The sequence below is a fragment of the Mesorhizobium vachelliae genome (assembly GCF_033977325.1).
Classification (GTDB): domain Bacteria; phylum Pseudomonadota; class Alphaproteobacteria; order Rhizobiales; family Rhizobiaceae; genus Mesorhizobium; species Mesorhizobium vachelliae.
Genome location: NZ_JAVIIR010000013.1, coordinates 106443 through 163623, shown reverse-complemented (window position 1 = coordinate 163623; position 57181 = coordinate 106443). Strand labels below are relative to the sequence as shown.

Below are 57181 nucleotides of genomic sequence, written 5' to 3'. Positions count from 1 at the left end.
GGTTGCTTCTCGGCCTCGCGCGAACTAGCCCTTGCCTTCCGTGTGCTTGTTTTCCTCGCCGACTGAGCCATTGCCTGTTACCTGAACCCGTCTGCTTTCGAGGATGCCCTCGATGAGAGCCGCATCCGCCTCGTATTCCGTGGCTCGCCTGCCGAATTCGGCGGCGAGTTTGGAGCGATCCCTCGTTCTCTCCCGCTCGGCCATGCGCCGGGCAAACCCCGCCCGCTGCTGATGGGATCGCAGCAGGCTCCACAAGATCTCGTCGGCCTCGATCGCCTGTGCCTCCATCACCGCTTCGGCCGTGAACGCGTGTCCGGTATGGCACCGATAGCGCAGCATGTCACCGTCCTCGATCTCCCACAGCGGCCCGTGGCATTCCGGGCATGTAAACACCGACAATTGCCCAAGTCGATCTTCATTTTTCATGGTCGAATGCTCCTGCGCGGCGACTGCTGCCTCCAATCTCACGCCTGGCGGCGCCGGCAAGGTTTCGCCGGCCGGCTGCGCCGTCAGCTTGGTCAGCAAAGCGCCGAGCTCGGCGGCGGGCAGGCAGTGGTCGACCTCCACGTAATGCAGCGCGCTTTCCACCATGGAAGGCACCAGCGTGTCCCTCGGATGCTGGACGACTGCAAGCCCGCCTACTGCCTTGATGGCCCTCAGGCCGGCGGTGCCGTCGGAAAGGGAGCCTGATAGCAGCACGCCGATGACACTTGCGCCAAAGCTCAGTGCCGCCGAGCGGAACAGCGGGTCTATCGCCGGCCGGGCAAGGTTTTCGCGCGGTCCGCGCCGCAGCATCATATGGTCGCCATGCAAGAGAAGATGGAAGCCGGGCGGCGCCACATAGATGTTGCCGGTCCTGACGCTCGCGCCATTCCTGGCGACCGAGGTCTTGAGCTTTGCCACGCTATCGAGGATTCCCGGCAGGTAGCTGACCGGGCCGACATGGAGCACGATGAACACGGCCGCTGGCAGACCGGCGGGCAGGTCGCTCACGATCGTCTTCAGCGGCTCGATCCCGCCTGCCGACGCGCCGATGACGATGATGCAGCGGTTGCGTGCCTGTGCCTGTGGCGAGCTTGTCTTAGTCTCGCGGGCAGGTGAGATTCCTTTTCGATCGTCGGCCATGGCACCCATGGGTTGCCCCCGGCTTAAGCATAAGTCGGCCAAGGGGGGCTCGGTTCCATTGGCGCGGAAGCATCATCGATTCGCATTCATCGAACCGCAGCCTACATAGAGCGAGGCACAACACCCTTGCAGAAGGAACCACACATGCCCGAACAGCTCAAACTCAACGACGGCGCTTCCATTCCCCAGATCGGGCTCGGTGTGTGGCAAGTCGATCCGGGCATCACCAGCAAGGTCGTGCGCTGGGGGATCGAGGCCGGCTACCGCCTTATCGATACCGCCGAGGGCTATCGCAACGAGGAAGGCGTGGGCGAGGCGATCCGCGCTGCCGGCGTGCCGCGAGCAGAGCTGTTCATCACCTCCAAGCTCCGCAACGGCGCGCATCAGCGTGACGCAGCGCTGCGCGCCTTCGACGACACGATGCAGAAGCTCGGCATCGATCAGATCGACCTCTTCCTCATCCATTGGCCCGTGCCCAGCCAGAACAAATATGTCGAAGCCTGGAAGACGCTGGTCGAGCTGCAGAAGGCCGGGCGCATCAAGTCGGTCGGCGTCTCGAACTTCAACCAGGACCATCTGGAGCGCATCATCGGCGAGACCGGCGTGACGCCCGTCGTCAACCAGATCGAGCTGCACCCGCGCTTCCAGCAGCACGACAAGCGCGAATTCCACAAGAAGCACAACATCCACATCGAAAGCTGGAGCCCGCTGGGCAGCGGCCGGCTGCTTTCCAACCCAACGCTGGAGAAGGTCGCGAAGAAGCACGGCAAGTCGGTGGCCCAGGTGATCATCCGCTGGCATTTGCAGGAAGGGCTCATCGTCATCCCGAAGTCGATCCACCAGGAGCGCATCGCCGGCAATTTCGACGTCTTCGGCTTCGAACTGGACGCGGACGACATGCGGATCATCCGTGGCCTGGATTCCGCCGACGGCCGCACGGGGCCTGATCCGGCAACCGCGGCGTTCTTGTTCTGAGGCGCGGCCGATCTCCCCTCTTGAGGTCGCCGAGGGCGACGGGGGGCGTGTCACGTAAATTGCCGGCGTCTGTCTTCGCGAAAGGCGCTGGCGTTGAAGGCCCCTCCGGCGTGCCGGCCAATCTCCCCTTTGGGGTCAGAGCAACTGCATATGGAAATTGGAAGCGTTGAGGGAGAGAGGGCGCTAGCCTAACCCTTCGATTCCACCACGATGACCAGCGACTCCGGCACCACGCCATCATAGGCCATCGCGTCGGCGGCCGCCTTGCCCTGCATCACGGCCGTGAGCTTGTCCATGTCCGGAACGTCCATCATCACGGCCACGCGCTTCGGATTCTGCGGGTCAACGAAAGTGCGGATATTGGTGATCCCGAGCGGGCCGAACAGCTCCTTGCGCTTGGGCGATGTGAGCCAGTGGTTCACGCCTTTGCTGATGTCGTGATAGCCGATGATCGTTGGCATTTGAGACCCTCCCGAGATGACGCCGGCGGGTCGAAAGCGCCCACCTTGGCTGCGATCCGTACAGCTTCGAATGGGCGCTGCATTTCATAGGATGTCAATTAGTATTTTCTAATATTGTAGACCGGCAGCTCCGCCGAAAGCGCCATTGCTGCAACGTCCGCCAATGCTCACCTTGGAAATCGCAAAACCTCTGGCTACCCTTGCATCGTGACACCCAGGGAGCCCCGCCATTCCAAAGCCCACCTTCCTCGAAATCGCCCGGCGCGCCGGCGTCGGCACGGCGACGGTCGAGCGCGTGCTGAACGGCCGGGGCGGGGTGCGGCCGCAGACCGTCGAGAAGGTGGTGGCGGCGGCGCGCTCGCTGGATTACCCGCGCCGGCTGCCCGAGGCGCATCGCGGCGTCATCCGCATCGAGGTGATCCTGGTCAGGCCCGACGCGACTTTCTTCGCCAGGCTGTCGCGCGCCTTCGAACGCATCGCGGCGACGCTCGATCGCTCGATCGCCGTCCACCGTACCTTCCTCGACGAGGCGAACCCGGCGGCGATCGCAAAACGCATCCTCGAACCCGATCCGAGGCGCGCGGCGCTCATCCTCGCCGTGCCCGATCATCCGCTGGTGAGCGCAGCGCTTCGCAAGCTCGAGGCGGAGAACATTCCGACGGTGCAGATCGTCACCCAGATCTCCGGCACCAAAAGCATCTATGTCGGCATCGACAATTACGCCGCCGGCCGCATGGCTGGGCTGCTGATGGTCAGGATGCAGCGGCGCCCGGGCAAGGTGGTGGCGCTCTGCCACAGCCAGATCTACCGCGTCCACCGCGACCGCGTGCGCGGTTTCTTCAATTACCTGATTGAGGAGGGGCGGGACTTCGAGCCCATGGCAGCGCTGTTCGGTTTCGACGACGGCGACCGCAACGCCGAGCAACTGCACGAGGCGCTGAAACGCTGGCCCGACCTTGCTGGGCTCTACAACGCCGGCGGCGCCAACACCGCGCTGAACGACGTGCTGCGCAGGCATCCACGCGGTCGCGATATCTTCTTCGTCGGCCACGAGCTCACCGAGCGCAGCACAAGGGGCCTGCGCGAAGGCACGATGGACGTCGTGCTCGACCAGGCGCCCGAGGCGCAGGCGCGCCGCGCCATCGACTTGGCGCTGGCCGCGCTCAATTTGCACGACCTGCCGGTCGAAAACCCGCCGATCCGCTTCATCACCTTCACCGCCGAGAACCTTTGATCTGATTTGATCAAGGAACAGGCGGCGTCCGCAGGGCTTGGGTGTTATCCCCTCGCAAACGGGAGGATAACCGGTGACGAGACGGCTGACGGCCTACGATCTGCAGAGCGCCAAGGGCAGCAGGAAATGGCTGCAACTGCATGTCGACACGCCCGCCGAGGCCGCCGCCGCGGTTGCCTGCGACATCGTCATCCTCTCCTGCGAACCCGACCACAATCTGGAAGCCATCCGCCAGGCGGCACCTTACGCGTTCCTCTCCGTCGGCATGCCGCATGGCGCGGTCGCTTCGCCTGAGGAGGCGGTGCGGCTCGGCTTCGCCATGATGAAGCGCGGCGCCGATGCGGTTTATTCATCGCATTCGCCGCGCTTCATCGAGGCCATGGCCGCCGAAGGCATTCCGGTCACCGGACATGTCGGCTTGGTGCCGAACCGCGCCACCTGGACGAATTTCCGCGCCGTCGGCCGTACGGCCGAAGAGGCCTTCAAAGTGCTGCGCGCGGCAAAGGACTTGGAGAATGCGGGCGCGGCCTGCATCGAAGTGGAAGTGGTGCCGGTCCGTCTTGCCGAGCACATCACGCGCTCGACGCCGCTGATCACCATGGGCATGGGCTGCGGCTCGGCCTGCGACACGCAGTATCTGTTCTCCTGCGATGTGCTGGGCACCCATGCAGGCCATTACCCGCGCCACGCCAAGCGCTATGCCGACTTCGTCACGCTGGAGGCCGAGCTGCAGGAAAAGCGCATCGCAGCCTTCCGCGCCTTCGGCCGCGACGTCGCCGGCGGAACCTATCCGGAAGCCAAGCACCAGGTGGACATGGACGATGCCGCCTATGACCGCTTCCTCACCCTTGCTCAGGCTTTGTGAGATCAGCATGGACGACCTGCAATACGGCACGCGCAACAAGCGAGGCGACTGGGCTCCGAACGAACCGGCCGGCACCGCGCCGCTCTTCGTCTTTCCGCCGCGCCCGCTGGCAGTGCTGAAATGGCTGCCGCATTATTTCCTGCCCTACAACTTGCTCTTCGCGCTCACGGCCGTGGTGTGGTGGCGTTACGTGCTGCCTGACGTCGAGACGATGAAGACGCTTTCCGTCGGCTGGATCCTGCGCCTGTTCATCGTCAACTGCGCGGCGCTGCTGGTCTTTTTCGGCGCCTTCGAGCTTCGGCTGTACATTTTGAAAGCCCAGGGCAACCGCTTCAAATACAACGGCAAATGGCCCTCGGAGCAGAAGAACAAGGCTTTCTTCTTCGAGAACCAGAACATCGACAACATGCTGCGCACCTTCGGCACCGGCATGCCGATCTGGACGGCGATCGAGGTCGCCATCCTCTACGCCTACGCCAATGGCTACGTGCCGTGGCTGACCCTCCTCGGGCACCCCGTCTATCTCTTCCTGCTGGCGCTGGTGGTGCCGGTCATCCACGAGACGCATTTCTTCCTGCTGCACCGCGCCATCCACTGGGGGCCGCTCTACAGATGGGTGCATTCCGTGCACCACAATTCGGTCAACCCGTCGCCCTGGTCGTCGCTGTCGATGCATCCGGTCGAGCAGCTCGGCTATCTCGGCGTTGCCTTCTGGCACCTGATCATCCCGTCGAACCCGCTGCTGGCGCTCTACCAGCTCCACTATGCAGGCTTCGGCGCGATCCCGGGCCATGTCGGCTTCGACAAGGTGGAACTGACCGAGGACAGCGCGGTCGAGAGCCATGCTTACATCCACTACCTCCACCACAAATATTTCGAGGTGAACTACGGCGACGGCCTGATTCCGTTCGACCGCTGGTTCGGCACCTTCCACGACGGCAGCAAGGAAGCCGCAGCGCGCATGGATGCCCGCTACGAGAAGAAGAAGGCGCGCGCCACGCCGCCGCGAGATGACGGCTTGACCAGACAGCCATGCGGAGCGGGTCACCCGTCCGCTTGAGCCATCCCGAAAGGGCCGGAGACAAAGCGGGGTGAACCGGCACCCATCCGCCAAGGGAGGAACCTGTGAAGAAACTTTTGCTATCGACGGCGCTCGCCGCTCTGATATCGATGCCGGCAAGCGCTTTCGCCGCCAAGCTCGGCGTCTCGATCGTCGACTTCGACAACAATTTCCAGACGCTGCTCATGCACGGCATGCAGGATCGCGCCAAGGAGAAGGGCGTCGATATCCAGGTCGAGGACGCGCATAACGACGTCGCCAAGCAACTCGACCAGGTGAAGAACTTCATCGCCTCGGGCGTCGACGCCATCATCATCACGCTGGTCGACACCAATGCGTCCAAGACCATCAGCGAGGAAGCGGCCAAGGCCGGCATTCCGCTGGTCTTCGTCAACCTCGAGCCGTTGGACATGAAGAACCTGCCGGAAAAGCAGGCCTATGTCGGCTCCAACGAGACCGAGTCCGGCACGCTGGAAGCCTTCGAGGTCTGCAAGATGCTGCGCGCCAGGGGCAAGTCAGCCGGCGCCAGCGCCTATATCGTCATGGGCAGCCTTGTGCACCAGGCAGCCCTCCAGCGCACCAAGGATGTCGAGCAGATTTTTGCCACCGACATGTGCAACTTCATCAAGGTCACCGACAAGCAGTCGTCGGAATGGTCGCGTGACAACGCACAGAACCTGATGACCAACTGGCTGACCGCGGGCCCGGCGCCGGACGCCGTCATTGCCAACAACGACGAATCCGCCATCGGCGCCATCCTGGCGCTCAAGGCCAATGGCGTCGACATGAAGAACGTCGTCGTCGGCGGCATCGACGCCACGCAGGACGGCCTGCAGGCGATGAAGGCCGGCGAGCTTTCGGTGACGGTGTTCCAGAACGCCAAGGGGCAGGGCGGCGGCGGTGTGGATGCAGCACTTGCGCTGGCCAAGGGCGAGAAGGTCGACCGGGTGGTCTACGTGCCTTTCGAGCTGGTGACGCCGCAGAACGCGGCGGAGTATTTGAATAAGAATTGAGTGCGCGACGGTGAAGAGTACCCTTCTCCCCTTGTTGCGGGAGAAGGGTAAGGCCGCCTAAATCCCGTCGCCGTCCACCAGCGGCACGTCCTCGCCTTCCCATGGGCTCGGCATTGACGCGCGACCGGCGGTGGGCAGGGGCATCCAGCACCGCAACTCCGGCTCGGCATATTCGACCACGCGCCCGGGCGAGGAGTCCGACGCCCGCCAGCCTTCCTCGCCGAACTGGTCGGCGCGGGACCAATAGGCCATGTCGACCTCGGCCGGTCCCTGCTCGGAGGAGCGTACCGTCACCAGGATGCGGCTGCCGTCCCGCGGCGCGCTCGCCATGTTGCGCCACTGTTCGGTCTCGTCCATGCGATCTCCTCCGTCCTGAAGCATCTCAGGAAATTGCTTGAATGCTTTTCACGATAGTCGCCGCCCGCTGTTGAGGGGTCAACCCGGTTTCACACATGCACGTCGCCGAAGGACAGCTCCCCGTCATCGGCGCGGACCAGGAAGGCGGCGGCAAGCAGCGCGAGATAGCAGGCGGCCACCCCGAACACGACGACGACGCCTGGGATGGGCCCGAGCGTCGCTACCCGGAACGTATCGACGAGCGAGGCGCCGAACCCGATGGGAGAGCCCTCGCGCGACAGGCTCGGCGTCGTGATCTTCAGGATCCAGGCAAGCAGCAGGATCGTGTACATGAAGATGTAGTTGCGGCGCAGCCGGCGGATCAGTGCCGCGCGCTGCGTGATCAGGAAGCGCGGCGAGCGCAGGCCTTCGCCGAGGATGGCGAGCCAGTTGGACGCGTAATCAGGCTGCGGCGAAAAGATCTGGGCGAAGTAGTAGCGCTCGAACTGCCGCACGCGGGCGCGGTAGACATCGAAGAAGCGATATCGCCGCGCCTCGATCCACAACAACAGCGTGATCAGGAGCATAGCGAACAACAGCACGCCGTGATGCGCGCTGGGCGTCGACAGCGATACCGACAGCATCGCCGCCACCACGGTGATCGCCCAGTTGCTGGTGCGGTCGAGCCGGTCGCGCCAGCCGGCCATGCGTGCGATCTCGGCGCGGTGGAAATGCGACAGCGTCGTGGTGAATTCGGAGGAACTGAGCTTCAGCGCCAGCGTGTCGGACGCCCGCGGCGGCGCGGCCTTCTCGCTTGATGTTGCCGGCGCGTTCGCCTCGGTGAATTTCGGGGCCGTGGCCGCGTCGGTGGATTTTGCGGCCTTCGTCTGGGACATTCTGCCATGCGCCTCCCGCCGCAATGGCCGGCCGCGTCCCGACTGAGAACAGGCCGGCCACACCCCATATAGCACAACGTGCGGCCGACCCAAAATGTTCCCGCCTTTTCAGGCGGATAAGTCAGGATGCAAGCGGGGGAAGGCCGCCATTCGCGCGCCGCGGAAAGGGCAGCACGTCGGCCATCGGCCTGGCATGCTGGGCTGCCGCCACAGCCTCGATCACAAGGTCGAGCGCCGCAAGCGCCGCGCGGCTCGTTTCATCGTCGCCACGCAGATAGTGGCATGCCCGGTCGAGGTGCAGGTGGGCGGCGGCAAAGTCGCTTTTCATTAGCTTCTCCTTATTGCCCCGCCTTAGCGGCCAACATCGTTGAGTCGCTTTACCGGGAAGCAAAGATCGGCGGTGGCATTTGATTAGAATTGTAGGGAGCGTTTCCTCGCCCCCGTAAAGCGGGGGAGAGGTGTCCGCGAAGCGGACGGAGAGGGGGCTTTCGTAGAGCGGAAGTCTTCCTCATAGAGGCGCTTTTACCGGTCGAACCGGCGTTCCCCCTCTCCGTCTCGGCTTCGCCGAGCCACCTCTCCCCATTTCATGGGGCGAGGAAAGCCGTGCAACCGATCCTCTGGCCAAATCGTTGTGCCGGTGCGAGGAATGAGGGGTGCATAACTTGTCGAACACGCTCAATCGGCGCCGGTCGCTGTCGGTCTGGATCGCGCTTGGCGCTGTGGCGCTCACCTTGATGCCCGCCGTCGCCTTCGCCGCCGAGAAGACCGGCATGTCCTCGGAGGGCATTTTCGTCGCCGAGCTGATCCTGCTTCTGGTCGTCGGTCGCGGCATCGGCGAAGTGCTGGAGACGCTCGGCCAGCCGGCGGTGATGGGGCAATTGATCGGCGGCATCCTGCTTGGACCCTCGCTGCTCGGCTGGATATGGCCGGCGGCCGAGCGGCTGATCTTTGCCGGCGATCCTTCGCAGAAATCGATGATCAACGCCATCGCTCAGCTCGGTGTCTTGATGCTGCTGTTGCTCACCGGCATGGAGACGGATCTGCGGCTCGTGCGCCGTGTCGGCCGCGCCTGCTTTTCCATCTCGGCCGCAGGCGTGGCCGTGCCCTTCGTGCTCGGCTTCATCGCCGCCCAGTTCATGCCGGCCACGCTGCTCGCGACCGGCAGCGAACGCATCGTCGCCGGCCTGTTCCTCGGTACCGCGCTCTCCATCTCCTCGGTCAAGATCGTCGCCATGGTGGTGCGCGACATGAACTTCATGCGTCGCGATCTCGGCCAGGTCATCGTCTCCTCGGCCATCATCGAGGACACGATCGGCTGGGTGATCATCGCCATCACCATCGGCATAGCCACCAGGGGGCGGATAGAGATCGGCAGCCTGACCTTCACCATCGCCGGCGTCGCCGCCTTCATGGCGTTTTCCTTCACGCTCGGACGCCGCATCGTTTTCGACGCTATCCGCTGGACCAACGACACCTTCCGTTCGGAATATGCGGTGGTCACCGTCATCCTCGCCATCATGGGCGTGATGGCCTTGATCACCGACCTGATCGGCGTCCACACCGTGCTCGGCGCCTTCGTCGCCGGCATATTGGTGGGCGAGTCGCCGATCCTGTCGCGTCACATCGAGGGGCAATTGCGGGGCATCATCACCGCGCTGTTCATGCCGGTCTTCTTCGGTGTCGCCGGCCTGTCGGCCGACCTCACCGTGCTGGCCGACCCGCAGCTCGCGCTGCTCACGGTGGCGCTGGTGGTGATCGCCTCGATCGGCAAGTTCGGCGGCGCCTTCATCGGCGCCGAGGTCGCCGGCATGAGCCGCGCCGAAGGCATTGCGGTGGGCTGCGGCATGAATGCGCGTGGGTCAACGGAGGTGATCGTCGCCTCGATCGGCCTGTCGATGGGCGTGCTATCGCACAACCTCTTCACCATGATCGTCACCATGGCCGTCATCACCACCTTGGCCATGCCGCCGACATTGCGCTGGGCGCTGCGCCGCCTGCCGATCGGCGAGAAGGAGAAGAAACGCCTGGAGCGTGAGGAGATCGACCAGCGTGGTTTCGTCGCCAATCTGGAGCGGCTGCTGGTGGTGGTCGATGAGGGCGTCGTCGGCCGCTTCGCCGCCTATCTTGCCGGCGTCATCGGCGCGGGCAAGCCGACGACGGTGCTGCATTCCAGCGGCGAGATCGATGCCGAGCCGACGGAAGGCCTGCATCTGGAAGAAATGGAGAAAGGTGCGGAGGACAGCCGCGAGGCGGCCAAGAAATCCGACGAGACGCCGGTGCGCGAAGCGCCGGTCACCCGCCGCCAGCATGAAGTGCTTTCGGCCGAGGCGGTCGCGAAGGAGGCGCGCAAGGGCTACGGCATGCTGCTCGTCGGCCTCGGCCGCGCGGTCACCGCCAAGGGCGCTTTCTCGCATCGGTTGAACGAGGTGACGGGCTCCTTCGACGGTCCGCTTTGTCTTGTCCTGAAGCCGGCGGGGGCAGGCCGCCAGATCCCGCAACTCGGCCCGGATTCAGGCAAGATACTTGTGCCGGTCAACGGCACCGCGGTTGCCCGCCGCGGCGCCGAACTGGCCTTGGCCATTGCCGCCGTCACCGGCGCGCAGGTCAAGATGCTCTATGTCGCGCGCGCTGGCCGCGAAGAGCCGCGCGACACCGTCTCGCATCGTCGTCGGGAAGCCGTGCTGAAGGACATCGTTGCGCTCGCCGACCGCTATGGCGTCGAGATCGAGACGGCGATCCGCAGCAGAGCCGCTGCCGCCGATGCCATCGCCCGCCAGGCTGGCCGCAACGTGGCGTTGATCGTCATGGGCGTGGCGCGGCGCCAGGGCGAGGAGCTCATCTTCGGCGAGACGACGACGGCCGTCTTGCGCCGCAGCCCACGCCCGGTGGTGCTGATCTCCGACGAGCGGGTAAAACGCGACGAGAGCGACCGCGAGGCTGTGCGCACGGGCACGGGGACGGGGTAAGCGGCGGATCTCCCGCACGCTCGGTTCCTCGCCCGCCGAGGCGGGGCGAGGAACCGGTGCTCCTCACGCCATCTGCAGTTTCTGCCGGCTGGGTTGCGGCGGGAAGGCGATGGCGATGCCGGCCGCGCCGAGACCAATGAGCGCCGAGCCGATGAACAGCCAGTGGTAGCTGGCAGTGGCGTCATAGATCATGCCGCCGGCAAGCGGCCCGAGCGACATGCCGAGGCTCGAGAGCATCGTCGCCGCGCCAAGCACCGTGCCGATGATGCGCAGGCCGAAATATTCGCGCGCCAGCACCGCGTAGAGCGGCATCACGCCGCCATAGGTGGCGCCGAAGATGACGGCCAGAAGGTAGAACTGGTCGAGCTGGCCGGCGGTGAGATAGGCGGCGATCACCAGGCCCTGGATGGCGAGCCCGGCGACCAGCACCGGCTTCACGCCCAGCCGGTCGCCAAGCACGCCGTAGAGCACGCGCCCGCCAAGGCCGGCCAATCCCTCGACGCTGTAGATCGACACGGCTGCCATCGGCGCGACGCCACAGGACATGGCATAGCTCACCATGTGGAAGATCGGGCCCGAATGCGCCGCGCAGCAGGCGAAGAAGGTGAGGCCCAGCACAATGAATTGCGGCGAGCGCAGCGCCTGGCCGACGCTCATGCCGGGATCGTCGGTGGCAGGCGTGCGCGTGCCGTCGCTTGCTGCTGCCGCCGCAGGCGGCTGGCGCACCAGGAACACGGCGGGAATGAGCAGCACCCAGGCCATGACGCCGATGTCGAACATGGCGGTGCGCCAGTCATAGGCCGTGATCAGCCAGCGCGCGAAGGGCGAGATGGTCATCGGCGCAACACCCATGCCCGCTGACACCAGCGAGACGGCGAGGCTGCGATTGGTGTCGAACCAGGCGGTGGTGAGCGCGATCATCGGCGCGAAGAAGGCGCTGGCTGCCAGGCCTACGATCACGCCATAGCTCAGCTGGAAGACGATGAGCGAGGTGGCGCGGCTCGCCACCACCAGCGACAGTCCAAGCAGCACCGCGCCCGCAAGCACGACTGGCCGCGCGCCGACCCGGTCATAGATCGCGCCCCAGGCGAAGCCGCCGAGGCCCATCACCAGGAAATTCAAGGTCATGGCGCTGGAAATGCCGGTGCGCGACCAGTTGGTGTCGAGCGACATCGGCTCCAGGAAGATCGCCAGCGAAAACATGGCGCCGAGCGCCACGCAGGTCATCAGCGCGCCGGCCGCGACGATGACCCAACGATAGGAATGGTTCATGGTTCTGCTCCCATGCCGTAAGGCATCCTGTTTGATGCGGCGCAGTTTTTCCAGTCCACCGGGCCGCTTGCGTCCGAAGGACGCCAGGTTGGGAGCCGATCCTACAAATCCGGTTGCATTTTTTATCTGGATTTTTGAAAGAGCGGATAGTTCGCTATCGCCCGCAAGGCCGAGCTCCTTCGCGCCGGCGTGTCAGCAGCCTGTAGCACCCGCATTGACCACGATCCCCTCCCATCTAAATTGACCCGTCTCAACCAGGAGAATCCTCATGGAACTCTATCGCGGCCGGCTCATCGACCACATCCATCTCGTGGTGCGCGATCTTCAGGCCAGCCGGCGTTTCTACGGCGCCCTGTTCGAGGTGCTGGGCATTCCGATCGGCGGCGAAGCGCGGGATTATTTCTGGGCCGACGAGTTGTTCATCTCCAGCGCCGACAGCCGCGCCGCGCTCGGCGTGCTCACCGGCCGCCACCATCTCGCCTTCCAGGCCAAAGACCGCGCCATGGTCGATGCTTTCTACCAGGCAGGGCTCGCCGCTGGTGGCAAGGACAATGGCGCGCCGGGCGAGCGCCGCTACCATCCTGGCTACTACGCCTGTTTCCTGCTCGACCCCGACGGCAACAACATCGAGGCGGTGTTCCACGGCGAGGCCAAGCGAAGTGCCGCCGCGGTGGAGATCAGTTCTTAGGCGGAGCGCCCAGAAACGCCGCGATTAGCTTCAGCATGTTGCCGTCCCGCCCGAACTCTTTCGTGTCGAAGTCACGGCTGTCCTGGCGCTGCGCCTTGGAGAGCTGGTCGAGATAGGCCGTCAGCTCCGCTCTGACCTTCTTGCAGCCGGGATCGTTGTGGGCGGTAAGGCCGGTGCTGAAGGCAACGATCTTGTCCACCATGTCGACAATGCCGGCGCCGTGCACCTTCTCATGCGCGATCAGCCCGGAGGCGAATGTGTCCCAGCGCACCTGCAAGCCGGGCGCGAGTTTTCCGGCCGGCTTCGGCAGCGTGTAGGTGATGAGGAGCTTCGGCCGCGCCGACTTCAGCACGCAGGCGCCGCCTTCTTGTGGCTGGTAGTCGCGCTGCCAGGTCAGCTTGAAGAACGTATGCGCGATGACACGCCGTGCGTTGCCGCCCGTGCCGATCAGCGGGCCTTTCTCCCCGATCGACAGATAGAGCTGCTCCGCGCTTTCGCCTGAGACGGCATAGGTGTCGATTTTCTCGATTGGCTTCCAGTCTGCGAGGGCCGGCGTGGACAGGAGCAGGGCGGCGAGGAGGATGGCGGGCTTCATGGGGCGAGCCATAGCATTAGGCCTCCTTTGGAAGAAGCCGGCCCGCGGATATTGGGAACCCGCTCCGCTCGCCAGCCGTTTCCTTGGGCAATCATCCCGACCCATGGGGGAGGACAAGATGACCCGCAACGATATCATTTCCGTGCTCGGGCCGGTCGACGAGGCCGTTATCGCGGATATCGCGCTCACCGGCGCCAGCCTCGAGGAACTGCGCGAGGCCTTCGCCTGGATCGGCGCCGACGAGGCGCTGGTCAACGAAGGCCGCGCCATGCCCGGCACCCGCGTGGCGAAGCTGATCGAGATACTCGAACCGCCCGAGGACGAGCCCGAGACGCCGGGCGCCATGGAGTAAAGCGCCGCCCTATAGGTGCTGCTCCCTACTTGTCGCCGCATGCCTCCCGGCATAGCTTTTGTCGCTTGGGCGGGAGGTGAGGTCCTTGGACACCAATGTCGTCATCGTCGGCGCCGGCCCTGCCGGCCTCGCGGTCGCCGCCTGCCTGAAACAGGCGGGGCAGGATTTCATCATCCTTGAAAAGGCCAATGAGGTTGCGCCCTCCTGGCGCCGGCACTACCGGCGGCTGCATCTGCACACGGTGAAATCCCTGTCATCGCTGCCCTTCGTGCCGTTCCCGAAAAACCATCCGCGCTATGTGCCGCGCGAGAAGGTCGTGGCCTATCTCGATGCCTATGCCGAGCGTTTCGGGCTCGAGCCGCGCTTCGGCGTGACGGTGAAATCCATCCGCCGCGAAGGCGATCGGCTGCAGGTCCAGACCGATGCCGGGCGCTTCAATGCCCGCAAAATTGTCGTTGCCACCGGCAACAATGCTGAGCCGGTCACGCCGGCCTTCCCGGGCATCGAGGCCTTCAAGGGCAAGCTGCTGCACAGCGCCGCCTATACCGAGGCCACGCCCTATGTCAGCAAGGACGTGCTGGTCATCGGCATGGGCAATACGGGCGCGGAGATCGCGCTCGACCTCGCCGAAAGCGGCGCCCATCCGACCATCTCGGTGCGCAAGGGCGTCCATATCGTGCCGCGCCAGCTGTTCGGCGTGCCGATTCAGATGGTGGGCATCGCCAGCCGGCCGATGCCGCAGGCGCTGAACGACTGGATGTTTCCCAAGATCCTCGATCTGGCGCTGGGCCGGCTGGAGAAGTACGGCATCGTGCGGCCGAAGCAGGGCATCCTGCAAGGGATCGATGCCGGCCGCATTCCAGTGATCGATGTCGGCACGGTGGCGGCGATCAAGCAGGGTCGGATCGGCATTGCCCCTGACATCGCAAGCTTCACCGGGGACGGCGTGAAATTCGCCGACGGGGCGGAGAAGAAGTTCGACGCGGCGATTTTCGCCACCGGCTACCGTCCGAGCTATGACGCCTTCCTGCCGGCGGAGCTTAGCCCGGACAAGAGCGGCGTGAACACTCGCGCGACGGAGCTCGGCGTCTATCTCGTTGGCTTCTACAATCCGGTCACCGGCCTGCTGCGCGAGATCGGCATCGAGGCGCAGGCGGTGGCGAAGGATATTGCGGGGCGGTGAGGGCGAGGCGTCGAAGCTGCTGATCTCCCCCGGGAGATTACCTGCGCCTGAATCGGGTGGTACCTTGCACCCCCGCCATGCGAAGCATCCGCATCAACCAGGGACCGCGCCATGCTCACGCTTTACGACTATCTCCCGTCGCAAAATGCCTGGAAGATTCGCGTCCTGCTCGGCCTGCTGGGCATCGCCTACGAAACCCGCATCATCTCGATCTTCGAGGGCGAGAGCCGGACCGAAGCTTTCCTGAAGCTCAACCCGGCGGGCGCCGTTCCAGTGCTCGCCGTGGAGAATGGGCAGGCGATCGCCGAGTCGAACGCGATCCTCGTTTGCGTTGCGGAGGGCACGCCCTATCTGCCGGCGGACCGGCTCCTGCGCGCCAAGGTGATGCAGTGGCTGTTCTTCGAGCAATATTATATCGAGCCGGTCATCGGCTCGCTGCGCTTCTGGACGCTGACCGGGCGGCTGGAGCGAAACAGGGCGCTGGTCGCCGGTAAGCAGGAGGCGGGCGTGCGGGCGCTTGGCGCCCTGGAGCGCAGCCTGCAAGACACGCCTTTCCTCGTCGGCGACACGCTTACCATCGCCGACATAGCGGTCTATGCCTATACCCACCGCGCCGAGGATTGCGGCTTTTCGCTCGCCGACTATCCGGCTGTCGACGCCTGGCTGGGCAGGGTGCAAGAGGCGATCGGCCCGGACTATCCGGTACACCCCTACAGCATCGATCCGCATTCGCACGCCTGAGCCGTCGGAACACGGCGGCGGGGAGGGCGTTTTCAAAGAGCAGGGCGCCGGGCGTCGCCTCATTTGTTGCCCGGCAGTTGCGGCCTGCTTTCCAGCAACATGAAGCAATGGAGATCAGGAATGGTTCGCCCCTTCGCTATCGCCATCCTCGCCACCGGCATTGCCGGCCTGCCTGCGGTTGCCGCCGAGGAATACTGGGTCGCCAGGGACGTCGTGTCGAAGCAGTGCGAGATTGTGCCCAAGAAGCCCGACGGCACGCTAGTCGTCGATCTCGGCAAGAAGAAATACGCCAGCGAGGGCGAGGCCAGGAAGGCGATGGAGGCGATGGCGGACTGCAAGAAGAAGTAGGCGCTGGGATAACGCCTACCGGTCCACCAGCGACATAGTCCGCTCGTTGTACCTTGGCCCCGATACCTTGTCGGGCGTCAGCGCCATGTCGAGCCCCAGCATCTCGGTCGCGTCCAGCCTGATGTCCGCCGCCGCGACATTCTCCTCCAGATAAGTCCGCCGCTTGGTGCCGGGGATCGGCACGATGTCGATGCCGAAGTCCGGGCCCTTGGCGAGCAGCCAGGCGATGGCGACCTGGCCGGGCTTCACGCCCTTGGCGTCGGCGATGTCGCGCACCACGGCGGCAGCGGCAACATTCAGGTCGAAATTCTCGCCCTGGTAGCGCGGGTCGCCGCGGCGGAAATCGCCATCCGGATAGTCTTCCGCACGCTTGACGTCGCCAGCGAGGAAGCCGCGGCCGAGCGGCGCGAACGGCACCAGGCCGATGCCGAGCTCCTTCAGCGCCGGGATGATCTCCGGCTCGAGGTTGCGCTCCCACAGCGAATATTCGCTCTGCAGCGCCGAGACGGGATGCGCGGCATGCGCGCGGCGGATGTTGGCAATGCCCGCTTCCGACAGGCCGAAGAAGCGTACCTTGCCCTGCGCTACCAATTCGCCGACCGTGCCCGCGACATCCTCCATCGGCACGGCGGGGTCGACGCGGTGCTGATAAAGCAGGTCGATGCGGTCGGTGGCGAGCCGCTTCAGCGAAGCGTCGACCACCTCGCGTATATGCTCTGGTCGACTGTCCAGGCCGGCCTGCTTGCCGTCGACGATGCGGAAACCGAATTTCGTCGCGATCGTCACCTGGTCGCGCCGGCCTTCCAGCGCGCGCCCAAGCAGCTCTTCGTTGACGAAGGGTCCGTAGACCTCGGCCGTGTCGAGAAAAGTGCAGCCGAGTTCGATCGACCGGTGCAGGGTCGCGATCGACTCCGCCTCGTCGGCTGGACCATAGGCCTGGCTCATGCCCATGCAGCCGAGACCGATTGCCGAGACTTCGAGCCCCTGGCTGCCGAGTTTGTGTCTGCCGAGGCTCATGCATCTATCTCCGAAGGAAAATCAGCGCTCGCGAATATAGAGGCCGAAGGCGGGACGTCCAGCCGGCACATTCGCTTGATCCTGATCAAAGCGGGGCCGGAGGCAGAGCCGTATCGCTCATGCGTCTTGGGAAGGACACAAGGCGGGCGGGTGGTTCCGGCTGGCTGCACTCCCTCGGAGCTTGACGGAACCACCTGGACCGCCTCGAATCTAAAGCATGACTCCCGAAAGTGGGAACCGGTTTCGGGACAAAGACATGCGTAGAATCAAGGACCTAAAGCGCAGGGGGCGAATCTGAAAATCTGAAAGATCGCGACGCGCTTTAGGCCATCGGCAGCATGCGGCGCATGATCAGCGAGGCGTGACCGCCGACGCCGTGTGCCGCTTCCCGGCGTTCGACCACCTCGAAGCCATGCTTGCGATAGAAGGCGATCGCGCGGTCGTTGCCCTCGATCACCTCCAGCGCGATGCTTGGGATGCCGGCATGTGCGGCGAGCACGGCGTGCAGAAGGTCGACCGCCAGCCCGCTGCCAAACGCCGCCGGCTCGATGTGGAGTCGGTCCAGCATGACGTCGCCCTTCGCGTCCATCGACGCCATCGCATAGCCGGCGATCGAGCCATCGGCGCGTTCGGCGACGAAGGACATGATGTCTTCGTCCTCGAGCTCGGCCGCGAGCCTTTCCGGCGCGTGCCTTTCGTCGGAGAGCCTGGCCACGGTCTCGTCGCCCATGATCGGCGCATAGGTCCGCCGCCAGGATTGGCCGAGCAGCCGCGAGACATCCGCGAGGTCGTTGCGCGTCATCGGCCGGATATGCGTCATCTTCGTCCTCCTTGTTGGAGTCTGAACATAGGGCGAAGCGACCGACACAGCCAATCTCCCCCTTGTGGGTTGAGGAGCGGGTTGGGGAGCGGTTCGCGAAGCGGACGGGAAGCCAACTGCTTGGCTTTCCGAGCGACGAAAGCCGGCAGGGCAGAGGGGCGCTATCCCGGCCGCCTGCCCGCTTGGGATCTCGGCCCTATGCCGCGCTCGGCGCCGGCAGCTCTTCGCGGTGGCTTATCTTGCGGCCGAGGATCATAAGCTGGCGCGCGGCGTTGTTGCGCAGGCGGCGCAGCCGCCATTCGAGCCCCGTCTCGATGGTGATGCGCTTGGCATAGATGCTGGAGCGCATGCCGGCTTTGTCGGTCGCGACCTTCACCGGGTCGTCATAGAAGGCGCAGATCTTGTCGGCGTCCATGCCGGGCGTCGAGAGCCATTGCGGAATGTAGGTCGAGGTAAGCCGGTCGACATCGGTCACCACGCGGTTGATGCCGATGCCGGGCGCCGGGCATGTCGTCCAGAACGCGTCGCCGATGGTGACGACGCCGGCGCGACGGTGATGCCTGGTCGTCGTCAGGCTGACCTGCCTCACTTCGACGGGGCCGGCGACGGCGAAATTGCCGCATTGCCTGGCGATCTCCGGCATCAGTTCGCAAAGCATGGCCTGCGGATTTTCACGGAATGCCCGCGTCCATTCCTCGGCCACGGTACGATAGACGAACATGTTGCCCCGCAGGCGGTCGCCGATCGGGAAGACGCTGAGATAGGCGACACGATCCGCCGGGTTCCTGGCGTAGCAGGTGACGGCCGGATAGGCGCATTGCTGCGGCGCGATCGCGAGGTCGAAGCCGATCGACAGCGAATGCGCCTTCGATTCCTCGACGCGCTCGATGCCGATGGCGCGCCGCACCGCCTCGCTGTAGCCGGTGGCCACCACCAGCAGCCGGGCATCGATGACGGAGCCGTCGGTCAGCACCAGGCGCTGCCGGTCCGGCCCGGTCGAGACCTCGGCGATCTTGCCTACCGTCAGCGGCACTTGGGCGGGCAGGGCCTGCCGCATGCCGTTGACCAGCGCGCCATAGGAGAAGGCGAATTCCCATTTCCGTTCGCGCTGGAAGAGCTGGCCGAGGCGGAAGACATGGATGTCGGTCATCGGCGTGACCAAAGGCTGGATGGCCGGCCCGAGACCGAGCTTCTCGAACACCTGCATCTGCTTCATGCCGATCTTCTCGGCGCGGAACTCGTCGTGATGGACCAGATGCGGGTCGATCAGCGCCACCTTGCGGCCGGCCTTGCCCAGCACCGCGGCCAGGCTTGTCCCCGCCAGCCCGGCGCCGACGATCGCCACTTCGACTTCGACGGCAGGCGTTTCGCGGCCCTGTGCGGTGTCCATCTTTCTGCTCCACAGCCCACGCGGCCGAATATCATGAGTGGCTGAAACAATCTCAAGCAACCCAGGCGAGAGCAGGGTAGCAATGAAAAATTAGGTTAATCCGCTTCGTGAGAGCCGCCGCTCGATAGCCCGTTGCCGAACCGATAGAGGTGACAGCGGGGCCATTGGTGCGACGGGAGTGCTGTCCCGCCGAGCAGGAGACACTGCTCGCCCGTGATCTAAACCAGCTCCGCCAGGAAGCGCGACTTACGGATTCGTAAGCTCACTCACGATCATGTTCCCAGGCGCGGCCCGGCGGGCAATTCCTGACCTGCCTCGTCGGTGCGGTCGAAAGCGACTCCTGTTACGGCAGGCGCGGCGTCACTCGGTTTTCCCGCCTCACGGAACCGGCGGGCGAGGATCATCAGGCGCCGCGCAGTGTTGTTGCGCAGGCGACGCAGGCGCCATTCAAGCCCGGTCTCGACGGTAATCTGCCTGGCATAGATGCTGGCGCGCATGGCTTTGGCGTCGGCGGCGACCTTGATAGGATCGTCGTAGAAGACGCAGATCTTGTCGGCCGCCATGCCGGGTGTTGCGAACCAGGCCGGGATGTGCGTCGTGAGGCGGTCGACATCGGTAAGCACCCGGTGGATGCCGTCGCCTTGCGCCGGACAGGTCGTGGCGAACGCATCGCCGATGAAGACGACGCCGTCGCGGCGGTGCCCCTGCGTCGTCGTCAGGCTGACCTGCCTCACGTCCACTTCGCTGGCGATCGCGAAATTGCCGCATCGCTCGGCAATCTCCGGCATCAGTTCCAGCAGCATCTTTTGCGGGTTTTCGCGGAAATCCCGCACCCACGGATCGGCGACGGTCCTGTAGACGAACATATTCGCCCGCATCCGCTCGCCGATGCGGAAGATGGTAATAAACGGGATGCGATCGGCGACACGCGTTCCATAGAAGGTGAGAGGCGGGCCGAATTCCCGCGGAGAGATCGCCAGGTCGAAGCCCGTCGACAGCGAATGCGCCTTCGATTCATCGATGCGCTCGACGCCGATGGCGCGCCGCACCGCCTCGCTATAGCCGGTCGCCACCACCAGCAGGCGGGCTTCGATGACGGAGCCGTCGGTGAGCACCAGGCGCTGCCGGTCCGGCCCAGTCGTGACTTCGGCGACCTTGCCCACCGTCAGCGGCACTTGCGGCGGCAGCGCCGAGCGCAGGCCGTTGACCAGCGGCGTGTAGGAAAAGGCGAACTCCGGACCTTCTTTACGCTCGAAAAACTTGCCGAAGCGGAAGACATTGATGTCAGTCATCGGTGTGACGAGCGATCTGAAAGCCGGGCCGAGCCCGAGCTTCTCGAACAGCCCCATCTGCTCCGCGCGGGTTTTCTCGGCCCGGAATTCGTCGTGGTGGATGCGATGCGGGTCGACCAGCGCTATCTTGCGGCCCGCATTGGCGAGCGTTGTCGCCAGGACGGTTCCGGCGAGTCCCGCGCCGACGATCGCCACTTCGACCTCGGTCCGGCCGGCCGGCACGGCCGGCGTTTCGCGATCTTCTGCGATGCTCATGTCTTTTCTCCACCGCCCGCAGGCATGGGATCCTGCCTCTGCGTGCGTTTCCAGCGCGGCGCCATTGCCGAACCGTCGATGAATTCCAGCCCGCCCGCCTCGTTGAGCGTGTGCAGCTTGCGGCCGGCCCAGCCTGCGCCGGGGTTGAGGATCGTTTCGACGACCTGCTCGAAGCCGCTCTCGTCGAGCTGCGTGACGCGCGCTATGCCGAGCGCGGCGCCATAGCTGCGGCGGCAGTCCTGCACCGGGCGCAGGAGCTGGCCGCCGCGGTTGACCATGCGGCCTGCCGGCCGCGCCGAGGCGATGTCGACCAGCAACGGGTTCTTTGGATGCGGCGTCCACGGTCCGCGGAAATCCGGCGCCGACCACAGATGCAGCTGGTCCGAGAAGGCGCCGCCGCCGTCGCGCACGGTGGCGAACATCCACCAGCGCCCGCCATGCTCGGTGAGCGTGGCGTCGCTGGCGACGATGTCTGACAGAAGCGTCGCTTCCTTGACCCAGCCGCCCGGGAACGCGGTGGCGCGGTAGAGGTCGACGGTTCGGTTGGCAGAGCTTTCCGGCACCATCCACATCTCGCCGTCGCGTTCGAACACGAAGGGGTAGGAGAGGTGATAGGGCAGTTCCAGCACCGGCTTCGGCTGGCCTGCCGGTCCGTTCGGCCCGAAAGCCACCGCCGACAGGATCGCCTTGCCGGTGCGATGGATATAATCCTCGACGAACAGCGTCACCTGGCCCCGATGAACCACCGGGAACGGGTCGGCGTAGAAGCGGCTGCAGTCGTCGGGCAGGTCGCGCCAGCCCGATTGCGGATGGGCGCGCAGCTCGTAGAGGTCCTTGCCTCCGGTCTCGCGCCAGCCGACCCGCCAATGCGGGGCGTTGTAGCACAGATGGTATATCTGCTGGACGATGCGGCGCGCCGTCGCCTTGGCCGCCCGCACACCGAGCTTCATGGCCGACGGCATGGCCGGAGCCGACGTCTCGGATGACGGTTCGGGCAGCGCCGGAAGCGACGAGCGCGCGGCGCCGTTGACCGCCGCGGCGATCATGCCGGCGCTGCGCGTCAGCATGTCCTGGAAGGAAGCGAGCGCAATGCCGTGATACTCGGTGCCGAGCCGCCCCTCTGCGACCGTCGCGCCGTTCTGTTCCAGGCGGGCAAGCGGCGTGCGGCCGGCAAGGATCAGCGCCAGCAGGGCCTCTTCGCCACAGACGCCGTCATAGGCAAGCCGCCAGACCCGTCGGCCCTGCGGTTCGACGTCGCCGACGAGATCGATCGTGAGATCGGCCGGCGCGGATGGTCTCGCATGGCCGGCCAGTGTCGAAAGTGGCACACGCTTTGCCGTCCCATTGGCGGGCAGGCGATGGATGAGCGTCTCAAGCTGGAACAGCGCTTCGGCGCTGCGCGGCACACCGCCGGGCGCCGGACGGGCGTCCACGGCAAGCTCCACGCCGGGCAGCCGCGACAGCCGCTCGGCCAGCGCCACGTGGAAAGCACGCGCGCAATTGCCGTTGAGGCGCAGGGTCAGGCGCATGGCCAATCCCTGCGCGACTCATATCCGGTGCCGGCGGCCCGGCTGGCCAGGTCAAGCTTCCGCCGCATGCGCACGATGTCTCCAATTTAGGCTGCACTTAAATTCTACTGCGTCGGTGCAAACTTCGTGCCAGCGCGGTGCCAATTTATGAACATAATTAACAGTGTTTTAATCGTTGCCGGGAATAGCTAGGCCAACGCCGCATTTCTCATCTTGCCGGCCGATGGAGCGTTGTCGGAGCGACCTTTGCAACCACCCCTGCTCATGGTGCCTCAGCAGAACGCTCCGGAGGCGATGGCGCCGGCGCCGGCCTATTATGCGCACGCGCCCGCGCAAGCCACGGTAGAGCTTGGGGATCTCGGCCGCATCCTGCTGCGGCGCCGCTTCCTGATCCTCGCCGTCACCGCGCTGCTCACCGCGTTGACGCTTGTCTATGCCATGCTGACGCCGGCGCTCTACTCCTCGACGGCGCAGATCATCATCGACCCGCAGGACCTCCAGGTCGTCACCAACGACGTCAATCCAAGCCGCATCTCGCCCGATGGCGGCATCACCCAGGTCGAAAGCCAGGTGAGCGTGGCCCAGTCGAACGGCGTCCTGCTGCGCGCCATCAAGGCGACCAACCTGACCGAGAACCCGGACTTCAACGGGCAGGGCGGGCTCGGCGGGTGGCTCGGCATGTTGTTCGGCTCCGACGACGGCGACAGGATGGCGCAGACGCTCGATTCGCTGCGCCGCCGCCTGGCGGTGAAGCGCGACGACAAGGTGCTGGTCCTCAACATCATCATCACCGCCAAGAGCGCCGACCTGGCGGCCGAGCTCGCCAACGCCATCGCTCAGGCCTATCTCGACGACCAGGCGGAGGCGCGCTCGAAGGCCGCCGCCGACGCTTCCGACGCGATCAGCGCCCGGCTGGAGGACCAGCGCAAGCGCGTCGAGCAGGCGGCCAACGCCGTCGAGACCTACAAGGCCGAGCACAATATGGTCATGGCAGCCGGCAATCTGGTGAGCGATCAGGAACTGACCGACCTCAACACGCAGCTGACCGCCGCCCAGACCCGTACCGCGCAGCTCAAGGCGCAGGTCGACCAACTGCGCCGGCAGGGCAGCGCGCCGGACGCGACGTCTGAGGCGATGCGCTCGCCGGTGATCGCCAGCCTCAGGGCGCAGGAGGCGACGCTCGTCGATCAGATATCGCAGTTCGGCACCGCGCTCGGGCCGCGCCACCCCTCGATGATCTCGGCGCAGCAGCAATTGAGCGACCTGCGCAAGCTGATTTCGCGTGAGCTCGGCCGCCTCGTCGCCGCAGCCGAGACGGATTACCAGCGCGCTTTGGCCAACCAGAAGGAACTGGAAGCCAAGGTGGCGTCGCTGAAGGGCAAGTCGCTCGACACCGACCAGGCGTCGGTCAGGCTGCGCGAGCTGCAGCGGGACCTCGATGCCGTGCGCACCGTCTATGCCAATTACCTGCAGCGCGCCCAGGAAACGCGCGAGCAGACCAACGTCAACAGCACCAACGCCCGCATCATCTCGCAGGCCATGCCGGCGCTGAAGAAGAGCTGGCCGCCGAAGGGGCTGCTCATCTTCGGCGCCATCTTCGGCGGGCTGGCGCTGGGCGTCGGCATGGCGCTGATCGCCGAATATCTCTCGCCGACCGTGCTTTCCGCCAACCAGATGCAGTCGGCTATCGAAGCCCCGGTGCTGGGCGTGCTGCCGGGCAGGGGCCGCCGCCGCTTTGGCCGTGCAGGCGGCGTGGTGCAAAAGACCGATGCCGTGGCCGGGCTCGCGCTGCAGCGCATCGCCGCCGCCACCAGGCGTCCGCCGGACTGGCCGCTGGTCCCCTCCATCCTTGTGGCGTCGCCGCCCGAGGATAAGGCGCAGCGCTCGAGGGTTGCATGGCAGCTCGCCAACGCCGCCGCCGCCAGGGGCCGTCGCGTGCTGTTCATCGACATCAACGCCGGCAAGGGCCAGAAGGACCCGCAGCCCGGCGTGCTCGACGTGTTGCGTGGCGAATATCCGCTCGAAGCGGTCAGCCGTTATGCGCCCGGCAGTTCGGTGGCGCTGATCGGCAGGGGTCGGCCGACCGCGGTGTTCCAGGAGGCCCAGGCGCTCTATTTCGCCCATCGCATGCTGGCCGAGGCGAACCACAGTTTCGAGCTCGTCGTCGTCGACGGCGGCGCGCTGGCCGACGACCTCAACGTCCTGCCGCTGGTCGCCATGGCCGACGAGATCCTGCTCGTGGCCAGGCTGAATGCGACGCCGATGCGCGACGTCGCCTCGACCTCCGAAGCGGTCTCGGTCATGGGGCGCTTGCCGACTGGCGCCATGCTGGTCGACGAGGCGGCCTGACATGGCCTCGATCCTGGCGGGTCCCGCCCGGCCTGTCCCCGTTTCGGGTTATGGCATCCCCGGTCGACGCGTTGTTCCTGTCGACACGCTGACCCGTCTCGGCATCACCGTGGCGGTGCTGCTTCTGTTTTCCGTCTCGGGCGGCATGCTGTGGCTGGCCGGCTACAATTACGACGGCCTGCAAGGCAGCCCGCTGAGCAAGATCCACCCGTCCACCTATCTCTTCGTGCTCACCTTCGTCTGGCGCTCCTGCACCTTCGGCAATCCGGTCGGCTATGTGGTCCATGTGACCAACAAGCGGCCGGCAACGATGCTGATGGCGGTGATCTCGACGGTGCTTCTCTTCGTCGTCATCCTCAGGCAGCGTCCGGGCATGGCCGGCATGATCGACACTTTCGTCGCGCCTGCGCTGCTCGTGCTGCTGCTCAGCGAAGATGACGAGAAGACCTTTGCCTGGCTGCAGCTCGTCATCCATGTCGTCATGACGGTGAACGCGCTGCTGGCGCTGTTCGAATTCGGCACCAAGCATCTGGTGTTCCCCTACAGGTTCGACGGCGCGGTGTTCGTCAACGATCTGCGCTCGACGGCGCTGCAGGGGCACCCGCTCTCCAATGCCACGGTCACCTCGATCTATGTGCTGTCGTTGCTGTCGGGCTCGCGTTCCCTGTCGACGCCGCTCAGGCTGGCGCTCGTCGGCCTGCAGTTCTGCGCGCTGGTCGCCTTCGGCGGCCGCTCGGGCATGGTGCTGACGATCCTGCTCGGCGGCGCCTACCTGCTCATCCAGGGTCTGGCCCAGCTCAGGACCCGGCGCGTCAATCTCTTGGGCGCCGCGCTGGTCATCATGCTCGCCGCGCTGCTGCCGCTGGCGGTCGCGCTTGCCGGTTACTACGGCTTCTTCGACGCGCTGCTCGAACGTTTCGTCTCCGACAGCGGCAGCGCCAACGCCCGCGTCGAGATGTTCGATCTCTTCAGGCATCTGGAGCTGCGCGACCTGATCGTCGGGCCCGATGTCGACCTGCTCGACAGCATGCGCCGCATCAGCGGCCTGGAGCAGGGCATCGAGAACCCGGTCCTGCGCCTGACGCTCTACCAGGGGGCGTTCTTCACGCTGCTGATCTTCTTCGGCTTCGCGCTGTTCATGCACGAGGTCGCGCGCCGCTGCCATCCGGGCATCTGGCTGCCGATGCTGGGCTGGCTCATCCTGCTCAACACCTCCGAGAGCATCGCCTCCAAGACGACGCTGATGACCAAATTCGTGGTGATCGCGCTGGTGCTTTATCGGCCGGCGAGGACTATCGCGCGTCAAAGGACGCAGCCGTAGGTGCTCTACGGCCCCCCCTGTCCTGCCGGACATCTCCCCCACAAGTAGGGAGATCAGCCGTCACGTCGGCTTTTGCCAATCACCGCTAGATGGAAACCAAACCCTTAGCGCGGTTTGATGATTCAACAAATCAAGCGCGTGGCATTCTCAGCCCAAGCGCCTCGACCATCGCAGGATCCAGCGCGCGCGTGGTGTCGTCCATCATGCCCATACCGTCGAACAGGTCCCAGAACGCCCAGGGAAAGCCGCTCGCTTCGGCGCTCTGCCGGACATCGGCGATGTAGCGGGCGCGGTCGGGATTGGGCGCGGCGGTATAGCGGGCGTCGGTGCGCAGCGCGCCGAACTCGCCCATGATGATGCGCCCGCGCGCGATGCCGTTTCTGTCCGCCCAGTCGCTTACCTGTTTGAGGTAGCCGTCGATGAAGCGGCGGTCGGGCTGGGCGTCGAAATAGACTTTGAGCACCTTCTCGGTCTCGGCATAGGCAGCCTTCTTGGCCTCGTCGGACCTCTCGGAATCCTGCGCCATCCCTGCCCTGACCGAGGCAAGCGTCCTTTCCAGCGTCCCGGCGGAGGCCGGCCACGGCACGTTGTTCAGCGCGCGGTAGACCGGCTCGCGCATCCACGGCGCGCCCTGATGGCTGAACAGATAGGGTTCGTAGAAGTGGAAGGTGAACAGGATCGGCTCGTAGTCCGCCAGCGGTGCGGGATCGAGCGCGGCGAGCCCCCGCACCATCGAGCCGCAGCCGCCGGTGGCGAGCAGCGGCAGCTTTCGCGCCGCGCCCCGCGCGACGCTCAGCAGCGCGGCCTGCACCTTGGGCCATGCCTCGGAGGAACAGTCCTGCGGCGGCTCGTTGACCGGCTCCAGCGCTATCCTGCCGGGCGCCATGTCTTCCAGCATGCCGGCCACTTCGCCGACCAAGACCTGGTAGCGCGCGAATTCCGGCGCGGCAGTGCTGGAATACATGCGGTCGGGATTCCAGTAATGCGTGGCGCCGTTGGCCTGCACGTTGACGATGACGGCGAGATCGGCCGCGAGCGCCGCCTCGACCGCCGCGCCCAGCATCGCCATCAGCTCGGCGCGCTGGCCCGCGTCGGCGGCAAGGAACGGGCCTGGATCGACAGGCAGGCGGATGAAATCGAGCCCGCTGGCGCGCAGCCGGGCAAGGTCGGCCGGCGTCGGCACGGGCCGCTGCGATTGGAAGGGCGGCCAGCCGTAATCGGTGCGTGGCGCGGGATATTCGCGCGTCAGCGCGAACCATGGCCAGGTGTTGACGCCGTGCCGGAAAGGCCATTCGCCGGTGGCGGCTTGCGCCGAAGACAAAAGCGGTGGAACCGCCGTCGTGAGAGGCGATGCCGCAGCGGCCAGCGCCGCGCCGAGGATTCGTCGGCGCGACCAGCCGGTCACGAGTGGGCCAGTCATGCGTGCTTGGCGAGGTCGGCTTTCGCCGGCACGGCTGTGGCAACACCGAGCTGCCGCAGCGCTTCCTTCTCATAGGCGCTGAGCACGTCTTCCCAGCAGAAGGCCTCGCGGGCGCGGGCCCGCGCCGCCTTGCTGCAGCGCGCCACAAGGGCATCATCGGCCAGCGCCTCGTCGATCCGTTGGCTCAGGCTGTCGGTGTCGCTGAAATAGATCGCCGCATCGCCAGCGACCCAGCGGTTGTAGCGATTGTCATGCGCGATCACCATGTTGCCGGCGGCCAGCGCTTCGACCAGCGAGGGGTTGGTGCCGCCCACCGTGTGTCCGTGCATATAGGCGCGCGCATGGTAGCGCAGCGCCTTCACCACCGCCTGGTCATAGATCGCGCCCGGCAGCATCACCACCGAACCTGCCGCTTCGCGCACGGCGCGGTGATAGGGGATCTCGTCGTTGAGCGTGCCCAGCACCACCAGCTTGGTGTCGCCGCGATCGCGGCGGCGGAAGGCTTCGACGATCGGCAGGATGTTGTTGTCGGGTTCGATCCGCGCGATCGAGACCAGATATTTACCGGGCTCGAGCCCGAGCGCGCGAATGGGTTCCTCCGGAGCCGAGGTCACCGGGTCCGCGCCGTAAGCAATGGTGGCGATGGCGCTGCGCGGCCGCCTTGTCGCCAGGTGATCGGCGATCGCCGGGTGATCGGCGACGAGCCGGTGCGAAAGCCAGGCGCCGATCCATTCGTTGAGCCAGAACCAGCTGCGCGCCGCCGGTCCCCATTTCGGCCGCCGCCACTCGATCCCGTCCATGTTGGTGATGATCTTGCGCCGCATGAGCCTGAGCCAGGTCAGGAAAACCGCGCCATTATAGCCGAGCACAAGGCACACGCCCGGCCGCCTGGCGGCGTCGAGCACGCATTGCCAGTCGAATTCCAGCGTCGCGCGCGGACCCTTGGAGGCGACCTCGATGGTGATGAGCTCGATGCCGCGCCAGGTCTCGCTCGTCACCCTTTGGCCGACGCGCTCGACCTCCTTTTGGCAGTAGACACCGACCTTCCAGCCGCGTCCGGCCAGGAAAAGCGCCAGCCGCTCGGCGAAGGTCTCGAAGCCGCCGTGAGAAGCCGGAATGCCGCGTGTCCCCAGGATCAGGATCGAAGGCTTTTCGATCAGGTTGGAAGGTCGTTCCGGTTTCAAAATAAAGGATTCCCCGGGGTCCGGTCATGGTTGTTGTTACGTCAATGACACGCCCAGCAACTTCTGTGCCAGGGTACCCCCAAGGCGAATACTCGCATGAAGGTGTAAAATTTCTCTTCAGAAAGCATGGCTTGCTTCATTATCGGTCAACTTTCGCGACGTATCTGTACCGATACGGGGCACGGCTGGGGTTCCAGGGTCGCAGCAGGGCGTTCAGGAACCCGGCATGATCCTTGCTCCCGGGCCTGCTGTGGCCGCCGCTGGGTAGAGCGGCGTGCGGATTTGGCATGAAGTTTCTTCCGCGCTTGAAGGGTCCGGTGCTGAGCGGACTCGGGGTGCAAGGTGGAAAGAGAGTGATGCGCATTGCCTGCGTTCATCAGGGCTATGAGCTCTATGGTTCGGACCGCAGCTTCGCGGAGAGCGTGGCCGCGTTGCGCGCCGCGTTTCCGGCCGCGGAGATCGAGGTCGTGCTGCCGCGCGAGGGCCCGATTGTCGATATCCTCAAGCCGCATGCCAGCCGTATCGTGTTCGAGCCGCTCTGGGTGCTCAGGCGCCAGGCGATGCTCAGGCTCGCCACCGTCGAGATGGCGCGGCTGCCGGCGGCGCTTTGGCGCGCCTGGCGGCGCATGCGGAGCAGCGACCTGACCTATATCAACACTTCGATCATCGCCGATTATGCGCTGGCCGCGCGCCTCTTGCCGCGCAAGGCGCTAATGCACATCCACGAGATTCCCGAGGGCGTCCTGCGCACGGTGCTTGTCGCCCTGATGCGCTGGAGCAAGGCCGACCTGATCTTCAATTCCCGCGCCACGCGCGCCACCTTCGGCGACCCGCCGGCCATCGATGCCAGGGGACGGCGCACGCACGTCGTCTATAACGGCGTCGCCGGGCCGGCCGCCGCCCTGCCGATGACTTATGACGGCAGCCGGCCGCTCAAGGTTCTGCTGCTTGGCCGCGTCAACCGGATCAAGGGGCAGGAGGTGCTGCTCGAAGCCGTCGCCTCGCTCCCCGCCGCGTTGCGCGACCGTGTCGAGGTCCGCCTGGTGGGCGGCGCCTTCGAAAGCGTCGAGCGCGAGCAGGCGTTGGCCGAGCTGGTCGGGCGCATGGGACTGACCGGGCATGTCGAGGTGCTGCCGTTCGTCTCCGACCCCACCGATCACTACCGCTGGGCCGACATCGTGGCGGTGCCGTCGCGCCGGCCGGAATCGCTCGGCCGCGTCGCCATCGAGGCGATGGGCTGGGGCCGGCCGCCGCTGGTGTCGGCGATCGGCGGGCTGGTGGAAGTGGTGGCGGACGGCGAGACCGGCTGGCATGTGCCGCCGGGCAACGCCGCTGCCCTTGCCGGCAAGCTCGCGGAGATCATCCCGCGGCCGGACCTCTGGCGCGGCTTCGCCGCCGCCGGCCGGGCGCGCTACGAGGTGATGTTCAGCGAACATATCGCCGCCGCCGCGATCGTGGCGATCGTGACCGACAAGCTGAAGGCGGCAACGCCGCGGCAGGAGCGGGCGCGCATTGCCCGCGAGGCGGAGACAAGCCCGTGAAGTTCACCTTCCCGGCCCATCTGGTGCGGCGCCTCATGCTGATGATCGGCGGCGAGGCGATGCAGAGCGGCTTCCATTTTGCTCTCAACATCGCGCTGCTGCATCTTCTGTCGGCGGAAGGCTACGGCCTCTTCGCGCTCGCCATGGTGATGGGCGGCGTCGGCTTGTCCTACATCCGCTCGCTCACCGCCGTTCCCGCCACCATATGGATGAGCAAGAGCACCAACAGCGCCGGCGTCGACGCCCATGACGTCACCTTCGGATCGGCGGCGCTGGTGGTGGCGCTGGTGATGGGGCTGGGCACGGGATTGCTGATGCGCCTCCTGGGCGACCCGAGCGGCATCGGCGCCGCCTGCTTCGTCTGTGCCTGGTCGCTGCGCAGCCATATGCGCACGGCCTTCTTCGCGCGACGCATGCAACTCGTCGTCTCCATCAGCGACGCCGTGTTCACGATCGCCGGCATAGTCCTCGCGGGGGCGGCGATCTGGTTCTTCGCGGATGCGCTTCAGGCCACTTTCTATGCGCTTGCAGCGGCCAATGTCGTCGGCATCGCCGTGCTGGTGAGGCTGGCGCGCCGCAGGCTGCGCATCTCCTTCCGCGCGCCGACCTGGCGGCGCTATGCGAAGCTGTGGCCGCAGCTCTGCTGGTCGGGGTTCAGCGCCACCACCACCAACATCCAGGGGCAATCCCTGGCGCTGTTGGTCGCGGGCATCGCGGGGCCCGCCGCCTACGCGCCGCTGGCGGCGGTGCTGGTGCTGTTTGCGCCGCTGCGCATTTCCAGCCTCGCCTTCTCGAACATGACGCAGCCGGAACTCGCAAAGCTGATGCGCAACAAGGAGTTCGACCGCGTATGGACGCAGGCCAAGATCTGGGCGCTCGTCATGGGCGTCGGCAGCCTGGCCTATGGCTGCGGCGTCCTGTTCGTCCTGCCGATGATCAAGTCCCAGGCCCTGCAGCATGCCTCGGTCGGGCTGATCGGAATTTTCGCCATCGCCAACTTCGTGCCGATCATGGGCTATGTGATGCCGCGCGTGGTCCTGGAGATCGTCGGCGATTTCCGCATCGTCGCCTTCATCACCCTGGCTGGCGCGGTTGTCGGGCTCGTGACGATCGGGATCCTGCTGGCGGTCGCGCCGTCGACATGGTCGCTGGCGGGTGCCGCGGTGTCCGAGACCTTCGTGCTCGTGGCCTCATGGTATTTCGCGGCCAACCGCATGTGGAACCTCAAGCACCCCAGCGAGCACCGCCCCACGATGGTCGGCGCCTGGCGCCGCGCGGCGACGCTCGCCGTGCAGAGACGATAGGAGAATGATGTGGCAAGCCAGGCAATGCCGATGGCCGCAATGACGACCGGCTTGGCCGACGGTGAGGCCGCGCCGCAGGCCGCCGGCGCCGCCAGCACCGCTTACGTGGCTGAGCTGCACACCAGCCTCGAAACAGCCAAGCCGCTCTGGCTGCGCTTCGAGGCGACGGGCGTGTGCACCGGCCACCAGCATTTCGCCTGGGCCGAGGGAATCGTCGAAGGGCTCCTGCCGCAAAAAGCCGACCTCGCGATCGTTGAGGTGAGGGATGCGGGCACGGGCGAGCCGAGGATGCTTGTGCCGCTGATGCGGCGCCGCGCCTTCCACCATTGGGTGATCGAATGGCTGAGCTGCGGAGTGTGCGACTATGCAGCACCCTTGCTCGCCGACGCGACGCCCTGGACCAGGCAATCCGCCGAGGCTGCGTGGGCTGCGGTGCTGTCCGTGCTGCCGCCAGCCGACCGCATCCACATTGTCGGCATCCCGAAAGAGGTTGGCGGCGTCGCCAATCCCTTGGCGCTGCTGGCGCCGGCACGCGACTCCATCCACTCCCATTATGGCATCGCCATGGATGGCGACGCCGAAACCGTCGTCAAGCGCATCTGCCGCCCGTCCTTCGTCAAGGCGCTCAACAAGGATCTGCGCCGGCTCGACCGCAATGGCGGCCTGGCGCTGGTGGAAGCCGACACGCCGGCCCTTGTCGACTCCATATTCGACGAGCTGGTCGAGCTGCGGCTCAGCCGTTTTCGCGAGCTTGGCCGGTTCGATCTCATGGCGCAGCCGGCGGTCGTTGATTTCTACCGCGCCGCCGCGCATCGCGGCCTGACGGACGGTTCGGTGCGGATCTTTGGCCTGCGCGCCGGCGACGTCACAGTGGCGGTCCAGTATCTGGCGGCCCATCTTGGCACCTTGCACGCGCTGCTGATCGCGATCGACCAGGGCGCGGTGCCCAACGTTTCGCCCGGACTTTGCATCATGGGCGAGCTGATCAGATGGGGCCGGGGCGCCGGCTTCGATTATTTCGACCTGTCGGTCGGCAACCAGAGCTACAAGGAACATATGGGCGCGGTGAAGTCCGTTCTGTCCGAGCTTTGCTATGGCATCACGCTGAAGGGCGTGGCGGCGAGCGAGGCCATCAAATACCGCGGCCAGGGCGTCGCCTTCGTGCGTGACAACCCGCGCCTGTTCAAGGTCGCGCAGGAATTCATGCAGCGCTGGCGGCGGCTGCGGGCGGGTAGCTGAGTGGCGGCTTTGGCTGGCAAATTGACTCACATTCCGCTCTCCGCCATGCTTATGGGCAGCCGCATCTTTTAGCGGCGGCGTGTTCGAGTGAAGCCATGGCCAGTCCCGTCGCCAGAGAAAAGTCCCGCCGCGCCGCGGTGAAGACCGCGCTCGAGCGCCACAAGGTCTATGTCACCGCGCAGCGTTTTTCCGGCGGCTCCTACAGCGCCCGCGTGCTGGTCGACGGCGAGGCCTACTGGGTCGACGAGTTCCGGCTATCGCAATTGAGGCAAGGGCTGACGCCGGCCGAGCTGGAACTGACGCCGGCGATTGACGATTGAGATCTCACGCATGACGAGGGCAAGGCTGGCGGGACAGCGCCCCCCTCTGGCCTGCCGGCCATCTCCCCCACTAAGGGGGAGATTAGATGTCGCCCCCGCCTTCGCCAATCGCCGACGTTGTAAGGGGGGCGCCGGCGAGCGGTCTGCCAATCTCCCCCCTAGAGGGGGAGACGTCCGGCAGGACAGAGGGGGGCGTGAAGGAACTCGGCATTCGCCGCATTCCATCCCTCCCTTCGGCGCCTGACCCATGCCCTCCAAACTCACCCCCTACCGCGCCAAGCGCGAATTCTCCCGCACCCCGGAACCGGCCGGCAGCCTTTCCGCCGAGGGCTCCAACCGCTTCGTCGTGCACAAGCACCACGCCACAGCCGACCACTATGATCTGCGTCTCGAAGTCGGCGGCGTTCTGAAAAGCTGGGCCGTCCCGCGCGGGCCGTCGCTCAACCCCGCCGACAAGCGTCTGGCCGTCGAGACCGAGGACCATCCGATCGAATATATCGACTTCGAAGGTGTCATCCCCGAGGGCGAATATGGTGGCGGGCCGATGATCGTCTGGGACACCGGCACCTGGGCGCCGATGGAGGATGTCGAGAAAAGCCTGAGGACCGGCGCGTTCAAGTTCCGGCTGGCTGGGCAAAAACTCAATGGCGGCTGGATGCTGACCCGGCTGAAGCCGAAGCCCGGTGAGGACGAGAACAAAAAGAACTGGCTGCTCTTCAAGGAGCGCGACCTCGCTTCCGACACCAAGCTCGACATCCTCGATACCAGGCCTGAAAGCGTGAAATCGGGCCGCCGCATCGAGGAATTGGTGGCGCCGCCGAAGAAGCCGCAACGCCTGCCGCCGAAAGCCGGCTCGCTGAAGCCCGGCGCGCTCCCCGGCGCGGTGAAAGGCGATCCGCCTGCCCGCATCGAGCCGCAGCTTGCCACGCAGGTGCCGAAACCGCCGGGCGGGGATGATCCCGCCGAGCGCACCGGCGAGCTCTGGCTGCACGAGATAAAATTCGACGGCTATCGCACCATGGCGCATGTCGTGGATGGTACGGTGAGATTGATGACCCGCGCGGGCATCGACTGGACCAAGCGCTATGGCGATCTTCCGCAGGCCTTTTCGCGCCTGCCGGTCGCCCAGGCGATCATCGACGGCGAGATCATGGTTCTCGACGACAAGGGCATCTCGCGCTTCGCGCTGCTGCAGGACGCGCTGGCCGAAGGCGCCGGCTCGAAGCTGCATTTCTACGCCTTCGACCTGCTCCATCTCGACGGCTGGGACCTGCGCAACGTGCCGCTGCAAAAGCGCAAGGCGCTGCTCGCCGAGCTGCTCGCCGGCCAGGCCGCCAATTCCGCCATCCAGTACAGCGACCATGTCGAGGGAGACGGCCAAGGCCTGTACGATCAGGCTTCGGAGCTTGGGCTGGAAGGCGTCGTCTCCAAGCGCGCCGACGCCATCTACCAGAGCGGCCGCACCAAGAGCTGGACCAAGGTGAAGGCGCAAAAGACTGACGACTTCGTCATCGCCGGCTATACCGTGTCCGACCAGGCGGAAGGGCTTGCGGCGCTCGGCATGGCCGAGTTCGAAAATGGCGAGTTGCACTATCGCGGCAAGGTCGGCACCGGCTTCGACGCGGACATGGCGGCGGACCTGCTCGCCCGGCTGGAGCGGCTGACCGCCGGCGCCAGCCCGCCCGAAGGCGTGCCGCGCGAGATCATGCGCGAGATGCGCTGGGTGAAGCCGCTGCTGTCGGCCCGCGTCCGCTATTCGAACCGCACCGCCGACAATGCGGTCCGTCACGGCGTCTTCCGCGGCCTGCGCGATGTCGGCGGGCTGACCACGCCGGTGGCGGTCAAGCGCAAGCGGCTGATCGCCGAATCCGACCTCGCCACCATCTGGGTCACCAATCCAGAACGCCGACTGTTCGGCAAGACCGGACCCACAAAACTCGACATCGCCGTCTATTACGCGCTGGTCGGTGATTTCATGCTGCCGCACATCATCGGCCGCCCGGTGTCGCTGGTGCGCTGCCCGACTGGCAAGCCGCAGGATTGCTTCTTCCAGCGCCACGCCTTCACCGGCATGCCGCCCTCGGTGGCGGTGTTCGAGTCGACCAATTCGGAAGGCGAGACCAAGACCTATCTGTCGGTCGAGGACGCCAAGGGCTATCTGGCGCTGGCGCAATTCGGTGTCGTCGAGTTCCACACCTGGGGCACGCACCGGACGAAGCTCGACAAGCCCGACCAGATCGTCTTCGACCTCGATCCGGGCGAGGGGATTTCCTGGCGCGAGGTGGTGGAGGCGGCCGTCCACATCAAGGGTGGGCTGGAACGCCTCGGCCTTGTGCCTTTCGCGAAGACCTCGGGCGGCAAGGGCATCCACATCACCGTGCCGGTGACCAGAAAGCAGAACTGGAAGAAACTGCACCAGGCCTCGAGCGCGATTTCGACTTTGCTGGCCGCGAGCGCGCCCGACACCTTCACCACCACGATGGGCAAGGAAAACCGCAAGAAGCGCATCTTCATCGACTTCCACCGCAACGCCCGCGGCCACACCTCCGCCGCTCCCTATTCGCTGCGCGCCCGCACCAACCTGCCAGCTTCGACGCCGGTAAGCTGGACCGACCTGGAGACGATCGACGCGCCCGAGGACCTGAACTACGCCTCGCTGCCGGGGTTGCTGGAGACATCGGGGGATCCGTGGGCGGAGATCGATGAGATGGCGAGGGATTTGCCCGCGATGGAGAAGGAGCGGTAGCTTAAGGGTTATCGGCTAATCGCCATCGTCTCAGCTCTCCATCGACGCTTCCTACAATTTGAATTATCCTTCTCGCCAAACCACCCCAAGAACACTTCGCTAGGAATTCGGCTATAAGCTTGGGGGTCGGTGTAGGATTTCCACGGCGCTGCTCGTCCTACAGACGAAGCGCTGCAAAGAGCATGGACAAGACCATGCTCCAACATAGTGTCAGTGCATGGCCGCGTAGGAGTTCATCATGGCGCCCAGGGCAAGTTGGAAAGGTTACCTCAAGCTCAGCCTCGTCAGCTGTCCGGTCCGGCTCTATCCGGCCACCAGCGCGAGCGAGCGCATCTCGTTCAATCAGCTGCATAAGAAGACGCACAACCGCATCAACATGAAGCCGGTCGACCCCGAGCTCGGCTTGGTCGAGCGCTCGGATCTGGTCCGCGGCTACGAATATGAGGACAAGCAGTACATCATCATCGATGATGCCGACCTCGATGCGGTGAGGATCGAATCCAACCATACGATGAACATCGAGGCCTTCGTCGATGAGAACGAGGTTGACGTCATCTATCAGGACTCGCCCTATTATCTCGCGCCTGATGGCGCCATGGCGGAAGAGACCTTCGCGGTGCTGCGCGAAGCCATGCGCAAGTCTGGCAAGCTGGCGATCGCGCGCCTTGTGCTGTCCAGCCGCGAGCGCGTGGTGACGATCGGGGCACGCGAGAACGGCATGTTCGTCTGCACCTTGAGGAATCCGAACGAAGTGCGCGGCACAACTGAATATTTCGGCAATATCCCGGACGCCAAGCCCGATCCCGAAATGCTGCAGTTGGCGGAGGCGCTGATCAAGCAAAAGCAGACCCATTTCGATCCGAAGAACTATGAGGATCGCTACGAGGTGGCGCTGATGGCGATGATCCGCGAGAAGCTGAAGGGCCACAAGCCGATCATCGCGGCGGCGCCCGAGCGCGGCAATGTCATCAACCTGATGGATGCTTTGAAGGCCAGCCTGTCGCAGCAGGCCAAGCCGCCTGCCAAGTCGAAGAGCAAGGCCGACGAGGCGCCCGCGAAGCCCGCCAAGAAGGCTGCGGCCGGCGGCGGTGCGGCTGAAAACCCGCTGAAGGCGAATCTCTTGAAGGCCGTCGGCAAGAGCAAGAAGTGACGGGAAATGCGGGGCCAGTGATCGTTCCCGGCGCCGTCTTCGGCGTCATAGGCGCGCTGGCCGCCTTTCCGCTGCGGCTCGCCGCGCGTGAGGTCGAGCGCCGCCATGCGGAGCTGAGGCGCGGCGTCACCCGTCGCACCACTCACATTGTCTTCGGCCGCGCGCTTCTCGCCAAGGCGGCGAAATCCGGCGATGCCGAGATCGAACGCCGCGCGAAGGTCGAGCGCGAAGCCGGCCGCCAGCTCACCAGCGAGAACGGTTTCCTGCGCCTGCTTGGACTGATGAAGGCGCCCGACACCTCGTCGCTGTCCCGGCAATCGCTCATCGACCAGTCGCGGCTCGCCGGCGACGATCTCGACATGCTGTCGCTGTTCGACGCCTTCGAGCATGACGGCGAACCCTATTCCTTCCGCGACCTGATCCTGGCGAGGAAATATGCCGGGCTGATCGCCAGCGGCGCGAACTGGGGCGCGATCGCGCGCTCGGTGCACCGCTCCGGCCCCGTCGCCTCGCTCACCGCCAAGTCGCTCAACCTTGGCTCGCAGCATGGCCGCCCGGATGCGATCTATCTCGACGAAGGCAGGAGCGAGCTCGACGGCCAGCTTTTGTTCGACCTCGGCTCACCGGAGGACGACACGCTGGAGGAGCTGTTCGCCGAGGCGGAGATGGCGGAAGAGGAGGGGCGCCACGACGACGCGGCAGCGCTCTACCAGCGCTGCCTGGCGATCGATCCCAAGGATGCGATTGCCGCCTTCAACCGCGCCAATTGCCTGCGCGGCGCCGGCCGCGTGGCAGAGGCCGCGCACGACTATGCGCGCGCCATAAAACTCGACCCGGGCTTCGTCGAAGCCTGGTTCAACCTTGCCGGCCTGATGAGCGACGAGGGCAAGGTTGGCTCGGCGCGCAGGCATCTGCAGAAGGCGATCGCGCTGGACAAGAACTACGCCGACCCGGTGTTCAACCTTGCGCGGCTGGAATTCGATGCGGGGAACATGGCGGAAGCGCGCTGGCTGTGGGTGCGGTATCTGGAATTGGATGCGGTGTCCGAATGGGCGCGGACTGCGCAGAAGGGAATACAGTTCGTGGATTTGCATATGGCACGCACGGCGGGGTGAGGATGGTGAGCCAAGGCGACCGCGACATCCAATCTCCCCCCTTGTGGGGGAGATGTCCGGCAGGACAGAGGGGGGCGCTGTCCCGCCTGCCGCTCGACTGGTCCCTCCCGCGATCTCTAGAATTTTCGTTCGTTAAGCGGCGAAAGCCGAGTTCCTTCGCGCCCCCCTCTGCCCTGCCGGGCATCTCCCCCACTAGGGGGGAGATCGGCAGCGTCGCCGCCGCGCAGGATTTCATCTCATGACCACCTTCCTCTTCGACGGCGACGACACCGCCCCCGTCACCATCCTTCTCGCCCATGGCGCCGGCGCGTCGATGGACTCGCCTTCCATGACCGCCACCGCCAAGACGCTCGCAGCAGCCGGATTCCAGGTCGCGCGCTTCGAGTTCCACTATATGGCGGCGCGCCGCTACGGCCATCGCAAGCCGCCGCCGCGCGCCGAGACGGTGAACCCGGAATACATCAAGGCGATCGCCGACCTGCGCGCCAAGGGCGTGACCGGCAAGCTCATTATCGGCGGCAAGTCGATGGGCGGCCGCGTCGCCTCGATGGTGGCCGACGAAATGTTCGCCAAAGGTGAGATCGCCGGGCTGGTCTGCCTCGGCTACCCCTTCCATCCACCGGGCAAGCCTGAGCAGTTGCGCACGAAACATCTGATCGACCTCAAGACGCCGACGCTGATCTTCCAGGGCACGCGCGACGAATTCGGCACCAGGGACGAGGTCGCGATCTACGGTCTTTCCCCAGCCATCGACGTAATCTGGCTGGAAGACGGCGACCATGATCTGAAGCCGCGCAAGGCGATCTCAGGCTTTTCGACGGGCGACCATCTGAAGACGGTGGCGGAGACTATAAAAGCCAAGCTGGCGCAGCCATCGGCTTCGTCATTCTAGGGCGGAGCAAGGAGCGAAGCGACGCGCGCAGACCCTAGAATCCATTCCGTGACGTTGAGGGGGCGCCGCGGAGCAGAATTCTGCTCCGCCGCATTCCTCGGCATGCGTCGCGGCATGGATCCTCGGGTCAAGCCCGAGGATGACGAAGCGCGAGGCGGCGGCATCCTCAGATGAAACTCGCCACCTTTAACATCAACAACATCAACAGCCGGCTGGAAAACCTGCTCGCCTGGCTCGCCAAGGCAAAACCCGATGTCGTCTGCCTGCAGGAGCTGAAATCCCGCGACACCCAATTCCCGCTGACCCGGCTCGCCAAGGCCGGCTATGGCGCGGTATGGAAGGGCGAGCCGACCTGGAACGGCGTCGCCATCCTGGCAAAGGGCGCCGAGCCGGTGCTGACGCGCGACGCGCTGCCAGGTGACGATGCCGACCGCCAGGCGCGCTATATCGAGGCGGCGGTCGACGGCGTTGTCATCGCCTGCCTCTATGCGCCGAACGGCAACCCGCGGCCGGGGTCGAAATTCGCCTACAAGCTCGCCTGGCACGAGCGCTTGGCCGCGCATGCGGGTGAGCTCCTCGACACCGGCCTGCCGGTGGTGCTCGCCAGCGACTTCAACATCGTGCCCGAACCGCGCGACATCTACCAAACCCGCTCCTATGACGACAACGCGTTGGTGCAGCCTGAAAGCCGCGCCGCCTTTGCCGCGCTGATCGACCAGGGCTGGACGGACGCGCTGCGCAAGGTTTTTCCCAAGGAGGAGCGGCTCTATACTTTCTGGGACTACCGCCGGAACCGCTGGCCGCGCGACGCCGGATTGCGGCTCGACCACATATTGCTGTCGAAGAAGCTCGCTCGAAAGCTGAAAGCGGCCGGCATCGACCGCGAGGTGCGGGGAGGGGAAAACCCCAGCGACCATGCGCCGGTCTGGGTGGAGTTGGGGTGAGAAAACAGAAATCCCCGCCGTGGCGGGGACTATCGAGGATCAGTTTCTGGATGCAAGGTCATGGCGGCGGCGTGGTAGGCGGCGAGCCCGCCACACCCGCCACAACTGCCGAAAGCTTGCCTTTGCAAACGAAAACCGACTTCTCGTAAGTCTTTTTCATGGGTTGCCCTCCTATACTACGACAGATGATCTCATGTGAGCGGCTTCTGTCAAGTAAGCGGCTAGCGCAGGACGATCTATAGCTGGGGATAGTGTTGTACCGATGGAACAGCGGCACGATAGTATGATGGTCGTGGCTGCTGGAACTGGATGAGAAGCATATCGCCTGGCGAAGCTTATGTGATGTCTTGCACTTAGCCTTGGCCGCAAGCTCGACTAGGATGCCGGGGCCGGCCTGCCGCCGCCATGTTGCAAGGACGCGAGCGGCAAGGGGCAGGGGGAGACTGATGAAGAGATCGACCGACAGGCTGCCGGCGCTGGCGATGCTGATCGTCGGCATCGCCTGTTTCGCCAAGCTCTATCCGGCGCTGGGTGGCACGCCGCTCACGACGGCGCGCCTGGAAGTCTTCGGCGTGGCCGGTGTGCTATCGGTCCTTGCCGGGCTGCTTTTCCTCGCGGGCCTGCTGCCAGCCGTCGCCAGGCATGACCCGGCCGCCCCTTTGTTCGGCCGCGACGCCGAGATCGCGCCGGCCGGCCGTCCACGATTGCGCCGCGTAGCGCTCGCTTTGCCGCTGTTGGCCCTGATCGTCATCCTCGCCGACCAGTTCGGTCCGTGGCGGGCTCAGGAGCCGGGCGGCGAGCCGGCGAAAGAAGTCGCCCCCGAGCCGGCGCAGCCGGCGCCCCGGTCACCCGAGCCGGAGGTGAGCGCAAAGCCAGCCACGCCGGAGGCAAGCGTCGAGCCAGCCGCGCCCGCACCCACGCGGCAAGAGGCCGCGAAACCCGCGCCGCCCGCAGAGCCGGTTGCGGCTCCCGTTCAGCCTGCGCTGACGGGCGCCTCGCCGGCAGAGTCCGCGCCGCCGCAGCCTGCCCAACCGGCACAGCCCGTCCAGCCGACCGAGCAGACGGCGCTCGCGCCCGCAACGCCGCCACAGACGGTGGCGCCGCCTCCGCCAGCGCTTCCGGCCCAGCCAACGGCGCCCGAAGGCCACCGCAACGCCGTGGTCTGGCTGGCGGTGTCGGCCGACGGCCACGAGATCATGAGCGCAAGCACCGACCGCATGATCAAGCTCTGGGATATCGACGGCAAGCGGCTGATCCGCGATCTGGGCGAGCAGAAGGACATGGCGCGCAGCGCGCTTTTCATGCCCGACGGCAAGACCGCGCTCACGGCCGGCGACGACGGCGAGATCGTGCTGCGCCAGCTATCCGACGGCACGGTGCTGCACGTGTTCTCCTCAGGAACGAACGGTGGCGTCAGGCAACTGAAGATCAGCCCGGACGGCACGCGCGCCGTCAGCGGTCACGACACCGGTTCCGTTGTGGTTTGGGACCTGGGGAAGGGGACGGTCTTGCATGTGCTGCCTGGCCACGACTGGTCGGTGAGCTCCGTCGCCATTTCGCCCGACGGCACCAGGGCGCTCACGGGCAGCATCGACGGTGAGCTGAAGCTCTGGGATATCGTTGCGGGCAAGCAGCTGCGCAGCTGGCACGGCCACGACCGCGGCGCGTATGGCGCGGTCTTCCTGGCCGACGGCCACCATGCGGTGACCGGCAGCGGCGACTACACGATCAAGCTCTGGGACCTCGACACTTTCAAGGAGATCCGCCGCTTCGACGGCCATTCAGGCACCGTCTATGCGCTGGCCTTGTCGGCCGACGGCAAGCGTCTCGGCTACGTTTCGCTCGACGGCACCGCGAGGATCTGGAACATGGACACGGGTGCCGAGATCGCCGAATTCGACCCCGGCACTGGCCCGATGTACTCGGTCGCCTTCGCCGCCGACGGCACGCTGTTGACCGGCGGCATCGACCGCACCATCCGCGACTGGCCGGCGGCGGGAGGGGATGGCACGGTGCTGTTTGCCGGGGCGCCGGAATAGCGCGGGCGATTGGCGAAGGCCCGCGTGACAGCCGATCTCCCCATCGAGGGCCATCGAGGGGGAGATCGGCTGTCATTGACGCCCCGCGGAGCGAACCTAGTTCTCCTCGCATGGCGTCACGCCTGCGACGCGTGCCCGCCGCGCCTTGCGCAAGGGAGTGCCTCCTTGAAACGCTTCTGGATCGGCGTTCTCATCCTCATTGTCGTCTGCCTGGCGGGCTTTGTCGCCTATGCCTGGAAGCCGGCGATCGACCCGATCGAACCGCCGCAGCGCGTCTCCTTCGACCAGGCGCTGATCGAGAAGGGGGCGGTGCTCGCTTCGGTCGGCAACTGCACGGCCTGCCATACCAAGCCCGGCGGAAAGTCCTTCGCCGGCGGGCTGGCGGTGCCGACGCCGTTCGGCACCATTTATTCCACCAACATCACGCCGGACGCCGCGACCGGTATCGGCCGCTGGTCGGAAGCTGCCTTCAGCCGGGCGATGCGGGAAGGCGTCGAGCGCGACGGCAATCATCTTTATCCGGCCTTCCCGTTCGACCATTTCACGCTGGTCTCCGACGAAGACAACAAGGCGCTCTATGCCTATCTGATGACGCGGCATGCCGTGGAGAATCGGCCTCCCGCCAATGAGCTGCCGTTCCCGCTCAACCTGCGCTTCGTGCTGGCCGGATGGAAGCTGTTGTTCTTCAATAAGGGCGCCTATCGTGAGGATGCCGCGCAGAGTGCCGAATGGAACCGCGGCGCCTACCTCGTCGAAGGGCTTGGCCATTGCGGCGCCTGCCACACGCCGCGCAATGCCCTGGGCGCCGAGCGGAAAGGCGCGCATCTGGCAGGCGGTGAAGCGGAGGGCTGGGATGCCTTTGCGCTCAACGCATCGTCCTCAGCGCCGATCCCGTGGACGCATGACAGCCTCTTTGCCTATCTGCGCCAGGGCTGGCATTCGGATCACGGCGTGGCCAACGGGCCGATGGCCGAGGTCACCGGCAATCTCGGCCGGCTTCCCGATTCCGATATCAGCGCCATCGCCACTTACCTGGCCTCGCGGATGGGCGAGCCGACGCCGGAACGTGCGGCGGCAGCCGAGGACACCCGCAAGAAGCTTTCGATTGACCAGGGCGGCACGCCGATACCGGCCAGCGCCACAGCCGGCAGTCCGACAAGCCGCGGCGGCGCGATCTACCAGGCGGCCTGCGCAACCTGCCATGACGGCAGCCGCCCGCAGCCTTTCGGCGGCATCGATTTCCATCTCTCCAGCACAATCGCCGCGGGCGATCCGCAAAATGCGATCAACGTCGTGCTCTTTGGCCTGCCGGCGGCGAGCGGCCGGGAGAGCCCGATCATGCCGGGCTTTGCCGCGATGCTGACCGACGATCAGGTGGCGGACCTGCTCGGCTATCTGCGCGAGGCCTATGCCCAGAAGCCGGCATGGGCGGACGCGAAGGCGAAGATCGCCGACACCAGGAGCGGCAAATACCGGGTCAGCGTCCGGCCTTCGGACGGCATCGAGCGCGGCCCGGACAACGTGGGAGCCAAGGACTGATGGTTAAGCTCAACGTCAACAGCGCCTCGCACGACATTGACGTCGATCCGGCGACGCCGCTGCTCTATGTGCTGCGCAACGACCTGAAGCTCAACGGCGCCAAGTTCGGCTGCGGCCTCGGCCAGTGCGGCGCCTGCACGGTGATGGTTGACGGCGAGGCGGTCTTTTCCTGCCTGACGCCGGCCATGCTCGCCGAGGGGCGCGCGATCAAGACTGTCGAGAGCCTTGGCACCATCGACGATCCCGGACCGATGCAAAAAGCTTTCATCGAACAACAGGCAGCCCAATGCGGCTATTGCATCGCCGGCATGATGATGCGGGCGCAGGCCCTGCTCGAGGCAAAGCCCGATGCCGCCGACGCCGACATCAGGCAGGCGCTGGAGCCCAATCTCTGTCGCTGCGGCACGCATATGCGCATCCTTCGGGCCGTGGCCAGCGCCAGAGACCTGATGCAGGGCAAGTCCGCCGGCAACATGGCGCCGGCCGCCGCCACGGGGAGGGGATGATGAACGCATCGAACCCGCTTCCCGATGTCACCCGCCGCGGTTTCCTGGCGGGAGCCGGCGCGCTGGTCGTGTCCTTCGCGATCCCCGCCGAGGCGCAGGAGGGCGAGTTGCCGACCGCGCCAGGCGCCCAGGCGGCTAAGCCGAAACTACCCGGCAGCCTGGCCGATACGCCCTCGCTCGATGCCTGGATCCGCATCGACGCCGACGGTTCGATCACTGTCTTCACCGGCAAGGCCGAGCTTGGCCAGGGCACCAAGACGTCGCTGCGCCAGATCGCGGCCGAGGAGTTGGAGGTGGAGCCGGCGGCGATCAAGCTGATCACCGCCGATACCGCGCTGACGCCGAACGAAGGCTATACCGCCGGCAGCCAGACGATCCAGAACTCAGGCACCGCCATCCGCCATGCCTCGGCGCAGGTGCGGCAGATCCTCATCGCCAAGGCCAGCGAAAAGCTCGGCGCGCCGGTCGAGGCGCTCAGGGCGCAGGCGGGCGCGATCGTCGGCCCGAGCGGCGCCAAGGCCAGCTATGGCGAACTGGTCTCGGCCGATTTCCTGCATGTCGATGCGGCGGCCGACACCAAGCTCAAGCCGCCTGCCGCCTACCACGCCATCGGCAAGCCCTTCGCGCGGGTGGACATCCCGGCCAAGATCACCGGCGGCAATGCCTATGTCCAGGACATGCGGCCGCCCGGCATGGTGCATGCCCGCGTCGTGCGGCCGCCAAGCTTCGGCGCGAAGCTCACTGACTTCGCCGATGCCGCCGTCAAGGCGATGCCTGGCATCATCGCGGTGGTGCGCGACGGCGATTTCCTAGCCGTGGTTGCCGAGCAGGAATTCCAGGCGGTGAGGGCCATGCGCGCCATGGCCAGCGTCGCCAAATGGCAGGAGCAGCCGGCGCTTCCCGACCAGAACGATATGCCGGCCTTCCTGGAGAAATCGGTTTCGGAAGTCGGCACGGTGACCTCGGTCGGCGCCGACAGCGCGCCGGGCGCGAAAACGCTCCAGGCGCAGTTCACGCGCGCCTATCAGATGCACGGTTCGATCGGCCCGTCGAGCGCGGTGGCCATGGTCGACAATGGCCTGACGACGGTGTGGACGCACACGCAGGGCGTCTACCCCGACCGCAAGGCGATTGCCCAGATGCTCGGCGTGCCGCCGGAAAAGGTGCGCTGCATCCACACCGAAGGTTCTGGCTGCTACGGCCACAACGGCGCCGACGATGCCGCCGCCGACGCCGCGCTGATCGCTCAGAAAGTGCCGGGCAAGCCGGTGCGCGTGCAGTGGATGCGCGACCAGGAGCATCTGTGGGAGCCATATGGGCCGGCAATGCTGACCAGGGCGAGCGCCACGCTCGACCAGAACGGCAACATCGTCAACTGGCACTACGACCTGTGGAGCAACAGCCATGGCACGCGGCCGGGCTCGGCCGGATCGCTGATCGCCGGCCGCTTGATGGCGCGGCATTTCCCGCCGGATCCCGCCAAGATGGAGATCACTCCCCTCGGCAACGGCGACCGCAATGCAATCCCGCTTTATGACGTGCCCAACCAGCGCGTGAACTGGCATTTCATCGCCGACATGCCGGTGCGGGTTTCCTCGCTGCGCGGCCTAGGCGCCTATTGCAACGTCTTCTCCATCGAGAGCTTCATGGACGAGCTGGCGCTGGCGGCGAACGCCGATCCGGTCGAATACCGGCTGCGTCACCTGAAGGATCCGCGCGCCAAGAAGGTGGTCGAGGTGGCGGCCGAGAAATTCGGCTGGTCGAAGGATCCCTTGCCGGAAGGCCGCGGCAGGGGCTTTGCCTTCGCCAAGTACAAGAACCACGCAGCCTATCTGGCTATCGCGCTGGAGGCCGATGTCGACAGCGACAGCGGCGCGATCAAGGTGTCGCACGTCGTCGCGGCGGTCGATTGCGGCGAGGCTGTCGCCCCGGATTCGATCGTCAACCAGACCGAAGGCGGCATATTGCAGTCGATGAGCTGGACGCTTTACGAGGCCGTGCATTTCGACCGGACGCGCATCTTGAGTCCCGACTGGTCGACCTATCCGATTCTGCGCTTCAGCGCGGTGCCCGACAGCATCGAAGTGCAGGTCGTCGACAACCCCGGCACGCCCTATCTCGGCGTCGCCGAGGCCGCCCAAGGCCCCACCGCCGGCGCCATCGCCAACGCGTTCCGGAATGCCACGGGCAAACGGATCTATGATCTGCCCTATACCCGCGAACGAGTGAAGGCAGTGCTGGGAGTGTAGGGGTGGGGCTGTAATCTCCCCCCTTGCGGGGGAGATGCCCGGCAGGGCAGAGGGGGTGCCGCCCACCAGCGCATCAGTCTGACGAACTCACCTGTACAAGTTACGTGCGTCCCGTCATCGTAGGCGCACAGACAGCCCACCAATCAGCGTGCCATCCCATCATGCCCCATCTCCACCTCGTCGAAGCCTCGATCGCCGATCTGCGCCGCGCGCTGGAAGACGGCACCGTCACCAGCGTCGAGCTGGTCGCGGCCTATCTCAGGCGCATCGCGCATTACGACCGCCACGGCATCGCGCTCAACGCGGTGCCCATCCTCAACCCGAACGTGTTCGAGGAGGCGGAAGCGTCCGACCGGCGACGCCGCGGGGGCAAGGCGCTCGGTCGGCTCGACGGCATCCCGTACACCGCCAAGAACAGCTACAAGGCGGAGGGCCTGACGGTAGCGGCCGGCTCGCCGGCCTTCGAGCAGCTCACGGCGAACGAGGACGCCTTCACCATCGCCCGCCTGCGCGCGGCGGGCGCGGTGCTGATCGGCCTCACCAACATGCCGCCGATGGCCAATGGCGGCATGCAGCGCGGCGTCTATGGCCGCGCCGAGAGCCCCTACAACAAGGATTTCCTCACCGCCGCTTTTGCCTCCGGTTCGTCGAACGGTTCCGGCACGGCGACCGCCGCCAGCTTCGCGGCTTTCGGGCTGGGCGAAGAGACTTGGTCGTCCGGGCGCGCGCCGGCTTCCAACAATGCGCTGGTCGCCTACACGCCTTCGCGCGGCGTGATCTCGGTGCGCGGCAATTGGCCCCTCGTGCCGACCATGGATGTGGTCGTGCCGCATACGCGGACCGTTGCCGACATGCTGGAGCTGCTCGATGTGATCGTCACCGACGATGAAGCGACGCGCGGGGATTTCTGGCGCGTGCAGCCCTGGGTGAAAATCCCGAAAGCCTCGGCGCTGCGGCCGGTGAGCTACACCGCGCTTGCCATGCAGGGCGCGCTCAAGGGCAAGCGTCTGGGAGTGCCGAAAATGTATATCGGCAAGGACGAAGGCGCCGACCGCCCGATCGAAACACGCGCCTCGGTGCTCGAGCTCTGGCGGCAGGCGGCGCGCGATCTAGAAGCGCTCGGCGCGGAGGTGGTCGAGGTCGATTTCCCCGTCGTCTCCAACTACGAGCGCGACCGTCCGGGCGCGCTATCGATGGTCGATCGCGGGCTGGTGCCGCCGGATTTCGCCGAACGCGAGATCTGGGATCTCTGCATCTGGTCGTGGGACGATTTCCTGCGCGCCAATTCCGATCCGGCGATCCCCGATCTCGCTTCGGTCGACGGTGCAAAGATCTTCCCGCAGCCGCCGGGCACGCTGTCCGACCGCTATGTCGACCTCGACCTTGCCGACTATGTCGAACGGGCGAAGAAGGGTGTGGCGCCGCTGGAAAACATTCCCACCATCGAGGAGGGGCTCAAGGGGCTGGAGCAAACGCGCCGCGTCGATTTCGAGGATTGGCTCGAGGCCAACGGGCTCGACGCCGTTGTGCTACCGGCGGTCGCGGATGTCGGCCCGGCCGATGCCGATGTCAACGAGGCCTCGGCCGCGCTCGCCTGGCGCAACGGCACCTGGGTCGCCAACGGCAATCTCGTCTGGCGGCATCTCGGCATCCCGACGGTGACCGTGCCGATGGGCACGATGGCCGATATCGGCGTGCCGGTCGGGCTGACCTTCGCCGGCAAGGCCTATGACGATGTGGCGTTGCTCAGCCTGGCTGGCGACTACGAGCGCGCCACCAGGCGTCGCACCATCCCGCCGCGCACGCCGGCGCTGGCCGACGATGTGTTCGACGGCAGCGGCGTGGCCGCCGGCGATGCTCCGTTCACGCTGACGCTCACCGCCGAGACGACGCGATCCAGCGATGCCGATGAGATCGCGATCGCGCTGGAGGTCGGCGCGGACGAGCCGGCCGCCGTGACAGTTCATGTCAATGGCGAGCCTGTCGTCATGCGGGCGGATGGCAACCGGCATATCGGCCGGGTGGTCGTGCCGGCCTCGACGCATCAGTGCTTCCACAGCGTCTGGCGCGGCGCCTATGGCTCGATCGTAACGGCCGTCGTGCGTTTGCCTGATGGGCGCTGTAAGGGAACCTTTATAGTCACCGGCGGGATCGGGTGACAGGCCACTGCCGATCTGGCAGAGTGACTATACGGCCCGGCTGGTCTGTACCCTGTTTACTGCTCGGGAGGGGACTTTGCACGCTTGCGGATCAGTCCGTTCGGGGGCCGGGCTTCGGTCGAAGCCGATCTGCGCTGCCTTGGCGTTGATAGGGCTTGCCCTGGCGCTCGACGGCTGCGCCAATCCCAAGGTCATCGAAAGCGCCGTGCCCGAGGCTGCCGCGCCGAAAACCGCCACACAGAAGCCTGCCAAACTGGCGGCTACCTTACCAGCCGCGCCGTCGTCGTCGTCCGTCGTCGCGTCCCGGCAGTCCTGCACGGCGCAATGGAAATCCCGCGGGCACACGAACCAGCCGGCGGCCCAGGCCTTCGCGAGAAACTGCCTTGCGGAGCAGGGCGCGGTAGCGCGGATGGTCGACCACAAAACGGTGACGCGCAAGCTCGCCTACCTGATCGATGCCGAAAAGCCGCTGAGCGGCCTCGAGCCCTCCGACATAGGGGTTTTCTGCCCGGGATACCTGCGCCAGGACCGCAGCGGCCGCGCCGTGTTCTGGCGCACGCTGCTTGCCGACCTGGTCAGCGCAGAATCGGTCAACAGCAGCTCCGCCACCTATTGGGAAGAAGACCAGAGCCAGTATTCGATCGGCCTGCTGCAATTGTCGCTCTCGGATGAGCAGAGGTATCATTGCGGCTTCAAGTCGGAGGTCGACATCACCGATCCCGATCGCAACCTTGCTTGCGGCGTCAAGATCGTGACGATGCTGGTCAGCGCCGACGGCGCCCTTGGCGGTGGCGAGGGGACCGAGATGAAGGGCATCGGGGCCTACTGGCAGAATCTGCGCCGGCCTTCGGGAGCGCGCGGCAGGCTGATCGCCGCCACCCGTGCGATCCCGCAATGCGTGGCCGATCCGAGGAATGCGTAAGCAGGGCGGTCCTACTCAGGGCCACCCACCAGATCGACTACCAGCGCCACCACCCCGAAGATCGCTCCAACCGCGCACACCGCGTTCCAGCCGCCCCAGGCCCAGGCAATGCCGGCCAGCAGCGAGCCAATCGCGCCGCCGATGAAGAAGATGCCGACGAACAGCCCGTTGATGCGGCCGCGCGCCTTCGGCTGCAAAATATTGACGGCGCGGCGGCCCAGCGTCTGGTCGCCGGTGACGCCGATATCGAGCAGCACGGCGCTGACGCCCATGAGCATGAGCGGCAGCCATGCGCCGCCAGCATTGGCCGCGCCGGCCCCCACGCCGGCCCATGCGGCGAGCCCGAGCGCCGCGATCAGCGCGAGATGGCAGAAAACCGTGACCAGGCGTGTAAAACCGCGGTCGCCGGCGCGGCCGAAGATCGGCGTCACCGCCGCGCCCCCGGCGCCGACCAGCGCGAACAGCGCAATGCCTTTCTGGCCGAGATCGAAGGGCGCGGCCGAGAGGCGCAGCGCCACCGCCGTCCAGAACACGCTGAAGGCCGCCATCACCAGGCTCGCGGTCAAGGCGCGGCGGCGCAGCACCGGCTCCTGACCCAGAAGCCCAACCAGCGAGGCGATGAGCCCAATATAGCTCGCATGTGCCAGCGGCCGCCGTCTTGGCAGCGTCAGGCCGAGCAGGATGGCAAGCAGCGCAAGTGCTGCGGCGCTGATGCCGTAGAAGGCGCGCCAGCCGAAGGTGTCGGCGACGAGGCTGGCGATCGGACGCGACAACAGGATGCCGATCATCAGCCCGCTCATCACGTCGCCGATAACGCGCCCCTCCTGTCCCGGCGGTGCCATCGAGGCGGCCACCGGCACCAGCACCTGGATGCAGGAACAGGCGGCGCCGAGCACGAACAGCACGCCGAGCAGCGAGGCGGCGGACGGCGCGAAGGAAGCGACCGCCGCCGCGAGCGCGGCCGCGCACAGCATGCGCAGCACCAGCGCGCGGTTCTCCACGAGATCGGACAGCGGCACCAGGAAGAACAGTCCCGCCGCATAACCGAGCAGCGTGGCCATCGAGACGAGCCCACTCTCCGATGCCGCGGCGCCCAGCGACGGGCCGATCAGCCCGACCAGCGTCTGCGGCGCGAACAGATTGGTGACGATGATGCCGACAGAGGCGGCGAACAGCAGCGTCTGGGATCGGGTGATGATGCTGCCGTCCGCATGCGGCGGCCGTTCGGCGAAGTCGGCCGTCGCGACCCGGGCGTTGTCTGTTCAGTTCATAAGATGACCTCGCTGTCCGCATATTCTGCGAGGACTTTATTCGGAACGATCATAATGCTACAATTGAAATGATCTGATAATGATTATGCGAGTTGCGCATGAATATCCATGACCTCGAAGCCTTCGTCGCCGTCGTCGAAACCGGCTCCATCGTCGGCGCCTCGGCCAGGCTCAACCTCACCCAGCCCGGCGTGACGCGCCGGGTGCAGAACCTCGAGGAGCGGCTGGCGACGCCCTTGCTCGACCGCCAGTCGAAGCCGCTCAAGCCCACCGCATCGGGCCGCGAGGCCTACGAGCACGGCCGCCGCGTGCTGCGCTCGCTGGAGGATCTGAAGGCGGGCGTCTCGCCGGCCGGGGTGGTGAGTGGCGAATTTCGCCTCGGCATCATGCCCTATCTCTCGACCAGCGCGCTGTCCGAGCCGCTCGACTGCTTGCGCGCGGCCTTCCCGCAATTGACGCTGAAGATCACCTCCAGCCTGTCGATGCGCCTGGTGGAGCGGGTGCTGCACAGCGAGATCGACGCGGTCGCGGTCTGCCTCGCCGATGGCGTCGCGCCGCCGCCGGAACTGGTCGGCGACGATCTCGGCGTTCAGGCGGTGCTGCTGGTGGCCTCGCCAGGCCTCGGCGTGCCGAAGCCGGCCGAGCTCGACGATCTCGCCCGCTATCCCTGGGTGCTCAACGAAACCGGCTGCGGCTTCCGCGCCTTCATCCGCCATCGCTTCGAGGCGGCGCGGCTGCCCTTCCATGTCGGTGTCGAGGCACAGGGCGCCGATCTGAGAATGTCGCTGGTGGCGCGCGGCCACGGCATCGGCGTCGTTACGCCGGGTGCATTGTCCGGCAGCCAATGGCGCGACGCGGTCGAGGTGGTCGACTGCCCCGGCTTCAGGCCCCAGGTCCGCTGCTGGCTGCTCCACCGCCCGCCGGCCGGCAGGCTGGCGCGCCCGATCGCGGTTTTTCGCGATGCCCTGGCCGAGGCGCTGAAGGGGCCAATGCCGCTGATGTCGTGAGGTGGTGGTGCTATTTTCCCCTCGGTCGGGGAGTTAGCAATTTCAACGCTTTTGCGAAGCCAAATGTTAGCAGTCGCGAGAGTGAAGGCGCAATGCCGACCTTTGGGGTTGTCACCTCCGAGTCTTCCGACCGAGGCAGGGAGGCGAGCCATGAATCCCAGAACTGCTGCTGCATCGAGACGAACACGGGCATCACATCATAGCCATCGTCAAATATATTGACCAAGTCGCTTTTCTTGGGATGTTCTCCGGCTTTCACTTTGCAGACCACCAGCCCACGACTCATCTCGGTCACGGTCCCTTCGGGGAAAATATTGGCGCTCGCGCCATAACAAAAAGGCAGTATCCCTTCCGGTTCGAGCTGCTTGCGGATTTGGCATAGTGCTTCGAAATAGTCGTCTTCTTCGGCCTCGACGACCTTGTTCCGATAGATGCAGGTGAGCCTGCACCTGGCTCCCACGTCGTGCAGCGTGAACACCGCTTGCTCCTCGCCGCCTGTGTCTCCGCCGATCAGGTATACCGTGTATTGTTCATTCATCGTCATCCCCCAATCCCTTGATCGCTTTAGTTGTATATTTTTCTGACTTCAACCATGGATTGATAGCAAGATAGCGAGCGCCGGCTTCCCCTAGTTGACCCATCCCGCGCCCACGTTATCTTCGCGCCATGCCAGACATCGCCCCCTCCGCCGTCGCGCCGCTGATCGTCATCGACCTGCAGACCAACATGTTCGACGGCCGTTTCGAGCCGCCCATTCATGACGCCGACACGATCGCCGAGCGAGCCCGCCGGTTGATCGACTGGGCGCGTCGCGCCGGCCGCAAGGTGGCGTTCATCCGCCATGACGGGCCGGAAGGCGATCCGCTGGCGCCGGGCGCTTCCGGCTGGCCTGTCTGGCCGGCGCTCGGCCAGGCCGCCGACGAACCGACTTTCGGCAAGAGCATCGGCAACGCCTTCTCCAACCCGGAGCTGGCCGAATGGGTGGCCGGGCAGGGCGCCCGGGACGTTGTGCTCATCGGCGCCCAGACCGATTTCTGCGTCGCCGCAAGCGTGAAGGGAGCCCTTGCTGAAGGGCTTGGCGTCACCGTGGTCGCCGACGCGCATTCGACGCTGGATTCACTGGAGGAAAAGGCCCCAGCCATCATTACCCGCCACAACGAAGCATTCGAGGGGCAGGGCGTGCGGATGACGACGACAGCTGAGCTGACAAGTAAGGGCTGAAGGGTCGCGTTCCTTCGCGCCCCCCTCTGTCCTGCCGGACATCTCCCCCACTTGGGGGGAGATTGGCAGCTTCGGCGCCCCGCTCATCCTGAGACGTTGACGATTGGCGAAAGCCGCGGTGAAGTCCGATCTCCCCCCTAGCGGGGGAGATGCCCGGCAGGGCAGAGGGGGGCGCTGTCCCGCAGACGTGTCAGTGAAGTCTCGATCCGAAGAACTCCAACCCAAGGAGCCCATCTTGCCCACCCTCACTCTTCCCGCCGAAGGAGGCTGCCGTTGCGGCCGAGTGCGCCTGAAGATTTCGGCAAAGCCGCTGCTCACCATGGCCTGCCACTGCACCGGCTGCCAGTCGATGTCGTCCAGCGCCTATTCGCTGAGCGCGGCGATCCCCGCGGAGGGGTTCGAGATCACAAAAGGCGAGCCGGTGGTCGGCGGTCTGCATGGCGCGTCGAAACATTATTTCTGCGGCTACTGCATGACCTGGATGTTCACGCGGCCGGAAGGGATCGACTGGTTCGTCAATCTACGCCCGACCATGCTCGACGACCATGCCTGGTTCGCACCTTTCATCGAGACCTGGACGTCTGAGAAATTGCCCTGGGCGGCGACGTCGGCCGTGCACAGCTACGAAGCGCTGCCGTCCTTCGAGGAATATGAGCCGCTGGTCGCCGAATATGCCGGCACCCAAGCCTGATCAAAGCGGGCCGGTCGAAAAAAAAGGCGACCTAGGGCAAGGTCGCCGGTGCCATTTCCGTTCATGGTCGACGCGGCCGTTGGGGGCGCATTGTTGGGGATGTGCTTGGGCGTCCGCGTCGACCACGGCGGCCTCATACCGCAGGCTTCACAATGGCACATTTGCCGCTCGCTGAAACTTCCGCGAAAACACTATATGGGCGGCTCTTTTCCTTCTCCCACAAGAGGAGAAGACGACGGCGAAACACTTTCTCCCTCGATCCGCATTGACCTCGTCCGCTCGACCGGCGACGACTGAGGTTTCCTTTTCAACGGATTGCATCGTGAACCAGACTCATTTTCTCAACGCCAGGCTTGCCGATGGCTCGCTCTGCGACCTCACCGTCGCCGGCGGCCGCTTCAGCGCCATCGCGCCTGCAGCCAATGCCGCGACGCCGCCGGCCGGCGCCATCGACCTTGCCGGCCAGTTGGTCCTGCCGGCTTTCGTCGAGGGTCATATCCATCTCGACACGTCTTTTTATGGCGACGCCTGGCGTCCGCACATTCCCTGCACCAATGGTTTTGACGTGCGCGAGCGGGTCGCCTTCCAGATGCGCAACCTCGAGCAGGCAGCACCCATGGAGGAGCGGGCGATAAACCAGCTCGAGCTCTGTGTCGGCAATGGCAGCCTCGCCATGCGCAGTCACGTCATGGTCGATGCCGCGGTCGGGCTGAAGCATGTGGAGACGATCCTTGGCGTGCGGGAGAAATACCGCGACCTGATCGACATCCAGCTCGTCGCCTTCCCGCAGAGCGGCATCCTGTCCTCGCCGGGCACGGCGGAGCTGCTCGACGAGGCGCTCAAGCTCGGCTGCGATCTGATCGGCGGGCTCGATCCGGCGAGCTTCGACCGCGACGTGAAGGGCCATCTTGATGTCGTCTTCGGCCTTGCTGAAAAGCGCGGCGCCGGCGTCGATATCCACCTGCATGACCGCGGCACGCTCGGCCTGTTCGAGATCGAGGAGATCGTCGCCCGGACCACGGCATCGGGCATGCAGGGAAAGGTCGCCATCAGCCACGCCTATGCGCTGGGCGACATTTCTGCCGACGCGCTGGCCGAGACGGCCGAGAGGATCGCCGCCGCCGGCGTCGCCATCATGACCAACGCGCCCGGAGATCATCCTTTCCCGCCGGTGGCGGCGCTGCGCAAGGCGGGCGTCACGGTCTTCGCCGGTTCCGACAACATCCGCGATTCCTGGTGGCCCTATGGCGATGGCGACATGCTCAACCGCGCCAACATGATCGGCTACCGCTCCGGCTTCTACGAGGATTGGGAGTTGGAAGCCGCCTATGACGTGGTGAGCCACGCCGGCGCAAAGGCGCTTGGGTTGGAGGGCTACGGCATCGCCGTCGGCGCCAGGGCGGATTTCGTCGCACTCAGAGCTGAGCACATTCCGGAAGCGGTTGTGGCGGTGCCGAAGGAGCGCACGGTCTATCGGGCGGGCAGGGAAGGCGAAGGCCCGGGCCAACTGAGCGGGGAGGCCAGCCTTCCGCGTGACAGTCTATGCGCCGATGCCGCACGTTTCCGTGCTGGCTGGGGACTTGCTATGAAGAAAGAATACACGAAGCCGACGCTCGCCCGCAAAGGCCGGCTCTCGGCACAGACCGCGCAACAGGCCGGGTCGGATTCGCAGGCGCCGGAGTAAAGCGCGTCCACCTCTCGGCGGGGCATGAATCAAACACATCAGGCACTAAGCCCAAGCGTCTGAGATTGCAGGTCAGGCGGCTCGCGACCAGCGCGTGAGCCGCGCGCCAGATCCCGTAAATTAATTTGCATGCATATGTTTCAGGCCGCTCCGGCTTCGTGAAGCATTTCACCGTTCGCGCGCAATCGACTGGTTACAGACGCATCGCAAAAGCGGCGCCGGGTGAAGAGGCGGCACTGGTTTTGCGCCGCTGATTTATGGGAGCTTTCCATGTTCAAAAGTCTCAACCGGATCCGCGCCGCCTTTGCGCAGGCCAGCAAGCGCCGCCGCACGACCCGCGAGCTCAACGAGCTACCGCCGGAGATCCAGAAGGACATCGGCTGGGCGGGCGGGCCCGAGCCCGATGAAATCCGCCTGCCTTTTTAAGAGCAATTCCACGAAAAATGTGAGCGGTCGGGCTCGGCGACTTCGCCGTAGCCTTCCGTCCGGAGTCAAACAACGAGCTGGAGGGGGTTGGCCGTTTCTTTGAAACGGTGGAACGCTCCAGGTGGTGATGCCCTATTGGGCGCAGTTCGGCGTCGCCGGTGCGCCGTTGAACCGGTCCTCGGTCCACGCCATCAACCCGGCCTCCAGCGGCGAGCCTTCGGCCACCAGCGAAAGATGGCCGCGGCCATCGAATTGCCGGTAGTCGATCTTCTGTCCCGCCGAGCATCGCCGGGCGACATAGGCCTGCTGGATGCGGGCGGGGACGAGATCGTCTTCGACGCCCTGCGCGATGAGGACCGGGGCATCGATCGGGGCGGTGGGCATGTTCTCATCCATTCTTGCGCCGAACGGGCCGGAGGACGGATCCCGTTTGAAGATGCCGCCCGGCAGCAGCATGGTCTCGGCGATCGAAAAAAGGGTCGCCCGGCCGCCTACGCATCGCCCCGCCATGTCGCGAGCGAGGATCATCGACACGGGGCCGAGATAGTCGCTGAGCCGGACGTCGGGGTAAGCCTTGGCGTAGGCCTCGGCGAGGTACGCGGACACGATCTTGCCGAACATTGTGCCCTGTACGGCTTCGAACAGAGCGCGCAGGTCGGTTGCCGGCGCAAACGCCGCGACTCCGGCCACGCTGATGTCGGGCGCATAACCCTCGGCGCGCATGCCGGCCCACAGCGCGCTGTTGCCGCCTTGCGAGTGTCCCCAAACTGCGACCTTGCTGTCGGCGTGCAGGCCAGGCATCTGGCGCGCGGCGCGCGCTGAGTCGAGCACGGCGCGCGCCGCGTCCTGGCCGATCATATAGGCATGGTCGCCGGAGGTGCCGAGGCCGACATAGTCGGTCGCGACGTAGACCCAGCCGTGCCTGAGCAGGGCCTTGAGCGCCGGCACGTTGTCGAATGGATGTTTCAAAACCGATGGCGCGCAACCGGGTTCCATTCCGGTCGTGCCGTGCGCCCACGCAACCACGGGTCTGCTTGCCGCACCCGAATCCGTCGAGGCCACGACGATTGCGCTGGCGACGGCCGGCGTATCGTCGGCGCGCGTGGTCGCATAAAGCACGCGCCAGGCCTGCGCCCCCGCCGGCACATCACGCGTGAAGGGCTCGCTCTCCATCAGGGTTCCCGGTGGCGGAATGGGGTCGCGGCGGTTGGCGTAGAAGGCATCGGGCGTCGCCGGCCGGGCGAGGTACCACAGTCCTGCGACCAGGACGCAGGCCGCCGCGACAAAAGCCGCGGCCAGGCGCGCAAGCGACGCCAGCAATCCCCGTTTTGTCTTCGGCTGCCTGCTGTGTGCCATTGCTGGGGACTTCGCCTCGCTGGACCGACCGTGACATGGCGCAGCCTGCTTTTTACCAGCGAAGGGAAGTGACAGCCACACGGGCGCGGCCGGTCCGCCGACATGTCCGACGGCTAAGGCCGGGCGCCGCAGGCGGCCCGGTCTTAGCCGATAGGTTTCGTCAGCCTATTTCC

The 57181-nt window shown here is 65.8% G+C and carries 53 protein-coding genes (2 of these 53 only partly in view); 33 read left to right on the top strand and 20 right to left on the bottom strand.

What is annotated here, in order from left to right:
- Both RFM41_RS25215 and RFM41_RS25210 read right to left on the bottom strand, forming a co-directional pair.
- Window positions 1-71, bottom strand: the start of a protein-coding gene (locus RFM41_RS25215; RefSeq protein WP_320251936.1) for a CheR family methyltransferase. It extends 3526 nt beyond the left edge of the window; 71 of the gene's 3597 nt are visible here — the first part of the coding sequence; its start codon is at window positions 69-71; its stop codon lies off the left edge, out of view.
- On the bottom strand, window positions 25-1134 hold the full coding sequence (locus RFM41_RS25210; protein ID WP_320251934.1) for a chemotaxis protein CheB: 1110 nt from the start codon (window positions 1132-1134) through the stop codon (window positions 25-27). The genes RFM41_RS25215 and RFM41_RS25210 overlap by 47 nt, the downstream gene beginning before the upstream one ends.
- A gap of 135 nt (window positions 1135-1269) precedes the next feature.
- On the opposite strand from RFM41_RS25210, the gene RFM41_RS25205 reads away from it, so the two are divergent.
- Window positions 1270-2100: an aldo/keto reductase gene (locus RFM41_RS25205; RefSeq protein ID WP_320251933.1), complete on the top strand. Its 831-nt coding sequence runs from the start codon at window positions 1270-1272 to the stop codon at window positions 2098-2100.
- A gap of 188 nt (window positions 2101-2288) precedes the next feature.
- Here the strand turns inward: RFM41_RS25205 and RFM41_RS25200 are convergent, their stop codons facing one another.
- Window positions 2289-2561, bottom strand: a complete 273-nt coding sequence (locus tag RFM41_RS25200) for a hypothetical protein (RefSeq protein ID WP_320251932.1) — start codon at window positions 2559-2561, stop codon at window positions 2289-2291.
- Window positions 2562-2790: 229 nt separating this feature from the next.
- Here RFM41_RS25200 and RFM41_RS25195 point away from each other — a divergent pair, with 229 nt between their 5' ends.
- The 4 genes from RFM41_RS25195 to RFM41_RS25180 all read left to right on the top strand — a co-directional run bounded on the left by RFM41_RS25195 (window position 2791) and on the right by RFM41_RS25180 (window position 6733).
- The gene (locus RFM41_RS25195; protein ID WP_320252001.1) at window positions 2791-3795 is read left to right on the top strand and encodes a LacI family DNA-binding transcriptional regulator; all 1005 of its coding nucleotides are present in this window, start codon (window positions 2791-2793) and stop codon (window positions 3793-3795) included.
- A gap of 73 nt (window positions 3796-3868) precedes the next feature.
- Entirely contained in the window at window positions 3869-4660 is a 792-nt protein-coding gene (locus RFM41_RS25190) for a 3-methyl-2-oxobutanoate hydroxymethyltransferase (protein WP_320251930.1), read from the top strand.
- Window positions 4661-4667: 7 nt separating this feature from the next.
- Complete coding sequence (locus RFM41_RS25185; protein ID WP_320251927.1) at window positions 4668-5720, top strand: sterol desaturase family protein; 1053 nt, start codon at window positions 4668-4670, stop codon at window positions 5718-5720.
- A 65-nt stretch (window positions 5721-5785) separates the two neighbouring features.
- Window positions 5786-6733 carry a substrate-binding domain-containing protein gene (locus RFM41_RS25180; RefSeq protein WP_320251925.1) on the top strand — a complete coding sequence of 316 codons (948 nt, stop codon included), beginning with the start codon at window positions 5786-5788 and terminating at the stop codon, window positions 6731-6733.
- Window positions 6734-6790: 57 nt separating this feature from the next.
- Here RFM41_RS25180 and RFM41_RS25175 read toward each other — a convergent pair whose 3' ends face one another.
- From RFM41_RS25175 to RFM41_RS25165, 3 genes are all read right to left on the bottom strand, one after another.
- Window positions 6791-7090, bottom strand: a complete 300-nt coding sequence (locus RFM41_RS25175; RefSeq protein WP_320251922.1) for a hypothetical protein — start codon at window positions 7088-7090, stop codon at window positions 6791-6793.
- Between the two features lie 89 nt (window positions 7091-7179).
- Window positions 7180-7965, bottom strand: coding sequence for a DUF2270 domain-containing protein (locus RFM41_RS25170; RefSeq protein ID WP_320251920.1), 786 nt, complete (start codon window positions 7963-7965; stop codon window positions 7180-7182).
- Between the two features lie 121 nt (window positions 7966-8086).
- Complete coding sequence (locus RFM41_RS25165) at window positions 8087-8293, bottom strand: hypothetical protein (protein WP_201414746.1); 207 nt, start codon at window positions 8291-8293, stop codon at window positions 8087-8089.
- A gap of 406 nt (window positions 8294-8699) precedes the next feature.
- Here RFM41_RS25165 and RFM41_RS25160 point away from each other — a divergent pair, with 406 nt between their 5' ends.
- Window positions 8700-10931, top strand: a complete 2232-nt coding sequence (locus RFM41_RS25160) for a cation:proton antiporter domain-containing protein (RefSeq protein WP_320252000.1) — start codon at window positions 8700-8702, stop codon at window positions 10929-10931.
- Window positions 10932-10994: 63 nt separating this feature from the next.
- Here RFM41_RS25160 and RFM41_RS25155 read toward each other — a convergent pair whose 3' ends face one another.
- Entirely contained in the window at window positions 10995-12203 is a 1209-nt protein-coding gene (locus RFM41_RS25155; protein ID WP_320251916.1) for an MFS transporter, read from the bottom strand.
- A 268-nt stretch (window positions 12204-12471) separates the two neighbouring features.
- On the opposite strand from RFM41_RS25155, the gene RFM41_RS25150 reads away from it, so the two are divergent.
- Window positions 12472-12891, top strand: a complete 420-nt coding sequence (locus tag RFM41_RS25150; RefSeq protein WP_320251914.1) for a VOC family protein — start codon at window positions 12472-12474, stop codon at window positions 12889-12891.
- On the opposite strand, the gene RFM41_RS25145 is transcribed toward RFM41_RS25150, so the two are convergent.
- Window positions 12881-13498 carry a DUF922 domain-containing Zn-dependent protease gene (locus RFM41_RS25145; RefSeq protein WP_320251911.1) on the bottom strand — a complete coding sequence of 206 codons (618 nt, stop codon included), beginning with the start codon at window positions 13496-13498 and terminating at the stop codon, window positions 12881-12883. The two genes, RFM41_RS25150 and RFM41_RS25145, sit on opposite strands and share 11 nt — an antisense overlap.
- 106 nt (window positions 13499-13604) lie before the next feature.
- Between RFM41_RS25145 and RFM41_RS25140 the strand changes: the two genes are divergently transcribed.
- The 4 genes from RFM41_RS25140 to RFM41_RS25125 all read left to right on the top strand — a co-directional run bounded on the left by RFM41_RS25140 (window position 13605) and on the right by RFM41_RS25125 (window position 16110).
- Window positions 13605-13838, top strand: coding sequence for a hypothetical protein (locus RFM41_RS25140; protein ID WP_320251909.1), 234 nt, complete (start codon window positions 13605-13607; stop codon window positions 13836-13838).
- 85 nt (window positions 13839-13923) lie between these two features.
- Entirely contained in the window at window positions 13924-15021 is a 1098-nt protein-coding gene (locus RFM41_RS25135; protein ID WP_430691555.1) for a flavin-containing monooxygenase, read from the top strand.
- Between the two features lie 111 nt (window positions 15022-15132).
- Window positions 15133-15762 (top strand): glutathione S-transferase family protein, encoded by a 630-nt coding sequence (locus RFM41_RS25130; protein ID WP_320251904.1) that lies wholly within the window; start codon window positions 15133-15135, stop codon window positions 15760-15762.
- 120 nt (window positions 15763-15882) lie between these two features.
- On the top strand, window positions 15883-16110 hold the full coding sequence (locus RFM41_RS25125; RefSeq protein ID WP_320251903.1) for a hypothetical protein: 228 nt from the start codon (window positions 15883-15885) through the stop codon (window positions 16108-16110).
- A gap of 15 nt (window positions 16111-16125) precedes the next feature.
- On the opposite strand, the gene RFM41_RS25120 is transcribed toward RFM41_RS25125, so the two are convergent.
- From RFM41_RS25120 to RFM41_RS25100, 5 genes are all read right to left on the bottom strand, one after another.
- Window positions 16126-17127: an aldo/keto reductase gene (locus RFM41_RS25120; protein ID WP_320251900.1), complete on the bottom strand. Its 1002-nt coding sequence runs from the start codon at window positions 17125-17127 to the stop codon at window positions 16126-16128.
- A gap of 322 nt (window positions 17128-17449) precedes the next feature.
- Window positions 17450-17947: a GNAT family N-acetyltransferase gene (locus RFM41_RS25115; RefSeq protein WP_320251899.1), complete on the bottom strand. Its 498-nt coding sequence runs from the start codon at window positions 17945-17947 to the stop codon at window positions 17450-17452.
- 196 nt (window positions 17948-18143) lie between these two features.
- On the bottom strand, window positions 18144-19337 hold the full coding sequence (locus tag RFM41_RS25110) for an FAD-dependent monooxygenase (RefSeq protein ID WP_320251898.1): 1194 nt from the start codon (window positions 19335-19337) through the stop codon (window positions 18144-18146).
- Between the two features lie 272 nt (window positions 19338-19609).
- Window positions 19610-20884: an FAD-dependent monooxygenase gene (locus RFM41_RS25105; protein WP_320251896.1), complete on the bottom strand. Its 1275-nt coding sequence runs from the start codon at window positions 20882-20884 to the stop codon at window positions 19610-19612.
- Window positions 20881-22413, bottom strand: a complete 1533-nt coding sequence (locus RFM41_RS25100) for a glucosamine inositolphosphorylceramide transferase family protein (RefSeq protein WP_320251894.1) — start codon at window positions 22411-22413, stop codon at window positions 20881-20883. The genes RFM41_RS25105 and RFM41_RS25100 overlap by 4 nt, the downstream gene beginning before the upstream one ends.
- A gap of 246 nt (window positions 22414-22659) precedes the next feature.
- On the opposite strand from RFM41_RS25100, the gene RFM41_RS25095 reads away from it, so the two are divergent.
- Together RFM41_RS25095 and RFM41_RS25090 are read left to right on the top strand one after the other, a co-directional pair.
- Window positions 22660-24762 (top strand): GumC family protein, encoded by a 2103-nt coding sequence (locus tag RFM41_RS25095; RefSeq protein WP_320251892.1) that lies wholly within the window; start codon window positions 22660-22662, stop codon window positions 24760-24762.
- Window position 24763: 1 nt separating this feature from the next.
- Window positions 24764-26083 (top strand): VpsF family polysaccharide biosynthesis protein, encoded by a 1320-nt coding sequence (locus tag RFM41_RS25090; RefSeq protein ID WP_320251890.1) that lies wholly within the window; start codon window positions 24764-24766, stop codon window positions 26081-26083.
- Between the two features lie 130 nt (window positions 26084-26213).
- Here the strand turns inward: RFM41_RS25090 and RFM41_RS25085 are convergent, their stop codons facing one another.
- Together RFM41_RS25085 and RFM41_RS25080 are read right to left on the bottom strand one after the other, a co-directional pair.
- On the bottom strand, window positions 26214-27488 hold the full coding sequence (locus tag RFM41_RS25085; RefSeq protein ID WP_320251998.1) for a glycoside hydrolase family 5 protein: 1275 nt from the start codon (window positions 27486-27488) through the stop codon (window positions 26214-26216).
- 11 nt (window positions 27489-27499) lie between these two features.
- Window positions 27500-28687 carry a DUF1972 domain-containing protein gene (locus tag RFM41_RS25080; RefSeq protein WP_320251888.1) on the bottom strand — a complete coding sequence of 396 codons (1188 nt, stop codon included), beginning with the start codon at window positions 28685-28687 and terminating at the stop codon, window positions 27500-27502.
- Window positions 28688-29043: 356 nt separating this feature from the next.
- Here RFM41_RS25080 and RFM41_RS25075 point away from each other — a divergent pair, with 356 nt between their 5' ends.
- The 9 genes from RFM41_RS25075 (at window position 29044) to xth (ending at window position 39938) form a co-directional block, all read left to right on the top strand.
- Window positions 29044-30228, top strand: a complete 1185-nt coding sequence (locus RFM41_RS25075) for a glycosyltransferase family 4 protein (protein WP_320319304.1) — start codon at window positions 29044-29046, stop codon at window positions 30226-30228.
- On the top strand, window positions 30225-31532 hold the full coding sequence (locus RFM41_RS25070; protein ID WP_320251885.1) for a polysaccharide biosynthesis protein: 1308 nt from the start codon (window positions 30225-30227) through the stop codon (window positions 31530-31532). Before RFM41_RS25075 ends, RFM41_RS25070 begins: the two co-directional genes overlap by 4 nt.
- 9 nt (window positions 31533-31541) lie before the next feature.
- Entirely contained in the window at window positions 31542-32771 is a 1230-nt protein-coding gene (locus tag RFM41_RS25065) for a GNAT family N-acetyltransferase (RefSeq protein WP_320251884.1), read from the top strand.
- 95 nt (window positions 32772-32866) lie between these two features.
- Window positions 32867-33091, top strand: coding sequence for a hypothetical protein (locus RFM41_RS25060; protein WP_095820755.1), 225 nt, complete (start codon window positions 32867-32869; stop codon window positions 33089-33091).
- A gap of 247 nt (window positions 33092-33338) precedes the next feature.
- The gene (gene ligD / locus RFM41_RS25055) at window positions 33339-35837 is read left to right on the top strand and encodes a DNA ligase D (RefSeq protein ID WP_320251883.1); all 2499 of its coding nucleotides are present in this window, start codon (window positions 33339-33341) and stop codon (window positions 35835-35837) included.
- A gap of 238 nt (window positions 35838-36075) precedes the next feature.
- Complete coding sequence (gene ku / locus RFM41_RS25050; RefSeq protein ID WP_320251882.1) at window positions 36076-36987, top strand: non-homologous end joining protein Ku; 912 nt, start codon at window positions 36076-36078, stop codon at window positions 36985-36987.
- 17 nt (window positions 36988-37004) lie between these two features.
- On the top strand, window positions 37005-38102 hold the full coding sequence (locus RFM41_RS25045) for a tetratricopeptide repeat protein (protein WP_430691559.1): 1098 nt from the start codon (window positions 37005-37007) through the stop codon (window positions 38100-38102).
- Between the two features lie 238 nt (window positions 38103-38340).
- Entirely contained in the window at window positions 38341-38994 is a 654-nt protein-coding gene (locus tag RFM41_RS25040; RefSeq protein WP_320251880.1) for an alpha/beta hydrolase family protein, read from the top strand.
- Window positions 38995-39164: 170 nt separating this feature from the next.
- A complete protein-coding gene (gene xth / locus RFM41_RS25035; protein ID WP_320251879.1) occupies window positions 39165-39938 on the top strand; it encodes an exodeoxyribonuclease III in 774 nt (257 codons plus the stop codon).
- Window positions 39939-39996: 58 nt separating this feature from the next.
- On the opposite strand, the gene RFM41_RS25030 is transcribed toward xth, so the two are convergent.
- Window positions 39997-40098 (bottom strand): putative RiPP precursor, encoded by a 102-nt coding sequence (locus RFM41_RS25030; protein ID WP_320251877.1) that lies wholly within the window; start codon window positions 40096-40098, stop codon window positions 39997-39999.
- A 286-nt stretch (window positions 40099-40384) separates the two neighbouring features.
- Here RFM41_RS25030 and RFM41_RS25025 point away from each other — a divergent pair, with 286 nt between their 5' ends.
- The 6 genes from RFM41_RS25025 to RFM41_RS25000 all read left to right on the top strand — a co-directional run bounded on the left by RFM41_RS25025 (window position 40385) and on the right by RFM41_RS25000 (window position 49352).
- Window positions 40385-41977, top strand: a complete 1593-nt coding sequence (locus tag RFM41_RS25025; protein WP_320251876.1) for a WD40 repeat domain-containing protein — start codon at window positions 40385-40387, stop codon at window positions 41975-41977.
- A 165-nt stretch (window positions 41978-42142) separates the two neighbouring features.
- Window positions 42143-43516 (top strand): c-type cytochrome, encoded by a 1374-nt coding sequence (locus tag RFM41_RS25020; RefSeq protein WP_320251874.1) that lies wholly within the window; start codon window positions 42143-42145, stop codon window positions 43514-43516.
- Window positions 43516-44022, top strand: coding sequence for a (2Fe-2S)-binding protein (locus tag RFM41_RS25015; RefSeq protein WP_320251872.1), 507 nt, complete (start codon window positions 43516-43518; stop codon window positions 44020-44022). Before RFM41_RS25020 ends, RFM41_RS25015 begins: the two co-directional genes overlap by 1 nt.
- Window positions 44022-46271, top strand: a complete 2250-nt coding sequence (locus RFM41_RS25010) for a xanthine dehydrogenase family protein molybdopterin-binding subunit (protein ID WP_320251870.1) — start codon at window positions 44022-44024, stop codon at window positions 46269-46271. The genes RFM41_RS25015 and RFM41_RS25010 overlap by 1 nt, the downstream gene beginning before the upstream one ends.
- Window positions 46272-46432: 161 nt before the next feature.
- Window positions 46433-48430: an amidase gene (locus RFM41_RS25005; protein WP_320251868.1), complete on the top strand. Its 1998-nt coding sequence runs from the start codon at window positions 46433-46435 to the stop codon at window positions 48428-48430.
- A 139-nt stretch (window positions 48431-48569) separates the two neighbouring features.
- Window positions 48570-49352: a hypothetical protein gene (locus RFM41_RS25000; protein ID WP_320251866.1), complete on the top strand. Its 783-nt coding sequence runs from the start codon at window positions 48570-48572 to the stop codon at window positions 49350-49352.
- Window positions 49353-49363: 11 nt separating this feature from the next.
- On the opposite strand, the gene RFM41_RS24995 is transcribed toward RFM41_RS25000, so the two are convergent.
- Window positions 49364-50551, bottom strand: coding sequence for an MFS transporter (locus RFM41_RS24995; RefSeq protein ID WP_430691558.1), 1188 nt, complete (start codon window positions 50549-50551; stop codon window positions 49364-49366).
- A gap of 170 nt (window positions 50552-50721) precedes the next feature.
- Here RFM41_RS24995 and RFM41_RS24985 point away from each other — a divergent pair, with 170 nt between their 5' ends.
- Window positions 50722-51630: a LysR family transcriptional regulator gene (locus RFM41_RS24985; protein WP_320251862.1), complete on the top strand. Its 909-nt coding sequence runs from the start codon at window positions 50722-50724 to the stop codon at window positions 51628-51630.
- A gap of 10 nt (window positions 51631-51640) precedes the next feature.
- Here the strand turns inward: RFM41_RS24985 and RFM41_RS24980 are convergent, their stop codons facing one another.
- Window positions 51641-52174: a hypothetical protein gene (locus RFM41_RS24980; protein ID WP_320251859.1), complete on the bottom strand. Its 534-nt coding sequence runs from the start codon at window positions 52172-52174 to the stop codon at window positions 51641-51643.
- A gap of 122 nt (window positions 52175-52296) precedes the next feature.
- Here RFM41_RS24980 and RFM41_RS24975 point away from each other — a divergent pair, with 122 nt between their 5' ends.
- From RFM41_RS24975 to RFM41_RS24960, 4 genes are all read left to right on the top strand, one after another.
- On the top strand, window positions 52297-52851 hold the full coding sequence (locus RFM41_RS24975) for an isochorismatase family protein (protein ID WP_320251857.1): 555 nt from the start codon (window positions 52297-52299) through the stop codon (window positions 52849-52851).
- 235 nt (window positions 52852-53086) lie between these two features.
- The gene (locus RFM41_RS24970) at window positions 53087-53542 is read left to right on the top strand and encodes a GFA family protein (protein ID WP_320251855.1); all 456 of its coding nucleotides are present in this window, start codon (window positions 53087-53089) and stop codon (window positions 53540-53542) included.
- Window positions 53543-53864: 322 nt separating this feature from the next.
- Window positions 53865-55226 (top strand): amidohydrolase family protein, encoded by a 1362-nt coding sequence (locus tag RFM41_RS24965; protein WP_320251853.1) that lies wholly within the window; start codon window positions 53865-53867, stop codon window positions 55224-55226.
- 270 nt (window positions 55227-55496) lie between these two features.
- Complete coding sequence (locus tag RFM41_RS24960; protein WP_320251852.1) at window positions 55497-55652, top strand: DUF1127 domain-containing protein; 156 nt, start codon at window positions 55497-55499, stop codon at window positions 55650-55652.
- 132 nt (window positions 55653-55784) lie between these two features.
- Here RFM41_RS24960 and RFM41_RS24955 read toward each other — a convergent pair whose 3' ends face one another.
- The gene (locus tag RFM41_RS24955) at window positions 55785-57008 is read right to left on the bottom strand and encodes a lipase family protein (protein WP_320251851.1); all 1224 of its coding nucleotides are present in this window, start codon (window positions 57006-57008) and stop codon (window positions 55785-55787) included.
- Window positions 57009-57168: 160 nt separating this feature from the next.
- Window positions 57169-57181, bottom strand: the final stretch of a protein-coding gene (locus RFM41_RS24950) for an NIPSNAP family protein (RefSeq protein WP_320251850.1). It continues 284 nt past the right edge of the window; the window shows 13 of its 297 coding nt (coding positions 285-297); its start codon lies beyond the right edge, outside the window; the stop codon is at window positions 57169-57171.

Excerpts from the sequence above, each read along its gene's own strand:
- RFM41_RS25075 (WP_320319304.1), top strand. The coding sequence starts at position 29,044 with ATGCGCATTGCCTGCGTTCATCAGGGCTATGAGCTCTATGGTTCGGAC.
- RFM41_RS25005 (WP_320251868.1), top strand. The coding sequence starts at position 46,433 with ATGCCCCATCTCCACCTCGTCGAAGCCTCGATCGCCGATCTGCGCCGC.
- RFM41_RS24985 (WP_320251862.1), top strand. The coding sequence starts at position 50,722 with ATGAATATCCATGACCTCGAAGCCTTCGTCGCCGTCGTCGAAACCGGC.
- RFM41_RS25165 (WP_201414746.1), bottom strand. The coding sequence starts at position 8,293 with ATGAAAAGCGACTTTGCCGCCGCCCACCTGCACCTCGACCGGGCATGC.
- RFM41_RS25015 (WP_320251872.1), top strand. The coding sequence starts at position 43,516 with ATGGTTAAGCTCAACGTCAACAGCGCCTCGCACGACATTGACGTCGAT.
- RFM41_RS25130 (WP_320251904.1), top strand. The coding sequence starts at position 15,133 with ATGCTCACGCTTTACGACTATCTCCCGTCGCAAAATGCCTGGAAGATT.
- RFM41_RS25110 (WP_320251898.1), bottom strand. The coding sequence starts at position 19,337 with ATGGACACCGCACAGGGCCGCGAAACGCCTGCCGTCGAAGTCGAAGTG.
- RFM41_RS24980 (WP_320251859.1), bottom strand. The coding sequence starts at position 52,174 with ATGACGATGAATGAACAATACACGGTATACCTGATCGGCGGAGACACA.
- RFM41_RS25040 (WP_320251880.1), top strand. The coding sequence starts at position 38,341 with ATGACCACCTTCCTCTTCGACGGCGACGACACCGCCCCCGTCACCATC.
- RFM41_RS25030 (WP_320251877.1), bottom strand. The coding sequence starts at position 40,098 with ATGAAAAAGACTTACGAGAAGTCGGTTTTCGTTTGCAAAGGCAAGCTT.
- RFM41_RS25060 (WP_095820755.1), top strand. The coding sequence starts at position 32,867 with ATGGCCAGTCCCGTCGCCAGAGAAAAGTCCCGCCGCGCCGCGGTGAAG.
- RFM41_RS25120 (WP_320251900.1), bottom strand. The coding sequence starts at position 17,127 with ATGAGCCTCGGCAGACACAAACTCGGCAGCCAGGGGCTCGAAGTCTCG.
- RFM41_RS24960 (WP_320251852.1), top strand. The coding sequence starts at position 55,497 with ATGTTCAAAAGTCTCAACCGGATCCGCGCCGCCTTTGCGCAGGCCAGC.
- RFM41_RS25185 (WP_320251927.1), top strand. The coding sequence starts at position 4,668 with ATGGACGACCTGCAATACGGCACGCGCAACAAGCGAGGCGACTGGGCT.
- RFM41_RS24975 (WP_320251857.1), top strand. The coding sequence starts at position 52,297 with ATGCCAGACATCGCCCCCTCCGCCGTCGCGCCGCTGATCGTCATCGAC.
- RFM41_RS25200 (WP_320251932.1), bottom strand. The coding sequence starts at position 2,561 with ATGCCAACGATCATCGGCTATCACGACATCAGCAAAGGCGTGAACCAC.
- RFM41_RS25155 (WP_320251916.1), bottom strand. The coding sequence starts at position 12,203 with ATGAACCATTCCTATCGTTGGGTCATCGTCGCGGCCGGCGCGCTGATG.
- RFM41_RS25205 (WP_320251933.1), top strand. The coding sequence starts at position 1,270 with ATGCCCGAACAGCTCAAACTCAACGACGGCGCTTCCATTCCCCAGATC.
- RFM41_RS25010 (WP_320251870.1), top strand. The coding sequence starts at position 44,022 with ATGAACGCATCGAACCCGCTTCCCGATGTCACCCGCCGCGGTTTCCTG.
- RFM41_RS25090 (WP_320251890.1), top strand. The coding sequence starts at position 24,764 with ATGGCCTCGATCCTGGCGGGTCCCGCCCGGCCTGTCCCCGTTTCGGGT.
- RFM41_RS25210 (WP_320251934.1), bottom strand. The coding sequence starts at position 1,134 with ATGGGTGCCATGGCCGACGATCGAAAAGGAATCTCACCTGCCCGCGAG.
- RFM41_RS25025 (WP_320251876.1), top strand. The coding sequence starts at position 40,385 with ATGAAGAGATCGACCGACAGGCTGCCGGCGCTGGCGATGCTGATCGTC.
- ku (WP_320251882.1), top strand. The coding sequence starts at position 36,076 with ATGGCGCCCAGGGCAAGTTGGAAAGGTTACCTCAAGCTCAGCCTCGTC.
- RFM41_RS25160 (WP_320252000.1), top strand. The coding sequence starts at position 8,700 with ATGCCCGCCGTCGCCTTCGCCGCCGAGAAGACCGGCATGTCCTCGGAG.
- ligD (WP_320251883.1), top strand. The coding sequence starts at position 33,339 with ATGCCCTCCAAACTCACCCCCTACCGCGCCAAGCGCGAATTCTCCCGC.
- RFM41_RS25100 (WP_320251894.1), bottom strand. The coding sequence starts at position 22,413 with ATGCGCCTGACCCTGCGCCTCAACGGCAATTGCGCGCGTGCTTTCCAC.
- RFM41_RS25145 (WP_320251911.1), bottom strand. The coding sequence starts at position 13,498 with ATGGCTCGCCCCATGAAGCCCGCCATCCTCCTCGCCGCCCTGCTCCTG.
- RFM41_RS25105 (WP_320251896.1), bottom strand. The coding sequence starts at position 20,884 with ATGAGCATCGCAGAAGATCGCGAAACGCCGGCCGTGCCGGCCGGCCGG.
- RFM41_RS25150 (WP_320251914.1), top strand. The coding sequence starts at position 12,472 with ATGGAACTCTATCGCGGCCGGCTCATCGACCACATCCATCTCGTGGTG.
- RFM41_RS25175 (WP_320251922.1), bottom strand. The coding sequence starts at position 7,090 with ATGGACGAGACCGAACAGTGGCGCAACATGGCGAGCGCGCCGCGGGAC.
- RFM41_RS25115 (WP_320251899.1), bottom strand. The coding sequence starts at position 17,947 with ATGACGCATATCCGGCCGATGACGCGCAACGACCTCGCGGATGTCTCG.
- RFM41_RS25125 (WP_320251903.1), top strand. The coding sequence starts at position 15,883 with ATGGTTCGCCCCTTCGCTATCGCCATCCTCGCCACCGGCATTGCCGGC.
- RFM41_RS24955 (WP_320251851.1), bottom strand. The coding sequence starts at position 57,008 with ATGGCACACAGCAGGCAGCCGAAGACAAAACGGGGATTGCTGGCGTCG.
- xth (WP_320251879.1), top strand. The coding sequence starts at position 39,165 with ATGAAACTCGCCACCTTTAACATCAACAACATCAACAGCCGGCTGGAA.
- RFM41_RS25140 (WP_320251909.1), top strand. The coding sequence starts at position 13,605 with ATGACCCGCAACGATATCATTTCCGTGCTCGGGCCGGTCGACGAGGCC.
- RFM41_RS25170 (WP_320251920.1), bottom strand. The coding sequence starts at position 7,965 with ATGTCCCAGACGAAGGCCGCAAAATCCACCGACGCGGCCACGGCCCCG.